General features: G+C 73.3%; 44 protein-coding genes, 1 pseudogene and 1 riboswitch (1 of these 46 cut by a window edge). Of the genes and pseudogenes, 13 read left to right on the top strand and 32 right to left on the bottom strand.

Going from position 1 to position 55,485, the window contains the following annotated elements:
• The 8 genes and pseudogenes from AC07BS_RS21705 to rimP form a co-directional block, all read right to left on the bottom strand.
• Window positions 1-3,853, bottom strand: a pseudogene (locus AC07BS_RS21705) (hypothetical protein); the annotation flags it as partial.
• Between the two features lie 320 nt (window positions 3,854-4,173).
• Entirely contained in the window at window positions 4,174-5,076 is a 903-nt protein-coding gene (gene truB, locus AC07BS_RS21700; RefSeq protein WP_478933869.1) for a tRNA pseudouridine(55) synthase TruB, read from the bottom strand.
• Window positions 5,073-5,525, bottom strand: a complete 453-nt coding sequence (gene rbfA, locus AC07BS_RS21695; protein ID WP_478650332.1) for a 30S ribosome-binding factor RbfA — start codon at window positions 5,523-5,525, stop codon at window positions 5,073-5,075. The genes truB and rbfA overlap by 4 nt, the downstream gene beginning before the upstream one ends.
• A 54-nt stretch (window positions 5,526-5,579) precedes the next feature.
• On the bottom strand, window positions 5,580-5,876 hold the full coding sequence (locus AC07BS_RS21690) for a DUF503 domain-containing protein (protein ID WP_478650330.1): 297 nt from the start codon (window positions 5,874-5,876) through the stop codon (window positions 5,580-5,582).
• Between the two features lie 197 nt (window positions 5,877-6,073).
• Window positions 6,074-9,145: a translation initiation factor IF-2 gene (infB, locus tag AC07BS_RS21685; RefSeq protein ID WP_478650328.1), complete on the bottom strand. Its 3,072-nt coding sequence runs from the start codon at window positions 9,143-9,145 to the stop codon at window positions 6,074-6,076.
• Between the two features lie 125 nt (window positions 9,146-9,270).
• Window positions 9,271-9,579, bottom strand: a complete 309-nt coding sequence (locus AC07BS_RS21680; protein WP_478650325.1) for a YlxR family protein — start codon at window positions 9,577-9,579, stop codon at window positions 9,271-9,273.
• 212 nt (window positions 9,580-9,791) lie between these two features.
• Window positions 9,792-10,781 carry a transcription termination factor NusA gene (gene nusA / locus AC07BS_RS21675; RefSeq protein ID WP_399934605.1) on the bottom strand — a complete coding sequence of 330 codons (990 nt, stop codon included), beginning with the start codon at window positions 10,779-10,781 and terminating at the stop codon, window positions 9,792-9,794.
• Between the two features lie 2 nt (window positions 10,782-10,783).
• On the bottom strand, window positions 10,784-11,317 hold the full coding sequence (rimP, locus tag AC07BS_RS21670) for a ribosome maturation factor RimP (protein WP_478650323.1): 534 nt from the start codon (window positions 11,315-11,317) through the stop codon (window positions 10,784-10,786).
• Between the two features lie 170 nt (window positions 11,318-11,487).
• Here rimP and AC07BS_RS21665 point away from each other — a divergent pair, with 170 nt between their 5' ends.
• The 3 genes from AC07BS_RS21665 to AC07BS_RS21655 are packed head-to-tail and all read left to right on the top strand — an operon-like array spanning window position 11,488 to window position 13,462.
• Window positions 11,488-12,033 carry a hypothetical protein gene (locus tag AC07BS_RS21665; protein WP_478933867.1) on the top strand — a complete coding sequence of 182 codons (546 nt, stop codon included), beginning with the start codon at window positions 11,488-11,490 and terminating at the stop codon, window positions 12,031-12,033.
• Window positions 12,030-12,467 carry a ferritin-like domain-containing protein gene (locus tag AC07BS_RS21660; protein WP_478650319.1) on the top strand — a complete coding sequence of 146 codons (438 nt, stop codon included), beginning with the start codon at window positions 12,030-12,032 and terminating at the stop codon, window positions 12,465-12,467. Before AC07BS_RS21665 ends, AC07BS_RS21660 begins: the two co-directional genes overlap by 4 nt.
• A 47-nt stretch (window positions 12,468-12,514) precedes the next feature.
• Window positions 12,515-13,462: an aminoglycoside phosphotransferase family protein gene (locus tag AC07BS_RS21655; RefSeq protein WP_478650317.1), complete on the top strand. Its 948-nt coding sequence runs from the start codon at window positions 12,515-12,517 to the stop codon at window positions 13,460-13,462.
• A 33-nt stretch (window positions 13,463-13,495) separates the two neighbouring features.
• On the opposite strand, the gene AC07BS_RS21650 is transcribed toward AC07BS_RS21655, so the two are convergent.
• The 10 genes from AC07BS_RS21650 to AC07BS_RS21605 all read right to left on the bottom strand — a co-directional run bounded on the left by AC07BS_RS21650 (window position 13,496) and on the right by AC07BS_RS21605 (window position 28,685).
• Complete coding sequence (locus AC07BS_RS21650; protein WP_478933864.1) at window positions 13,496-15,190, bottom strand: proline--tRNA ligase; 1,695 nt, start codon at window positions 15,188-15,190, stop codon at window positions 13,496-13,498.
• A gap of 88 nt (window positions 15,191-15,278) precedes the next feature.
• Complete coding sequence (locus tag AC07BS_RS21645; protein ID WP_478650313.1) at window positions 15,279-15,812, bottom strand: GNAT family N-acetyltransferase; 534 nt, start codon at window positions 15,810-15,812, stop codon at window positions 15,279-15,281.
• A gap of 37 nt (window positions 15,813-15,849) precedes the next feature.
• Window positions 15,850-16,695 (bottom strand): GNAT family N-acetyltransferase, encoded by an 846-nt coding sequence (locus AC07BS_RS21640; protein ID WP_478650311.1) that lies wholly within the window; start codon window positions 16,693-16,695, stop codon window positions 15,850-15,852.
• A 153-nt stretch (window positions 16,696-16,848) separates the two neighbouring features.
• Window positions 16,849-18,006: a flavodoxin-dependent (E)-4-hydroxy-3-methylbut-2-enyl-diphosphate synthase gene (ispG, locus tag AC07BS_RS21635; RefSeq protein ID WP_466315849.1), complete on the bottom strand. Its 1,158-nt coding sequence runs from the start codon at window positions 18,004-18,006 to the stop codon at window positions 16,849-16,851.
• A gap of 221 nt (window positions 18,007-18,227) precedes the next feature.
• Complete coding sequence (locus tag AC07BS_RS21630) at window positions 18,228-19,529, bottom strand: M50 family metallopeptidase (RefSeq protein WP_478650308.1); 1,302 nt, start codon at window positions 19,527-19,529, stop codon at window positions 18,228-18,230.
• The gene (gene dxr / locus AC07BS_RS21625; RefSeq protein ID WP_478933861.1) at window positions 19,526-20,800 is read right to left on the bottom strand and encodes a 1-deoxy-D-xylulose-5-phosphate reductoisomerase; all 1,275 of its coding nucleotides are present in this window, start codon (window positions 20,798-20,800) and stop codon (window positions 19,526-19,528) included. The genes AC07BS_RS21630 and dxr overlap by 4 nt, the downstream gene beginning before the upstream one ends.
• 79 nt (window positions 20,801-20,879) lie before the next feature.
• Window positions 20,880-22,832, bottom strand: a complete 1,953-nt coding sequence (locus tag AC07BS_RS21620) for an acyl-CoA dehydrogenase family protein (RefSeq protein ID WP_478650304.1) — start codon at window positions 22,830-22,832, stop codon at window positions 20,880-20,882.
• 166 nt (window positions 22,833-22,998) lie between these two features.
• A complete protein-coding gene (locus tag AC07BS_RS21615; protein ID WP_478933859.1) occupies window positions 22,999-24,444 on the bottom strand; it encodes an aldehyde dehydrogenase family protein in 1,446 nt (481 codons plus the stop codon).
• A gap of 140 nt (window positions 24,445-24,584) precedes the next feature.
• Window positions 24,585-26,168, bottom strand: coding sequence for a PucR family transcriptional regulator (locus AC07BS_RS21610; protein WP_478933857.1), 1,584 nt, complete (start codon window positions 26,166-26,168; stop codon window positions 24,585-24,587).
• 114 nt (window positions 26,169-26,282) lie between these two features.
• Window positions 26,283-28,685 (bottom strand): ATP/GTP-binding protein, encoded by a 2,403-nt coding sequence (locus AC07BS_RS21605; RefSeq protein ID WP_478650298.1) that lies wholly within the window; start codon window positions 28,683-28,685, stop codon window positions 26,283-26,285.
• Between the two features lie 277 nt (window positions 28,686-28,962).
• Between AC07BS_RS21605 and gabT the strand changes: the two genes are divergently transcribed.
• Together gabT and AC07BS_RS21595 are read left to right on the top strand one after the other, a co-directional pair.
• On the top strand, window positions 28,963-30,315 hold the full coding sequence (gabT, locus tag AC07BS_RS21600) for a 4-aminobutyrate--2-oxoglutarate transaminase (RefSeq protein WP_478650296.1): 1,353 nt from the start codon (window positions 28,963-28,965) through the stop codon (window positions 30,313-30,315).
• A gap of 348 nt (window positions 30,316-30,663) precedes the next feature.
• On the top strand, window positions 30,664-31,254 hold the full coding sequence (locus AC07BS_RS21595; RefSeq protein WP_478650294.1) for a phosphatase PAP2 family protein: 591 nt from the start codon (window positions 30,664-30,666) through the stop codon (window positions 31,252-31,254).
• Here the strand turns inward: AC07BS_RS21595 and AC07BS_RS21590 are convergent.
• Genes AC07BS_RS21590 through AC07BS_RS21575 form a run of 4 tightly spaced genes read right to left on the bottom strand, consistent with a single transcriptional unit; the run spans window position 31,214 to window position 35,551 of the window.
• Window positions 31,214-32,626, bottom strand: coding sequence for an NAD(P)/FAD-dependent oxidoreductase (locus AC07BS_RS21590; RefSeq protein WP_478933854.1), 1,413 nt, complete (start codon window positions 32,624-32,626; stop codon window positions 31,214-31,216). The two genes, AC07BS_RS21595 and AC07BS_RS21590, sit on opposite strands and share 41 nt — an antisense overlap.
• 5 nt (window positions 32,627-32,631) lie before the next feature.
• The gene (locus AC07BS_RS21585; RefSeq protein WP_478933852.1) at window positions 32,632-33,450 is read right to left on the bottom strand and encodes an ABC transporter permease; all 819 of its coding nucleotides are present in this window, start codon (window positions 33,448-33,450) and stop codon (window positions 32,632-32,634) included.
• Window positions 33,447-34,388 carry an ABC transporter permease gene (locus AC07BS_RS21580; protein WP_478933850.1) on the bottom strand — a complete coding sequence of 314 codons (942 nt, stop codon included), beginning with the start codon at window positions 34,386-34,388 and terminating at the stop codon, window positions 33,447-33,449. The genes AC07BS_RS21585 and AC07BS_RS21580 overlap by 4 nt, the downstream gene beginning before the upstream one ends.
• On the bottom strand, window positions 34,385-35,551 hold the full coding sequence (locus AC07BS_RS21575) for an ABC transporter ATP-binding protein (RefSeq protein WP_478650286.1): 1,167 nt from the start codon (window positions 35,549-35,551) through the stop codon (window positions 34,385-34,387). Before AC07BS_RS21575 ends, AC07BS_RS21580 begins: the two co-directional genes overlap by 4 nt.
• Window positions 35,552-35,908: 357 nt before the next feature.
• Here AC07BS_RS21575 and AC07BS_RS21570 point away from each other — a divergent pair, with 357 nt between their 5' ends.
• Window positions 35,909-36,532, top strand: coding sequence for an NADAR family protein (locus AC07BS_RS21570; protein ID WP_478650284.1), 624 nt, complete (start codon window positions 35,909-35,911; stop codon window positions 36,530-36,532).
• Here the strand turns inward: AC07BS_RS21570 and AC07BS_RS21565 are convergent.
• Window positions 36,466-37,389, bottom strand: a complete 924-nt coding sequence (locus AC07BS_RS21565; RefSeq protein WP_478933847.1) for a DUF4190 domain-containing protein — start codon at window positions 37,387-37,389, stop codon at window positions 36,466-36,468. The genes AC07BS_RS21570 and AC07BS_RS21565 overlap by 67 nt on opposite strands.
• Window positions 37,390-37,497: 108 nt before the next feature.
• On the opposite strand from AC07BS_RS21565, the gene AC07BS_RS21560 reads away from it, so the two are divergent.
• Window positions 37,498-38,520, top strand: coding sequence for an adenosine deaminase (locus AC07BS_RS21560; RefSeq protein WP_478933845.1), 1,023 nt, complete (start codon window positions 37,498-37,500; stop codon window positions 38,518-38,520).
• 27 nt (window positions 38,521-38,547) lie between these two features.
• Window positions 38,548-39,267: a glycerophosphodiester phosphodiesterase gene (locus AC07BS_RS21555; protein ID WP_478933843.1), complete on the top strand. Its 720-nt coding sequence runs from the start codon at window positions 38,548-38,550 to the stop codon at window positions 39,265-39,267.
• A 33-nt stretch (window positions 39,268-39,300) separates the two neighbouring features.
• Here AC07BS_RS21555 and AC07BS_RS21550 read toward each other — a convergent pair whose 3' ends face one another.
• Entirely contained in the window at window positions 39,301-40,461 is a 1,161-nt protein-coding gene (locus tag AC07BS_RS21550; protein WP_478933900.1) for a polyamine ABC transporter substrate-binding protein, read from the bottom strand.
• Between the two features lie 164 nt (window positions 40,462-40,625).
• A complete protein-coding gene (locus AC07BS_RS21545; RefSeq protein WP_478933841.1) occupies window positions 40,626-42,077 on the bottom strand; it encodes a gamma-aminobutyraldehyde dehydrogenase in 1,452 nt (483 codons plus the stop codon).
• 184 nt (window positions 42,078-42,261) lie between these two features.
• On the opposite strand from AC07BS_RS21545, the gene AC07BS_RS21540 reads away from it, so the two are divergent.
• The 5 genes from AC07BS_RS21540 (at window position 42,262) to AC07BS_RS21520 (ending at window position 47,422) form a co-directional block, all read left to right on the top strand.
• Entirely contained in the window at window positions 42,262-42,750 is a 489-nt protein-coding gene (locus AC07BS_RS21540; protein ID WP_478933839.1) for an Lrp/AsnC family transcriptional regulator, read from the top strand.
• On the top strand, window positions 42,735-44,114 hold the full coding sequence (locus AC07BS_RS21535) for an aspartate aminotransferase family protein (protein WP_478650393.1): 1,380 nt from the start codon (window positions 42,735-42,737) through the stop codon (window positions 44,112-44,114). The genes AC07BS_RS21540 and AC07BS_RS21535 overlap by 16 nt, the downstream gene beginning before the upstream one ends.
• 309 nt (window positions 44,115-44,423) lie before the next feature.
• The gene (locus tag AC07BS_RS21530; RefSeq protein ID WP_478650272.1) at window positions 44,424-45,161 is read left to right on the top strand and encodes an ABC transporter ATP-binding protein; all 738 of its coding nucleotides are present in this window, start codon (window positions 44,424-44,426) and stop codon (window positions 45,159-45,161) included.
• The gene (locus tag AC07BS_RS21525) at window positions 45,143-46,354 is read left to right on the top strand and encodes a hypothetical protein (protein ID WP_478933837.1); all 1,212 of its coding nucleotides are present in this window, start codon (window positions 45,143-45,145) and stop codon (window positions 46,352-46,354) included. The genes AC07BS_RS21530 and AC07BS_RS21525 overlap by 19 nt, the downstream gene beginning before the upstream one ends.
• 138 nt (window positions 46,355-46,492) lie before the next feature.
• Entirely contained in the window at window positions 46,493-47,422 is a 930-nt protein-coding gene (locus AC07BS_RS21520; RefSeq protein ID WP_478650268.1) for a hypothetical protein, read from the top strand.
• A 126-nt stretch (window positions 47,423-47,548) separates the two neighbouring features.
• Here AC07BS_RS21520 and AC07BS_RS21515 read toward each other — a convergent pair whose 3' ends face one another.
• The 7 genes from AC07BS_RS21515 to pyrH form a co-directional block, all read right to left on the bottom strand.
• A complete protein-coding gene (locus AC07BS_RS21515; protein WP_478933835.1) occupies window positions 47,549-48,565 on the bottom strand; it encodes an ABC transporter ATP-binding protein in 1,017 nt (338 codons plus the stop codon).
• On the bottom strand, window positions 48,565-50,178 hold the full coding sequence (locus AC07BS_RS21510; protein WP_478933897.1) for an ABC transporter permease: 1,614 nt from the start codon (window positions 50,176-50,178) through the stop codon (window positions 48,565-48,567). Before AC07BS_RS21510 ends, AC07BS_RS21515 begins: the two co-directional genes overlap by 1 nt.
• Before the next feature lie 101 nt (window positions 50,179-50,279).
• Entirely contained in the window at window positions 50,280-51,371 is a 1,092-nt protein-coding gene (locus AC07BS_RS21505) for a thiamine ABC transporter substrate-binding protein (protein WP_478650264.1), read from the bottom strand.
• A riboswitch (TPP riboswitch) is annotated at window positions 51,367-51,472 on the bottom strand. It overlaps the preceding gene by 5 nt.
• A gap of 32 nt (window positions 51,473-51,504) precedes the next feature.
• On the bottom strand, window positions 51,505-52,614 hold the full coding sequence (rlmN, locus tag AC07BS_RS21500; RefSeq protein WP_478650262.1) for a dual-specificity RNA methyltransferase RlmN: 1,110 nt from the start codon (window positions 52,612-52,614) through the stop codon (window positions 51,505-51,507).
• Window positions 52,615-52,871: 257 nt separating this feature from the next.
• Window positions 52,872-53,984, bottom strand: coding sequence for a phosphatidate cytidylyltransferase (locus tag AC07BS_RS21495; protein ID WP_478650260.1), 1,113 nt, complete (start codon window positions 53,982-53,984; stop codon window positions 52,872-52,874).
• Window positions 53,984-54,541, bottom strand: a complete 558-nt coding sequence (frr, locus tag AC07BS_RS21490; RefSeq protein WP_478650258.1) for a ribosome recycling factor — start codon at window positions 54,539-54,541, stop codon at window positions 53,984-53,986. The genes AC07BS_RS21495 and frr overlap by 1 nt, the downstream gene beginning before the upstream one ends.
• A gap of 170 nt (window positions 54,542-54,711) precedes the next feature.
• Window positions 54,712-55,485, bottom strand: the 3' portion of a protein-coding gene (gene pyrH, locus AC07BS_RS21485; protein ID WP_478650256.1) for a UMP kinase. 6 nt of this gene lie beyond the right edge of the window; only the last 774 of its 780 coding nucleotides appear in the window; the start codon falls outside the window, past its right edge — the gene reads right to left on this strand; the stop codon is at window positions 54,712-54,714.

The following is a 55,485-nucleotide window of genomic DNA, read 5'->3' as shown; positions in this document are numbered from 1 at the left end:
CGCCGTCCCTCTCGTCCTCGCCGGCCCGGCCACCCCGGGCGTCCTCGGCAGCCCACGAGTCCCAACCGTCACGACTGCCCCGACCATCCGGGCCGACCCCGCCGTCCCTCTCGTCCTCGCCGACCCGGCCACCCCGGGCGTCCTCGGCAGCCCACGAGTCCCAACCGTCACGGCTGCCCCGGCTGTCCGGGCCGACCTCGCCGTCCCTCTCGTCCTCGCCGGCCCGGCCACCCCGGGCGTCCTCGGCAGCCCACGAGTCCCAACCGTCACGACTGCCCCGACCATCCGGGCCGATCCCGCCGTCCCTCTCGCCCTCGCCGGCCCAGGCACCCCCGCCTGCCTGAGGATCTCCCGCGACCTGGGCGTCGCGACCGTCCCGGTCGCCCCCGGCGACCCCAGCGGCCTCGGGGTCCCCACCGTCCCAGTCGTCCCCGGCAGCCCCGACATCACTGCCGACCCGGGCTCCCCGGGCATCGCGGCCATCCCAGCCGGCTCCGGCAGCCCAGGCGTCCCCACCGGCCTGGTCGTGCCCACCGTCCCGATCGTCCCCGGCAGCCCCAAGGTCACTGCCGACCCGAGCAGCCCCGGCGTCGCGGCCATCCCAGCCAGCCCAGGCGTCCCCGCCGTCCTGGTCGTCCCCGGCGGCTCCGATGTCCCTGCCTGCCCGGGCACCTTCCCGGCCTGGCCCAGCGGCCCGGGCATGCCCACCGTCCCGGTCGTTCCAGGCAGCCCCGATGTCCCTGCCTGCCCCGGTGTCCCCGGAAGCCCAGGCGTCGCGGTCTTCCCGGCCCTCTCCGGCAGCCCGGACGTCGCGGTCGTCCCCGTCGGCGTCGGCAGCCGAGGCCGCCCCGCCGTCCCTGGGGTCCCACCCGTCGCCGACAGCCGAGCCGTCCCGGCCGACCCCGGCGTCGCGGCCGGCCCGACCATCCCCCGCCACCCAGGCATCCCTCACATCTCCCGCGGCCCCGGCCGCCCCGACCCCCCATTCCCGGGCATCGCCGGTGCCCGCCATGGCAGCCGTGTCCCGGGCCGCGTCGTCCGCCGCACCGGGACCGCCCTCGGCCGCAGCCGATCGGGCCTTCCGGCCGTCCTCCCGTCCGCCCCGGCCGTCAGCCCCCTCGGCGGCCCGGCCGCTCGCCCGCCCCGAAGCCGCGCTGTCCCCGCCCCGGGCGGAACCCGTCCCGCTTCCCCCGGCCCCGGCCCCCGCCGACAGCCCGGTGGCCTCCCCGTCGAGCTCCCACTCGATGTCGACCCACCCCTCGGCCTTCTCGACGGCGTCGGCGTCGGCCGCGCCGGCACCGGCCATGTCCACGCCGTCCTCATCGACGTCACGGCTCCCCGGCCCGGCCTCCAGCGCGGCGGCCCCCGGGACCGCCGCGCCCGGTGGGGGGCCGTCCGCCGGGAGGAGGATGCGGAGGAGTTCGAGGCGGTCGGCCAGGCCCAGGGGGACCCGGCGCCAGAACCAGGGGCCGAATTCGGCGAGGCCGCCCAGCGCGGGGGCCGACTCCGCGTCGAAGCCACCTGCCGCGAGGGAGCGGGCCGTGACACGTTCGGCGAGGAGCCGCAGCACGCCCAGGTACGGCGTGGCGTCCGGGACGCGCAGCAGCGTCTCACCGAGGAGGTGGGCGGCCCACCAGGCGGGGTCGGCGAGGGGGGCGCTGCCGCCCTTCTCCTTGGCCTCGGCGGCTGTCGCCCGCTGGGCGAGGGTCTCGACCGCGTGGACGAGGGCGCTGAGGCGGCGCGAGAGCTCGGTCGGCCCCGAGCGGCGGGCGAGCAGGAGGAGCGCCTGGAGGACAGGGCCGATGCGGTGCCGGGGCACGGGCAGCGGCCGGGGCGGCTCGGCCCGGTCGCCGCGCCGGCGCCGCCGGCCGGCGGCGGAGCGCGCGGCGCCGCCGGAGCCGGGCGGGGGCGGTACGTGGCCCTCGGGCGCCGGTACGGGGCCGCCGCCGGCGCGCGAGGGCAGGCGGACGGCGGCCTCGGCGGGCGGGCCCTCGGGTTCGTACCAGCGGTGGATCAGCGCGTGGAGGGCGGCGTCGAGGTCGAGGTGGGTGCCCTGCAACCAGTCGGCGAACTCCTCGTGGGCGAAGCGGTAGCCGGAGCCGGCCGGCACGAGGAGGCCCTCGGTGAGGACGGCGGAGGCCCAGCCCGTGCGCCAGGGGAAGAGCTCCTCGAAGGACTCCCGTTCCAGCTCCCCCTGCCCCGGCCCCAGACAGCGCCGGGCGGCCTCGTGGACCTGCCCGGCCACCCGGGCGGCGAGCCGCTGGACGGCCGCGCCGCGCAGCGGGGGCCGGCGGGCGGCGGCGAGCCGGACGGCGATGCGCAGGCAGATCAGGTCGAGGTGGGCGGCGAAGACGTCCCAGCGGCCGGGGGCGGCCTCGCCGGTGCCGCCGGCGCCCGCGGTGCCGTCCGGGAGCGCGGCCCGGACCTCGGCGAGCAGCCGGAGGGCGAGGGGGTGGCCGGCGTCGGCGGGGTCGATGGCGTCCGGTGGGATGCCGTAGGAGGCGCGGACCTCGGCGGCCTGGCCGGGGGAGAGCGCGGGCAGCCGGGAGCAGGGCGGCAGGGCGCGCGGGCCCGGCGTGGTGGGCAGGCCGCCGGTGCCGGAGACGTGGAGGGCCTCGCGGGGGAAGAGGGCGCCGGCGGTCTCCCAGTGCTCGGGGCGGCAGGCGACGATCAGGCGGGTGGCGTGGGTCCGGAGCCAGTCGGCGGTGGCGGCCGTCCAGGCGGGCAGGGCGTGGGCGAGGACGGGCGGCATCTCCTCCGGTCCGTCGAGGAGGACGAGCAGAGGGCGCCCCATGCGGCGGGCGAGCTCGGCGACGGCCTCGGGGGTGGCGGCGGAGGTGTCCCCGAAGGTGCCGGCGGGGCCCGCCGAGGCGGTGACGATGCGGCCGGCGGCGGCGAGGGCGCGGGCGAGGGCGTCGCGGACGCTCTCGTCGCCCACCATGAGGTCGGCGCCGCGCAGCCAGAGGGTGGGCGCGGGCTCGGCGCCGCGCGCCCGGCGCCCGGCCAGTGCGCCGAGCTCGGTGGTGCGGCCCGTGCCGGGGTCGCCGACCAGGCCGAGGACGTAGGCCCGGCCGCCGGGGTCGCCGGGTTCGACGTCGAGGAAGCGGGCGAACTCGCGCTCGGTCTCGGGGCGCTCCACGGGGTCGCGCCAGACCCGAGGGGTGACGACCGAGCCCAGGGCGGTGGCGGTGAGCTGGAGGGCGCCCGCGAGGTTCAGGTCGGGGCCGAAGGCCGGGACGCCGGCGGAGTTGCGGTGGAGCAGCTGGGAGAGCGGCCCGTCGGGGTCGGCCGCGGCGGCGGCGCGCAGGGGGATCGCGAATCCGGCGGCCCTCCGCTCGGCCTGGAGCGCGGTACCGAGGACGGCGATGACGGCCCCGCTGGCGGCGTCGAACACGGGCCCGCCGGTGGCCTCCTCCCCCAGCCGCAGCCCGGCGCGCTCGGACAGCGAGAGCTCCAGCGCCGCACCGAGGAGGTGGAAGCGGTCGGTGGCGGTGTAGGTGACGGGGACGTCGCCGACGATGCGGGCGTTGTGCCAGCGGCCGGCGCGCATCCGTACGTCCTTGCCGCCCTCGACGCGCTCGGCCGCGGCGACCGGCAGCGGGGGCACGCACAGGCCCTCGGTGCGGACGAGGGCCAGGTCGCACTCGGGGAGCGCGATGACGTCGTCCGCGGAGACGACGCAGGTCAGCTCGCCGTGGGCGTGCAGGACAAGGCGGGCGAGGCCGTCGACCGCCTCATGGCTGGTGATCAGTGTGCCGCGGTCGTCGGCGAGGAATCCCGTGCCCCGCGCGCGACCGGCGAGGTCGCGGATGCGTACCAGCGACTCTTCGGCATCGGTCCGCCGACCGTTCATTCCCGTCGAACCTCCCGCCGTGCTCGTGCACACGACGGTAGGCAGCGGATGATCGGCGAGACCAGATCACATCCTGAACGCGCCCCCTTCCACCCCCCTGGTTCACTCCGAGCGCCTGCCCGTTGGGGTGAATCATCCGTCCCGGATGGATAGAGACCAGTGGGAGGGGGATCGTGGGGCGGGGAACGCGCGACACGCGCTCCCCGCCCCACGGTGTGACGGCATCACCGCCGGCCGACCGGACCGGCCGACCGGACGAGGACCGGCCGGACGAAGACTGGCCGGACGAAGACCGGCCGCCCGGACGAAGACCGCCAGGCCTAGACGAAGACCGCCAGGCTCTTGGCCTTGCCGCCCTGGTTCTCCACCAGCACGAGGAAGCGGCCGTCGGGGCCGAAGACCGCGATCGGGCCGGTGGTGTCGAACGGCGGCACCTTGATCCGGACGCCGTTGCCCAGCAGGCGGGCCTGCTCGGCGTTCACGTTCCAGCGCTGGAAGGCGGCCTCGGCCGCCTCGGCGACGGGCATCACGGTCAGCTCCTCCTGGAGCTGCTCGAGCGTCCGCGCGTTCCCGATGCCGTACGGGCCGACCCGGGTGCGCCGCAGGGCCGTGAGGTGGCCGCCGACGCCCGTGTCGGCGCCCAGGTCGCGGGCCAGGGCCCGGACGTAGGTGCCGGACGAGCAGACGACGGAGACCAGCAGGTCCTGCACCGGAGTGCCGTCCTCGGCCGCACCGGGGTGCACGGCGTGCACGGTGAAGGACGAGACGGTCACCGGGCGGGCGGGGATCTCGAACTCCTCGCCCTCCCGCGCCCGCTTGTACGACCGCACACCGTCGATCTTGATCGCGCTGACCTTGGACGGCACCTGCATGATGGCGCCCGTGAGCTTGGCGATCCCGGCGTCGATGGCCTCGCGGGAGACCCCGGAGGCGTCGGTGGAGGAGGTGATCTCCCCCTCCGCGTCGTCCGTGACCGTGTTCTGGCCGAGCCGGATCGTCGCCACGTACTCCTTCTCGGTCAGCGCGAGGTGACCGAGGAGCTTGGTGGCACGCTCGACACCGAGGACGAGCACACCGGTCGCCATCGGGTCGAGCGTCCCCGCGTGGCCGACACGCCGGGTGCGGGCGATGCCCCGCATCTTGGCGACGACGTCGTGCGAGGTGAAGCCGGCCGGCTTGTCGACGATGATCAGGCCGTCCGGGCCGCTGTACTTCTGCTTCATTCGGCGGCGGCGTCCTTGTCGTCCCCGTCACCGGGCTTGCGGTACGGGTCGGCCTCGCCGGCGTACCGGGCGCCCGAGGAGGCCTGGCGCACCTGGGCGTCCGAGGCGCGCGCCTTGTCGAGGAGGTCCTCGATGGTCCGGGCGTTCTCCGGCAGGGCGTCCGCCACGAAGGTCAGCGTCGGCGTGAACTTCGTCCCCGCGGCACGGCCGACCTCGGAGCGCAGGATGCCCTTGGCGCTCTCCAGGCCCGCGGCCACGCCGGCCCGCTCCTCGTCGTCGCCGTAGACCGTGTAGAAGACCGTAGCCTCCCGCAGGTCGCCGGTGACCCGGGTGTCCGTGATGGTCACGTGCGAGCCCAGTCGCGGGTCCTTGATTCCGCGCTGCAGCTTCTGGGCGATCACCTCGCGGATGAGGTCCGCCAGCCTCTTCGCCCGCGCGTTGTCGGCCACTGGTCCGTCTCCTTCTCGTCTTCCAGCATCGTGCTCTCGGCGCCAGCCGACCGGTCAGTCGTCATGGTCGCCGTGGTACCGCCGTCGTACCGACAGCAGCTCCACTTCAGGACGTGCGGCGACCCAGCGCTCGCAGCGGTCCAGTAGGTCTGTGAGGTGCCCCGCGTCCCCGGAGACCGCCGCCACACCGAGGGTGGCCCGGCGGTAGAGGTCCTGGTCGCCGACCTCCGCCACGCTCACCGCGAATTTGCGGTGGAGCTCGGCGACGATCGGACGGACGACGGAGCGCTTCTCCTTCAGCGACCGTACGTCACCGAGGAGAAGATCGAAGGACAGTGTCCCTGCGTACATGCGTTACGGGTGAGGCCCACCCGGGAGGCGTGCGATGGCTCCCCCAGCGGAGGCTGGCGGAGTGTGCGTCCGTACGTGCGACCGGATGGTTCGCGGTGTACGGACTCTTCGAACCGTACACGCAACGGCCGGGGCCGATCGACGGAAATATGATCCGCCGACCGGCCCCGGTCACGCCACACGGGTGGCTGCACGGCTCAGCCGCGCGGCTTCTCCCGCATCTCGTACGTCGCGATGACGTCGTCGATCTTGATGTCGTTGAAGTTTCCGAGGTTGATACCACCCTCGAAGCCTTCGCGGATCTCGGTGACGTCGTCCTTGAAACGACGCAGACCGACGATGGTGAGGTCCTCGGCCACGACCTTGCCGTCGCGGATGAGGCGCGCCTTGGTGTTGCGCTTGACCTCGCCGGAGCGGATGAGGACACCCGCGATGTTGCCCAGCTTGGACGAGCGGAAGATCTCGCGGATCTCCGCCGTACCGAGCTCGACCTCTTCGTACTCCGGCTTCAGCATGCCCTTGAGGGCCGCCTCGATCTCCTCGATCGCCTGGTAGATGACCGAGTAGTAACGGACGTCGACGCCCTCGCGCTCGGCCATCTGCGTGGCACGGCCCTCGGCGCGGACGTTGAAGCCGATGACGATGGCGTCGGAGCCGGTCGCCAGGTTGATGTCCGACTCGGTGACCGCACCCACACCGCGGTGCAGCACGCGGATCTCGACCTCTTCGCCGACGTCGAGCTGGAGCAGCGAGGACTCGAGAGCCTCCACCGAACCGGACGCGTCGCCCTTGATGATGATGTTGAGATCCTGCACCAGACCGGCCTTGAGCACCTTGTCGAGGTCCTCGAGGGACACCCGGCGGGTGCGCTTGGCGAAGGCGGCGTTGCGCTCGCGCGCGGCGCGCTTCTCGGCGATCTGGCGGGCCGTGCGGTCCTCGTCGACGACGAGGAAGTTGTCGCCGGCGCCCGGGACGTTGGTCAGACCCAGGACGAGGACCGGGGTCGACGGACCCGCCTCGTCCACGTTCTGGCCCTTGTCGTCGAGCATGGCGCGGACACGGCCGTAGGCGTCACCGGCGACCATCGTGTCGCCGACGCGGAGGGTACCGCGCTGGACGAGGACGGTGGCCACGGCGCCGCGACCGCGGTCGAGGTGGGCCTCGATCGCGATGCCCTGCGCGTCCTGCTCCGCGTTGGCGCGCAGGTCGAGCGCGGCGTCGGCGGTGAGGACGACGGCCTCGAGCAGCTTGTCGATGTTCAGACCCTGCTTGGCGGAGATGTCGACGAACATCGTGTCGCCGCCGTACTCCTCGGCCACCAGACCGAACTCGGTCAGCTGACCGCGGACCTTGGTCGGGTCGGCGCCCTCGACGTCGATCTTGTTGACCGCGACCACGATCGGCACGTCGGCCGCCTTGGCGTGGTTCAGGGCCTCGATCGTCTGCGGCATGACACCGTCGTTGGCCGCCACCACGAGGATCGCGATGTCGGTCGACTTCGCACCACGGGCACGCATGGCGGTGAACGCCTCGTGACCCGGGGTGTCGATGAAGGTGATCTTGCGCTCTTCGTCGTTGACCTCGGTGGCGACCTGGTAGGCACCGATGTGCTGGGTGATGCCACCGGCCTCGCCCGCGACCACGTTGGTCTTGCGGATCGCGTCGAGGAGTCGCGTCTTACCGTGGTCGACGTGACCCATGACGGTCACGACCGGCGGACGCGCGACGAGCATCTCCTCGCCGCCCTCGTTCTCACCGAACTCGATGTCGAACGACTCGAGGAGCTCGCGGTCCTCCTCCTCGGGGCTGACGATCTGAACCTGGTAGTTCATCTCGCCGCCGAGGAGCTGCAGCGTCTCGTCGGAGACGGACTGCGTGGCCGTGACCATCTCGCCGAGGTTCATCATCACGGCGACGAGCGACGCCGGGTTGGCGCCGATCTTCTCCGCGAAGTCGGTGAGGGAGGCACCGCGCGACAGGCGAATGGTCTCGCCGCCGCCGCGGGGCAGCATCACGCCGCCCACGGACGGGGCCTGCATGGCCTCGTACTCCTGGCGACGCTGGCGCTTGGACTTGCGGCCACGACGGGCCGGACCGCCGGGACGGCCGAAGGCACCCTGCGTGCCACCACGGGCACCCGGGCCACCGGGACGACCGCCGAAGCCGCCGGGACGACCGCCGCCGAAGCCGCCGCCGCCACCGCCGGGGCCACCGCCACCGGGACGACCGGCGAAGCCGCCGCCGCCACCGGGACGACCGCCGCCACCGGGACCGGCCGGACGACCGGCGAAGCCGGGACGACCGGCACCGCCGCCGGGACGACCGGCACCGCCGCCGGGACCGCGACCGCCGCCACCGGGGCCCGGACGCGGGCCGGCAGCCGGACGCTGCGGCATCATGCCCGGGTTCGGGCGGTTACCGGCGGGGGCACCACCGGGACGCGGGGCGCCACCGGGAGCCTGCGGACGGGGCATGCCGCCCGGGGTGGGACGGGGACCCTGACCCTGCGGGCGCGGGGCACCGCCGGGACCGCCCTGCGGGCGCGGGGCACCGGGGCCGCCGGCACCCGGACGCGGGGCGCCACCCGGACGGGGGGCCTGCGGACGGGCCATACCGGTGGAGCCACCGGAGGTGAAGGGGTTGTTGCCCGGACGGGGACCGGCCGGACGGGCGCCACCGGGACGCGGGGCGCGCTCGCCGCCACCCTGACGGGGGCCGCGGTCGCCGCGGTCACCACGGTCGCCGGGACGGCCGGCGTCACGCTGGCCGCCGGGACCCGGACGGGCGCCGGGGCGCGGGCCGGGCGTGGCACCGGGACGCGGCGCGGGCGCGGCCGGACGCTCGGCGGCCGGCGCGGAGAACTCCGCGGCGGGCACCGGGGTCACCGGGGCGGGCTTGGCCGGAGCCGCCGGAGCGGGCTTCGGGCCCGGACGCGGACCGGGGGTCGGCGCGGGGCCGGCACCGGGGGTCGCGGGCTTCGGGGCCGCGGCCGGCTTGGGGGCCGGGGCGGCGGGACGGGGGGCCTGGGCGCCGGGAGTGGGGGCACCAGGCTTCGCGGGCGCCTTGCGCGGCGCCGCGGGCTTCGCAGCGGACTTGCCGGCGCTGCCGCCGGGCCCCTGCAATGCGTCAGTCAACTTACGGACGACCGGCGCCTCGATGGTCGAGGACGCCGAACGGACGAATTCACCAAGTTCTTGGAGCTTGGCCATGACGACCTTGCTCTCCACTCCGAACTCCTTGGCGAGTTCGTATACCCGGACCTTAGCCACTTCGCTCCTTCTAGGTCCGGGTGTCCGCCGGACCGTCGCTACTTCATGGGCGTACTCATCGCGTACTCATCGAGTGCTCATCGCAATCTCGACCTACTTCCAACTCGCGAGGTACCTGACAGTGGTCATCCCCGCGCGTGCGCGGGGCCGTTCTCCTGCTGGGCGGTCTGCTCGACGTACGTGCGCAGTGCCGCCGTGTCGAGCGGTCCCGGGATTTTGAAGGCCCGGGGGAACGCCCGGCGGCGTACCGCCAGATCGAGGCAGACCAGTGTGGGGTGCACGGAGGCACCCCGGCCGGGCAGCGTACCGCGAGGATCGGGGACGCAGGCGCCCTCGATCACCACGGTCCGCAGCAGTTCGCCCTTGGCCGCTCGCTCCCGGCACCCCACACAGGTGCGCTCAGGGCATGCGCGGGCATGCGTCCGGCCAGACACTGGTTAAGTCTACCTCCCCACGCCGACCTCACCCCTTCGGGGCACTGATCGTGCGCGTATGCGTTTCGGCCAAGATCGGCCAGGGATACAGGCCTGGATCAGGCCCCGCACGGGGCGGCACGGTGCGTCATGGTCGTTTTACGGACCGATTCACCGGGCGGGCGGACCGCTCGGGGGCGCTACCGCGCGCCCCCTGCCGCTTCCGTGCGCCTTTACTCGCCCTGCTGCTGCTCGGTGTCCGGGCGGATGTCGATCCGCCAGCCGGTCAGCCGGGCCGCGAGCCGGGCGTTCTGCCCTTCCTTGCCGATGGCGAGGGAGAGCTGGTAGTCCGGCACCGTCACCCGGGCGGAGCGGGCGGCGAGGTCGACGACCTCCACCTTGCTCACCCGTGCGGGGGACAGCGCGTGGGCGACGAGCTCCGCCGGGTCGTCCGACCAGTCGACGATGTCGATCTTCTCGCCGTGGAGCTCGGCCATGACCGCGCGCACCCGGCCGCCCATCGGGCCGATGCAGGCGCCCTTGGCGTTCAGGCCGGAGCGGGTCGAACGCACCGCGATCTTGGTGCGGTGGCCGGCCTCACGGGCGATGGCGGCGATCTCCACCGAACCGTCCGCGATCTCCGGGACCTCCATGGCGAAGAGCTTCTTCACCAGGTTGGGGTGGGTCCGCGAGAGGGTCACGGACGGACCGCGGACGCCCTTCGCCACCCGGACGACGTACGTCCGCAGACGCGTGCCGTGCTTGTACTCCTCGCCGGGCACCTGCTCCTGCACCGGCAGGATGGCTTCCAGCTTGCCGATGTCGACCAGGACGTTCTTGGGGTCCTTGCCCTGCTGCACGATGCCCGCGACGACATCGCCCTCGCGCCCCGCGAACTCACCGAAAGTGATCTCGTCCTCGGCGTCGCGCAGACGCTGGAGGATGACCTGCTTGGCGGTGGTCGCGGCGATCCGGCCGAAGCCGGACGGCGTGTCGTCGAACTCGCGGGGCTCCTCGCCCTCGGCGAGGTCCTGCGGGTCCTCCTTGGCCCACACCGTCACATGCCCGGTCGACCGGTCCAGCTCCACGCGGGCCCGGCGGCGGCTTCCCTCGGTGCGGTGGTACGCGATGAGGAGGGCCGACTCGATCGCCTCGACCAGCAGGTCGAAGGAGATCTCCTTTTCCCGCACCAGACCCCGCAGGGCGCTCATGTCGATGTCCACGGCTACGCCTCCTCTTGATTCTCGTCAATCTCGTCGTGCATGTCTGCGGCCTTTTCCGTGGCCTTACGGTTGAACTCGATCTCCACGCGCGCCTTGGCGATCTCACCGAAGGCCAGTCGACGGGCGGTGGGCTTGCGGCCCTTCACACCCGGCACCTCCAGGTCGAGCCCCTCGTCGTCCACGGCGACGATCCGCGCGACGAGCTCGCCGCCCTCGGCGAGCTGCGCCTTGATCAGACGGCCGGTGGCCCGGACGTAGTGCCGGTGCTGGGTGAGGGGACGGTCCGCGCCCGGGGAGGTGACCTCCAGGACGTAGGGCGCGCCGCCCATGACGTCGGTCTCGTCGAGCCGGACGGAGATGTCGCGGCTGAGGTCCGCACAGGTGTCCAGCTGCACGCCCTCGTCGGAGTCCACCACGATGCGCAGCACACGCCGCTTGCCGGCCGGCGTCACCTCGACCTCTTCCAGGTCCAGCTCCCGCGCGCTCACGAGAGGGGCCAGCAGCTCACGCAGCCGCTCGCTCTGGGTGGTGCTCATCCGGGTGACTCCTCGGCCGCGTGTGCTGTTGTGGGAAAGACGCGTGTCAGCCCAAAGCCTATCTGTTCCGGCAGCCGACTGACGATTCGGTGCCCGGTCCACGGCCATCCTGCCGCGCGCCGGTACGCTCGCGTGCGGTGATCATGCCCGGACGACGCGGAAAGAGGAACGTGCCGCTCACGACGACGACGCGGGGCGCCGGCGACCCCCGCAGACGCAGGGTACTGGTAGGGGGCGCGGCCGCCCTCATCGCGGTGGGCGCCGGCACGGCGCTCACCGGGTGTTCCGGCGGTGCCTCCGGCGCGGCCGACGAGCGCGCCTCGGCCGCCCAGCGGCTGCGGGAACGCGCCGGGCGGGACGCCGCGGAGCTGCTGCGGCGGTACGACGCCACCGCCGCCGCCCACCCGCCGCTCGCCGAGCGCCTGCGGCCCCTGAAGGCCGAAGCCGCCCGCCACGCCGAGGCGTTCGGGGCCGCGCCGGGCCCCTCCGCGGCCCCGTCGGGCACGCCCGGCGCGTCCCCCTCCCCCGCCGCGCCGCCGGAGGTGCCCGGCGACGAACGGGAGGCGCTGCGCGCGCTGGCCGCGGCCGAGCGCCGCGCCGCCGACGCCCGCGCCGCCGACCTCGGCGCGGCACCGCCCGAACTCGCCCGGCTGCTGGCCTCCGTGGCGGCGGCCGGCGCCGCCCACGCCTACCTGCTGACGGGAGAGGGCTCATGACGGCGCGCCAGGACTCCGAGGGGGCCGTGGCGGCCGCCCAGGCCGCCCTCGCGGCCGAGCACGCCGCCGTCTACGGCTACGGCGTCGTCGGCGCCCGGGTCGAGGAGGAGCACGCGGCGCGGGCGCGCGAGGCGTACGACGCCCACCGGGCGCGGCGGGACGCGATGAGCCGCGCGGTGCGCGCCCTGGGCGCCGAGCCCGGCGCGGCGGCCGCGGCGTACACGCTGCCGTTCGCGGTGACCGACGGGGCGTCGGCGGTGCGGCTGGCCACGGAGCTGGAGCGCCGGCTGACGGCCGTCTACGCCGATCTCGTACGGGCCGCCACCGGCTCCCTGCGCGGCGAGGCGGCGGCCGGGCTGCGCGAGGCGGCGGTGCGGGCGGTGCGCTGGAGCGGCGGCAGCGTAGCCTTCCCTGGGCTCGCGGAGCGGGCCTGACCGGCGGGAACGCCGCATCGGTGAACGAGGAGAGGGACTGCTCAGGGATGGCCACAGCGCACGACAGCCTCGAACCGCCCGAGCGGCTGGTTCGGACCCTGGGCTCCGACCCCGCCCACGCCGACGCGGCGCACGCGTGGCTGGCCGCGCTGCCGGGGCTCGCCCGGGAATGCCTCGCCCGCTGGGAGCTGACACCCGAACGGGTGCAGACCCCGGGCGGACGGACCAGCATGGTCGTCCTCGCGCGGCGCTCCGACGGCACGCCCGTCGCCCTCAAGCTGTGCGCGCCCGGTGGCGCGGCGGCCCTCGAACACGCCGCGCTCGCCCGCTGGGACGGCCGCTCGGCCGTACGGGTGCTGGACACCGCCCCGGAGGCGGACGCGCTGCTCCTCGAACGGCTGCACGGCGATGTGAGCCTGCGCTCGCTGGCCGAGGCCAAGGCCCAGCTGGAGGCGGCCGCCACACTGCAACGGCTGTGGGTGCCGCCGGCCGCCGAGGGCGCCGCCCACCCCTTCCCGGACGTGCCCGGGCACACCGCCGGGCCGGCCCGGGTGCTGCGCGAGCGCCGTGAGCTGCCGTGGGCGGCGGACGTCCGGGCCGTCCTCGACGAGGCGCTCGAACTGCGCGACGCGCTGGTGGCCGAACCTCCCGCCGGGGAGCCGGAGACGCTGCTGCACGGCGAGTACCACCAGGGCACCGTGCTGGCCGGCGACCGCTCGCCGTGGCTGGCCGTGGCCCCGCGCCCGCTCGTCGGCGAGCGCGCCTACGACCTGGCGTGGCTGGTCCGCGACCGCCTCGACACCCTGCTCGCCTCCCCGGGCGCCGCCGCGGCGACGCGCCGGCGGGTGGCGAAGCTCGCCGAGTCGCTGGACGTGGACCCCGTCCGGCTGCGCGGCTGGACGCTCTTCCGCGCCGCGGAGGCGGGGGCGCACCAGCTCGCGCTGGGGGCTCGTGGACAGGGCGAGCTCCTGCTGGAGTTCGCGAGCCTGCTCTGAGCCGGGGCCCCACGCCCCGTCAGCGGGCGGTCGTCAAAGGGCCGTCAGCCGGGCGATCGCCTCGGCCACGGTGAGCTCCTCCCGCTCCCCGGTGCGCCGGTCCTTCAGCTCGACGACGCCGTCGGGCGCGCCACGGCCCACGACGAGGATCGTGGGGACGCCGATGAGCTCCGCGTCCGTGAACTTCACGCCCGGCGAGACACCGGCGCGGTCGTCCAGCAGCACCCGGACGCCGGCCTCGGCCAGCCGGCCGGACAGCTCGGCGGCGAGCTCCGTCTGCACGGCCCGGCCGGCCGCCACGACGTGCACGTCGGCCGGCGCGACCTCGCGCGGCCAGCACAGCCCGGCGCCGTCGTGCGTCTGCTCCGCCAGCGCGGCGACGGCACGGGAGACGCCGATGCCGTACGAGCCCATCGTGACGCGCACGGGCTTGCCCTCCGGGCCGAGGACGTCGAGGCCGAAGGCGTCGGCGTACTTGCGGCCGAGCTGGAAGATGTGGCCGATCTCGATGGCCCGGCCGATCCGCAGTCCGGCGCCGCACCGGGGGCAGGGGTCGCCCGGCTGGACCACGACGACGTCGAGGTGGCGGTCGACGGTGAAGTCGCGTCCGCAGACGACGTTGCGGGCGTGGGTGTCCGGCTTGTTGGCGCCGGTGATCCAGGCGGTGCCGGGGGCGACCCGCGGGTCGGCGAGGTAGGGCAGGTCCAGGCCCTGCGGGCCGACGTAGCCGCGCACCAGGTCGGGCCGGGCCGCGAAGTCCTCGGCCGTCACCAGCTCGACCACGGCGGGCGCCAGGTGCTCCGCCAGCTTGCCCAGGTCCACCTCGCGGTCGCCGGGGACGCCGACGGCCGTGATCGTGCCGTCGATCTTGACGAGGAGGTTCTTCAGGGTCGCCGAGGCGGGCACGCCCAGGTGGGCGGCGAGCGCCTCGATGGTGGGGGTGTCCGGCGTGTCCAGCTCCTCCACCGGGCCGTGGCCCGAGGGGTCGGCGGGTGCCACCGCCGTGGTCACCGCCTCCGTGTTGGCGGCGTAGCCGCAGCCCGGGCAGTCGACGAAGGTGTCCTCGCCGGCCGCCGCGGGGGCCAGGAACTCCTCGGACGCCGAGCCGCCCATGGCGCCGGAGACGGCGGAGACGACGCGGTAGTCCAGGCCGAGCCGTTCGAAGACGCGGGTGTAGGCGGCGCGGTGGAGGGCGTAGGACGTGGCCAGGCCCTCGTCGGTGGTGTCGAAGGAGTAGGAGTCCTTCATCTGGAACTCGCGCCCGCGCAGCACGCCCGAGCGCGGCCGCGCCTCGTCCCGGTACTTGGTCTGGATCTGATAGAGCATCACCGGCAGGTCCTTGTAGGACGTGCACTGGTCCTTGACCGTGAGGGTGAAGATCTCCTCGTGCGTGGGCCCCAGCAGATACTCCGCGCCCTTGCGGTCGCGCAGCCGGAAGAGGAGGTCGCCGTACTCCTTCCAGCGGCCGCTCGTCTCGTAGGGCTCCTTGGGCAGCAGGGCGGGCAGGAGGACCTCCTGGGCGCCGATGGCGTCCATCTCCTCGCGCACCACGCGGGAGACGTTGTCGAGCACCTTCTTGCCGAGCGGCAGCCACGTCCACACCCCCGCGGAGGAGCGGCGGACGTAGCCGGCGCGGACCAGCAGCCGGTGGCTGGCGGTCTCGGCGTCGGCCGGGTCGTCGCGCAATGTCTTGATCATGGACGTGGACATGCGCTGGACGTGGGCCATGGTGTCTCCTGCCGGGCTGCGGATATGCCCCGGAGCGTAGACGGCGGGCCGGGCGCCACCAAAACGGTTTTGCCGGTCCCGCGGCAGGTCAGTCCTGCAACGGCAGCGGCGCCCCCATCACCGCGTAGGGCCGCGCGGCGCTCGGGAAGACCACGTTGCGGGCGAGGTCGCGGTAGCCCAGCTTGCGGTAGAGGGCCCGGGCCGGGCTCTCCTTGTCGATGGCGGACAGGATGGAGCGCGGTTCACGCGCGGTGGCCGTGAGGGCGGTGATCAGCGTCCGCCCGATCCGCCGGTTCTGGAAGGCGGGATGGACGTGGAGCTCGGTGATGACGAAGGAGTCGTCCAGCCAGACGTCGTTGCCGTTGGCGCGCAGATACGGTTCGACGACCGTGGACCACCAGTGCGCGCGGTCGTTCGGCATGCCGTAGACGAAGCCCACCAGCCGCCCGCCGGGGGTGGTGGCGCCCAGGGCACGCGCCCCTGGGCACTCCAGGTGCCGGAGCACGATATGGCGCCGCACGCCGACCTCTTCGGGAGTGAGCCCGAACGCGAGCGCCTGGACGCCCAGGGCCTCGTCCACCCGTGCGGCGAGGTCGAGCGGTCCGAACGCGATGTCATCCATGCGGGGGAGGCTACCCGTCCGTACCGCCGGCGGACGCTCAGAACAGCACGCTCATGAACGCGCCGACCTCCTCGAAGCCCACCCGCCGGTAGGCGGCCCGGGCCGCGGTGTTGTAGTCGTTCACATAGAGGCTGACGACCGGGGAGACCTCGCGCAGGGCGTGCCGGAGCACGGCGGCCATGCCGGCCACCGACAGGCCGCGGCCGCGGTGCTCGGGGGCGACCCAGACGCCCTGGATCTGGCAGGCGCGGTCGGTGGCGGCGCCGATCTCGGCCTTGAAGACGACGCGGCCGTCCTCGAACCGGGCGAACGACCGTCCGGAGCCGACGAGCTCGGCGACCCGCGCCTGGTAGAGCAGGCCGCCGTCGCCGGCGAGCGGGGAGACCCCGACCTCCTCGGTGAACATGGCCACGCACGCCGGCATGATCAGGTCCATCTCGTCCTTGCGGACGCGGCGCACCAGCGGGTCGGGCTCGATGGTCGCGGGCATCGCCGTGGTGACCATCAGCGGCTGGTGGGAGCGGACCTCGCGGGCCGGGCCCCAGTGGGGTTCGAGGAGGGACCACAGCTCGGCGGTGGCCTCGGCCGGGCCCACGATGGAGGAGCAGCGGCGGCCGGAGCGGCGGGCGCGGTCGGCGAAGGCGCGGACGGCCTCGGGGCCGGCGCAGATGGGGACGAGATTGGCCCCCGCGTAGCAGAGCGACTCCAGGCGGCCGCCGGCGAACCAGCCCCACATCTCGCCGCCGAGGCGCCACGGGTCGAGTCCGGCGACCTGGACACGCGCGGCGACGAAGGCATTGGCCACGGGGTCGCGGTCGAGGACGGCGAGAGCCGCGTCGAGTTCGCCGGGCTCCAGGACCTTGGTGGTGGTCGTCGTCAGCACGAGTGGGTTTGCCTCACCGTCGCGGGCCGGAGGCCAAGGGGGAATCAGGTCCTGGCACTGTACCTCCCGCGCCGTGCGGCCACCCCTTCGTCGGCGGGAACGCCGCCGCCCCGCACGGGGCGGGGCGGCGGCGCCACGGCGACGGCGGGCGGGTCAGCCCGCGACGCTGATGGTGGGCTCGCCGGAGGCGACGCCGTCCTTCTCCATCTGCTCGGCGATCTTCAGCGCCTCCTCGATGAGGGTCTCCACGATCTTCGACTCGGGGACGGTCTTGATGACCTCGCCCTTGACGAAGATCTGGCCCTTGCCGTTGCCGGAGGCGACGCCGAGGTCGGCCTCGCGGGCCTCGCCGGGGCCGTTGACGACGCAGCCCATGACGGCGACGCGCAGCGGCACCTCCATGCCCTCCAGGCCGGCGGTGACCTCCTCGGCGAGCTTGTAGACGTCGACCTGGGCGCGGCCGCAGGACGGGCAGGAGACGATCTCCAGGCGGCGCTGGCGGAGGTTGAGCGACTCCAGGATCTGGATGCCGACCTTGATCTCCTCGGCCGGCGGGGCGGAGAGGGAGACGCGGATGGTGTCGCCGATGCCCTCGGAGAGCAGGGCGCCGAAGGCGACGGCCGACTTGATGGTGCCCTGGAAGGCCGGACCGGCCTCGGTGACGCCGAGGTGCAGCGGGTAGTCGCACTGGGCGGCCAGCTGGCGGTAGGCGTTGACCATGACGACCGGGTCGTTGTGCTTGACCGAGATCTTGATGTCGCGGAAGCCGTGCTCCTCGAAGAGCGACGCCTCCCACAGCGCGGACTCGACCAGGGCCTCCGGGGTGGCCTTGCCGTACTTCTGCAGCAGGCGGCGGTCGAGGGAGCCGGCGTTCACACCGATGCGGATGGGCGTACCGGCGTCGCCGGCGGCCTTCGCGATCTCCTTGACCTTGTCGTCGAACTGCTTGATGTTGCCCGGGTTGACCCGGACGGCGGCGCAGCCGGCGTCGATGGCCGCGAAGACGTACTTCGGCTGGAAGTGGATGTCCGCGATCACCGGGATCTGCGACTTCTTCGCGATGATCGGCAGCGCGTCGGCGTCGTCCTGGGTCGGGCAGGCGACGCGGACGATCTGGCAGCCGGACGCCGTCAGCTCGGCGATCTGCTGCAGCGTGGCGCCGATGTCCGAGGTGCGGGTGGTCGTCATGGACTGCACCGACACGGGGGCGTCGCCACCGACGGCGACGGATCCGACCTGGATCTTGCGGCTGACCCGGCGGTCGGCGAGCTTGGTCGGAACGGACGGCATTCCCAGCGAAATCGCAGTCATGTGGCGAGCAACCCCAAGGTGTGAATCATGGTCCCGAGATCGGCGGGCTCCGGGATCGAGGTTACGGCACGCGATCCCTTCCGGGCACATTGCCGGTCCCCTGCCGGGGGCGCCTTTCCCTTGTCCGCGCTGACGCGCGTCGTCCTCAAACGCCGGACGGGCTGGAATCAGCCCGTCCGGCGTTTGAGGACCGCGGGTCCGGGGCGGAGCCCCGGAAGCGGCTACGTCAGCCGCACCGGGTTCACCACGTCCGCGATGAGCACCAGCAGCGTGAAGCAGACGAAGATGCCCGCCACCACGTACGCCACCGGCATCAGCTTCGCCACGTCGAACGGGCCCGGGTCGGGGCGCCGGAAGACCTTGGCGAGGGAGCGGCGGACCGACTCCCACAGGGCGCCCGCGATGTGCCCGCCGTCCAGCGGCAGCAGGGGCAGCATGTTGAACAGGAACAGCGAGAGGTTGAAACCCGCGACGAGGAAGAGCATGGTCGCGATCTGCTGCGACGGCGGGATGTCGAGGTTGAAGACCTCGCCGCCGACGCGGGCGGCGCCGACGACACCCATGGGCGAGTCGGCCTTGCGCTCGGCACCGTCGAAGGCCGCGTTCCAGAGGTCGGGGATCTTGCCCGGAAGGGCGATGAGCGACTCGACGCCGGACTGCACCATGTCGCCCATACGGTCTACGGACTGTCCGAAGGACTGCTGGACGACGCCCGTGGCGGGAGTGAAGCCGAGGAAGCCCGCGGTCACGTACTGGCCCTTGAGGGGGGCGCCCTTGGCGTCGTACTTCTGGACCTGGTTGGAGATCAGGTCGGCGTGGAGCGTCCGCTCCCGGCCGTCGCGCTCGACGGTGATCGTGGCGGGGCCGGTGGTCCGGCGGATCTCCTTCTGGAGCGTGGTCCAGTCGGTGGCCCGGTGGCCGTTGAAGGCGACGATCCGGTCCTTGGGCTGGAGGCCGGCCGCCTTCGCCGGGGAGTCCTTGGCGCCCGACGGGCACTTGTCCGTGGGGGCGCTGGCGGACACCACGCAGTCCGAGACGGCCGAGACCGTCGTCGTCTGGGTGTTGACGCCGAACGACATCATCACGCCGAGGAAGATCGCGACGGCCAGGACCAGGTTCATGAACGGTCCCGCGAACATCACGATCACGCGCTTCCAGGGCTTGCGCGTGTAGAACATCCGGGTCTCGTCGCCCGGCCGCAGCTCCTCGTAGGCCGCCGAGCGGGCGTCCTCGATCATGCCGCGCCAGGGCGAGGTGGACCGGGAGGTGACACGGCCGTCCTCGCCGGGCGGGAACATGCCGATCATGCGGATGTAGCCGCCGAGCGGGACGGCCTTGATGCCGTACTCGGTCTCGCCCCGGCGCCGCGAGAAGATCGTCGGCCCGAAGCCGACCATGTACTGCGGCACGCGGATGCCGAAGAGCTTGGCGGTCGAGAGGTGGCCGAGCTCGTGCCAGGCGATGGAGAAGAGCAGGCCCACCACGAAGACGACTATCCCGAGGATGGTCATCAGTGTCGTCATGCGCGGGCCTCCGAGGTCGCTTCCGCCGTACGGGCGCCCGTACGGGCCGCCAGTTCACGGGCCCGGGCACGGGCCCAGGTCTCCGCCTGCAGGACGTCCGAGACGGTCAGACGGGTTCCCGCGGCGGGGGTGCCGTGTTCCGCCACCACCTCGGCGACGGTGTCCACGATCCCATTGAACGGCAGGTGCCCGCTCAGGAACGCGTCGACGCACTCCTCGTTGGCGGCGTTGAACACGGCGGGGGCCGTGCCGCCGAGGCCGCCGACGTGCCGGGCGAGGGCGACCGAGGGGAAGGCCTCCTCGTCGAGCGGGAAGAACTCCCAGGTGGAGGCCTTGGACCAGTCGAAGGCGGGGGCCGCGTCGGGGACCCGCTCGGGCCAGCCGAGGCCGATGGCGATGGGCCCGCGCATGTCCGGCGGGGTGGCCTGGGCCAGGGTCGAACCGTCGGTGAACTCCACCATCGAGTGGACGTACGACTGCGGGTGGACGACGACCTCGATGCGGTCGAACGGAATGTCGTAGAGCAGGTGGGCCTCGATGACCTCCAGCCCCTTGTTCACCAGGGTGGCGGAGTTGATCGTGATCACCGGGCCCATGGACCAGGTCGGGTGGGCCAGCGCGTCGGCCGGGGTGACCGAGGCCAGCTCGGCCTTCGTACGGCCGCGGAAGGGGCCGCCGGAGGCCGTGACGACCAGCTTGCGCACCTCGGCGCGGGTGCCGCCGAGCAGGGCCTGGAAGAGCGCGGCGTGCTCGGAGTCCACCGGGATGATCTGGCCCGGCGCGGCGAGGGCCTTGACCAGCGGGCCGCCGACGATCAGCGACTCCTTGTTGGCCAGGGCCAGCGTCCGGCCCGCCTCCAGGGCGGCGAGGGTGGGGGCCAGGCCGATGGAGCCGGTGATGCCGTTGAGGACCGTGTGGCACTCGCCGCGGGCCACCTCGGTGGCCGCGTCGGGCCCGGCCAGGATCTCCGGCAGCGGCGCGGCGCCGTACCGCGCGGCCAGCGCCCCGCGCAGCTCGCCGGCCTTGTCGGCGCGCGCGATCGCGACCCGGCGGACCCCCAGTCGGTGCGCCTGCTCGGCGAGCAGCTCCACCCGGCCGCCGGCAGCGGACAGGGCGGTGACCGTGAAGCGCTCGGGGTTGCGCAGCACGAGGTCGATGGCCTGGGTGCCGATCGAGCCGGTCGAGCCGAGGATCACGATCTCGCGCGGTCCGTCACCGGGGTGGGCGGTGGCGGAGTAGCGGAGGTGCGGGTCAGCGAGGGAGTCCGTCATTCCACCATTGTGGCCGCTGCGCCGGGGCGGCCCGACAGGGCGTCCCGGTGCGGCGGCCACGGGCGGCGGGCCGGGGCTCCTACGGGGCCGGGGTGGTCCGGTGGACGGGGCGGTGGACGTTCTCGGCCTTGGACGGGCCGGGGGCGGCCTCCGCGATCCAGGGGCCGTCGCCGCTGGGGTCGACGATGCCGCTCTCCAGCCAGGTGTAGGCGCCGGACAGCACACCGGAGACGACCTTGCGGTCGAGCTCGTCGGTGTTGCTCCACAGCCGTCCGAAGAGCTCCTCCACGCGGATGCGGGACTGCCGGCAGAAGGCGTCGGCCAGCTGGTAGGCCTCGCTGCCGTGGTCGCCGCGGACCCGCAGGTGCTCGGCGCGCACGCAGGCCGCGCTCATGGCGAAGAGCTCGGCGCCGATGTCGACGATGCGGCCGAGGAAGCCCTGCTTGGTCTCCATGCGGCCCTGCCAGCGGGACATGGCGTAGAAGGTCGAGCGGGCCAGCTTGCGGGAGGAGCGCTCGACGTAGCGCAGGTGGCCGGAGAGGTCGCGGTGGCCGGCCGGGTGGAACTCGGCGTAGGTGCGGGGCAGCTGCCCGGGGCCCGTCATCAGCTTGGGCAGCCAGCGGGCGTAGAAGCCGCCCGCGCGGGCGCCGGCGCGCGCCTTGTCGCCCAGCGACTTCTCGGGGTCGATGAGGTCGCCGGCGACGGAGAGGTGGGCGTCGACGGCCTCGCGGGCGATGAGCAGGTGCATGATCTCGGTCGAGCCCTCGAAGATGCGGTTGATGCGCGAGTCGCGCAGCATCTGCTCGGCCGGGACGGCGCGCTCGCCGCGGGCGGCCAGCGAGGCGGCGCTCTCGTAGCCCCGGCCGCCGCGGATCTGGACCAGCTCGTCGGTCATCAGCCAGGCCATCTCGCTGGAGTAGAGCTTGGCCAGCGCGGCCTCGATGCGGATGTCGTTGCGGTCCTCGTCCGCCATCTGGCCGGAGAGCTCCAGGACCGCCTCCAGGGCGAAGGTGGTCGCGGCGATGAAGGAGATCTTGGCGCCGACGGCCTCGTGCCGGGCGATGGGCTTGCCCCACTGCTCGCGCGCGCCGGACCACTCGCGGGCGATCTTCAGCGCCCACTTGCCGCCGGAGACGCACATGGCGGGGATCGAGAGCCGGCCGGTGTTGAGGGTGGTCAGCGCGATCTTCAGGCCGGCGCCCTCGGGCCCGATGCGGTTCGCGGCGGGGACGCGGACCTGGTGGAAGCGGGTGACGCCGTTCTCGATGCCGCGCAGGCCCATGAATGCGTTGCGGTTCTCGACCGTGACGCCCTCGGCCGAGGCCTCGACGACGAAGGCGGTGATGCCGCCCTTGTGGCCCTCGCTCCGGGGCACCCGGGCCATGACGACGAGCAGGTCGGCGACGACGCCGTTGGTGGTCCACAGCTTCACGCCGTCGAGGACGTAGTCGTCGCCGTCGGGCACGGCGGTCGTGGCCAGCCGGGCCGGGTCGGAGCCCACGTCCGGCTCGGTGAGCAGGAAGGCGGTGATGTCCGTGCGCGCGCAGCGCGGCAGGAACCGCTCCTTCTGCTCCTGGGTGCCGAAGAGCTTCAGCGGCTGCGGCACGCCGATGGACTGGTGCGCCGACAGCAGGGCGCCCACGACGGGGCTCGCGGACCCCACCAGGGCGAGCGCCTTGTTGTAGTACACCTGGGTGAGGCCGAGACCGCCGTACCGGACGTCGATCTTCATGCCGAAGGCGCCGAGCTCCCGGAGGCCCTCGACCGTCTCGTCCGGGATCCGTGCCTCGCGCTCGATCCGGGCGCCGTCGACGCTCGTCTCGCAGAAGTCGCGGAGCCTGGCGAGGAACTCCTCCCCGCGCCGGACGTCGTCGGCCGCGGGGGTCGGATGCGGATGGATCAGGTCGAGTCGGAACCGGCCGAGGAAGAGCTCCTTGGCGAAGCTGGGCTTCTTCCAGTCCTGCTCGCGGGCCGCCTCGGCGACCTGGCGGGCTTCGCGCTCGGAGACCGGTCGTACGGATGGTGCGGTCATCGGGCACCTCACCGTGTGAGTCGGGGCACGTCCCGGTCGCCTACCGACCGGTGCTACTCATCCGTATGTACCTACCCGATCCGTCCGGGCTCTACCAGACCCCCGGCGGCGGAAAGCGGAGCGCCCCCGGGACCGGGTCCCGGGGGCGCTCCGACGTATCACCGGATCAGAGGGCCAGGCCGGTCAGGACCAGGACGCGCTCGTAGGTGTAGTCGTCCATCGCCCAGCGGACGCCCTCGCGGCCCACACCGGACTGCTTGGCGCCGCCGTACGGCATCTGGTCGGCACGGTAGGACGGCACGTCGCCGATGACCACGCCGCCGACCTCCAGCGCGCGGTGGGCGCGGAAAGCCGTCTGCAGGTCGTGGGTGAAGACGCCGGCCTGGAGACCGTACGGGGAGTCGTTGACGGCCGCGAACGCCGCCTCCTCGCCGTCCACCTTGGTGACGGTCAGGACCGGGCCGAAGACCTCCTCGCAGGCGATGGTGACGCCGGCGGGGACGTCGGCCAGCACGGTCGGGGCGTAGGTCGCGCCCTCGCGCTTGCCACCGGCGAGCAGCTTCGCGCCGGCCGCGACGGCCTCGTCGACCCAGGACTCCACCCGCTTGGCGGCGTCCTCGCTGACCAGCGGGCCGACGTCGGTGGAGGCGTCCGACGGGTCACCGGTGACCTGGGCCTCGACGGCCGCGACGATCTTCGGCAGCAGTCGCTCGTAGAGCGAGGCGTCGGCGATGACGCGCTGCACGGAGATGCAGGACTGACCGCCCTGGTAGTTGGAGAAGGTGGCGATGCGCTGCGCCGCCCAGTCCAGGTCCGCCTCGGAGGACCAGTCGGCGAGGACGACGGCCGCGCCGTTGCCGCCCAGCTCCAGGGTGACGTGCTTGCGCGGGGCGGAGTCGAGGATCGACCAGCCGACCGGGCCGGAGCCGGTGAAGGAGATGACCGGCAGGCGCTCGTCCTGGACGAGGGCCGGCATGCGGTCGTTGGGCACCGGCAGGACGCTCCAGGAGCCGGCCGGCAGGTCGGTCTCGGCCAGGATCTCGCCCAGGACCAGGGAGGAGATCGGGGTCGCCGGGGCCGGCTTGAGGATGATCGGGGCGCCGACGGCGATGGCCGGGGCGACCTTGTGCGCGCTCAGGTTGAGCGGGAAGTTGAAGGGCGCGATGCCGAGGACCGTGCCGCGCGGGACCCTGCGGGTCAGCGCCAGGCGGCCGGTGGAGCCCGGGTCGGTGTCCAGGCGCTGGGCCTCGCCGGCGTTGAAGCGGCGGGCCTCCTCGGCCGCCCAGCGGAAGACGGAGACGGCACGGCCGACCTCGCCGCGGGCCCACTTGATGGGCTTGCCGTTCTCGGCGGAGATCAGCTGGGCGATCTCCTCGGTGCGCTCGGCCAGCCGCTTGGCGATGTGGTCGAGGGCGGCGGTGCGCACGTGCGCGGGCGTGGCCGCGAACTCCTCGCGCACGGCGTGGGCGGCGGCGACGGCCTCCTCGACCTGCGCCTCGGTGGGCACGCTCACGGTGCCGACGAGACGCCCGTCCCAGGAGTTCGTGACGTCGAAGGTCTCCTCGCCGGTGGCCTCACGGCCGGCCAGCCAGAACGCGATGGGAGCGGTCACGGGGTTCCTCCGGGGGGTGCAGACGGATTGGGGCCCCCTCACCGTAGGCGCGCGGAGCGCGCGGGTCGCTTGTCCGAGATGGAGCGGGCGGGGACGGCGGTGCGCCGCCACGGCGAAGTGGGCGGGCCGGCGGGCCGCCGTCAGCCCGACGTCGCCTTCAGGGCCAGCCACAGTTCCATCCGGACGTCCGGATCGTCGAGGGAGCGGCCGAGGATCTCCTCGACGCGTCGCATCCGGTAGCGCAGCGTGTGCCGGTGCACCCCCAGGTCGGCGGCGGCCGCGTCCCACTGACCGTGGCGGGCCAGCCACGCCCGCAGCGACGCGACCAGGTCGCCGCGGCCCGTCGCGTCGTGCTCGCGCAGCGCCCGCAGCATCCCGTCGGCGAAGGCGCGCACGGCGTCGTCGGCGAGCAGCGGCAGGACGGATCCGGCGGCGACCTCCTCGTGGCCTACGACGACGCGGCCGCGCCGGCGGGCCACCGACAGGGCCTGCTCCGCCTGGTGGAAGGCGGCGCCGGCGGCCGCCGGGCCGGTGGGCGCGGACAGGCCGACGGCCATCGGCGCGGGGCCGGCGGGTTCGCCGGCGGCGGAGCGCCGGGCCTCCTCGGCGCGGGCGTGGGCGACGCAGGCCTCGATCGCCGCGCCGCCGTCGCGGGCGAGGAGGATCGCCCGGCCGCCCTCGGGCACGATGAGGACGGGCTCCGCCGCGCGGGACGCCGCCGTCTCGGCGGTGTCGGCGAGCACGCCCAGCTCGCCCCGCGGGTCCTGCTCGGCCGCCACGGCCACGAGGATGCGGAAGGGCTCGTCCAGCAGGCCTCCGTAGAGCTCCCCCGCCACCGCGCGGGCGTGGTCCGGTTCGCCGGCCAGCAGCATGCGCAGCACGGCGGCGCCCAGCCGCTGCTCGGCGTCCTGGAGGGCGCGCGAGCGTTCGGTGGTGAGGGTGAGCAGGGCGACCGCGGAGTGCACGGCGTAGCGCTCGGCGGTGCCCAGCGGTTCGTCGGTGCCGACGGCGAGGACGCCCCGGGTGCGGCGGCCGGAGCCGAGGGACTGGAGTTCGACGCGGTCGCCGCCCTCCTCGTCCTCGCCGGCGCCGACGACGGCGCTGGCGGGCGCGGGGCGGGCGCGCAGCCGCTCGACGTCGTCGCCGAGCCGTGCCGCACGGCGCGCGGCCCAGTCGGGCGCGGCGGCCACGACGGCGCCGGACGCGTCGTAGAGGGCCGCCCAGCCGCCGAGGTGGGCGGCGAGCCGGGTGAGGAGCGCGGTGGGGCCCTCGGGCGCGAGCGCGGCGCGGGTCAGCTCGCGCTGGGCCTCGAAGCCGGCCGTGACGGCGCGGTACTGGTCGGCGGCGATGGCCGCCGAGACGGCCTTGGTGATGGCGAGGAACGGGGTGCGGCGCGGCACCTCCAGCAGCGGCAGCCCCTCGTCGGCCGCCGCCCTGACCAGCGCGCCGGGCACCTCGTCGTAGTTGACGCCGACCGCGAAGCCGAGGCCCACGACGCCGGCGCGCACCAGCCGCCGTACGTAGCGGCGCATGGCCTCGTCGTCCGCGGCGTCGATCTTCATGGCCGTGATGAGCAGCAGTTCCCCGCCGTCCATCCACGGCACGGGGTCGGCGAGCTCACTGACGTGGGCCCAGCGGACCGGGGTGTCCAGCCGGTCCTCCCCCGCGAGCACGGTGAGCTTGAGCGCGGAGTGGTGGACCAGCGAGGCGAGCGTGAGGGGCATGACACCTTCGGACGGGGCGGTGCGGTGGGGAGTGCCGTCGCGTATGAACGGCTGTGACCGATTCTGCCTCAGTGGAGCATTGCGTGGGCACACGAGCGCTCCCCCGCGGCCCCCTCAGCGCTCCAGGTCGACCAGCACGGGGGGCGTGCTCCCGCCCCGGACGGAGCTCACCGACAGCACGGCGTGCCCGGCGGGCACCTGGTGGGCGAGCTCGGACGCGGACCAGCGCTCGCGCTCCACCGTGCGGACGGTCACCGACTGCATGGTGACCGCGCGGCCCGTCACCACGCGCCGCAGCACGTGGAGGGCGCGGGTCAGCGGCTCGTGGGCGATCACCTGCCGGTCGGTGACGTCGCGCTCCTCCACCCACTCCTTGCCCCACACCTCGGCGAACCGCGCCCCGTCCCACGTCGTCACCCCGGAGAAGGCCATCCGACAGCCGACGGAGCCCAGCAGGGTGCCGCGCAGTGCCTCGGGCACGTCGTCGAGGGTGCGCAGGGTCAGGACGGCGCCCGCGTTGGCCGACCGCAGCCGGCCCAGGCCCCGTACGGCCTCCGCCGTCACGGTGTGGGTGGCGTCGTCGAGCACCAGGCAGGCGAAGAGCGAGCGGTCCGCCCGGCCCGCGGCGCATTCGGTGAACTGGGCCAGCACCAGGCGGGCCAGCAGCCGCGACGCCTCCGCGTGCCCGCGTTCGGGCAGGTCGATACGGACCCGCAGGGGGTGTTCCAGGGCGCGCAGCGAGAAGGTGCGGCCGGGGTCGGCGGTGCCGAAGAAGCGTGCGAACGCGGGCCGGTCGAGGAGGGCGAGCCGGTCGGCGAGCAGCGGGCCGGCGTCGCCGGGGCGCCCCGCCTGCCGTTCCCGCGCGTCCAGCTCGCGCAGCAGCGCGTCGTGGCCGGACCCGGCGAGGGCGGTGCGCAGGGCGGCGAGCGCGGCGGGCGAGCCGTCGAGGAGCTCGCGCAGCTCGGGGACGGACGGGAAGCGGCCGTGGGCGGTCCGGTAGGGGCCCAGGAGCTGGGCGAGGGCGGTGGCGGCGCGCCGGCTGTCGCCGCCGGGGAGGGTGGCGGCGAGGTCGCCGACGAGGCCCTCGGCGAGGATGGCGGCGGCCTCGTCGGGGTCGTCGGTGCCGCCGTAGAGATCCAGGTCGTAGGCGGAGTCCGGGCGGCCGATGCCGACGACGACGTCGAACGCCTCGTCCGGGGCGAGCCCGGCGCCCGCCGCGCCCACGGCCACGACGGCGGCCCGCCCGGCGAGCGCCTGGAGGCACAGCGACTCCAGGACGGGCCGGACGAGGCGGCTGGTCTTGCCGCTGCCGGAGGGGCCGACGGCGAGCAGGGAGGTGCCGAGCAGCGCGGGCTCCAGGGCGCAGCCGGCGCCCCGGTGCTCGTAGGGGTTGCGCTCGTCGTCGGCGGCGGTGCCGATGCGGACCTGGCGGGCGACGAGGTCGTGACGGGCGGCGCGGACGGGCAGGTCGCGGGCGCCCGATGGGTGGGCGCAGGCGGCGGCGCCGTGGCGCAGGACGGTGTCGGTGAAGGCGGCCAGCCGGTCGGGGCGGGCGCGCACCGATTCCCAGGCGCGTTCGATACGGGCGTGGTCGACGTCGTTCATCAGCCCGGCCCGGGCGTCGGCGGCCAGCCGGTCGGCGGCGTCGTGGGCGCCGGCGGCGCGCAGCGGCGACCAGTCGGCCGGGTCCTCGGGCGCCTCGCGCTCGGTGCCCGGGCGGGACGTCGCGGGGGCGGTCGCGTCCGGCCGGGTGCGGCGGCGCCACAGCTCGCGCCAGCAGCCCACCTTGTCACCCACCAGCAGCAGCAGGGCGATGACGAGCGCGTAGTAGGTGTAGGAGGCGTAGAACCAGGTGCGGGGCTCGTACCAGGAGGTGGGCGAGAACTCCAGCAGCGGCCAGAGCCAGGCCGAGCCGAGGGCGCCGTTCCAGCACAGCTCCCAGAGCGTGACGACGCCGGCCAGGGCGAGGGCCGCGCGGGCGGCCAGCGGGCGCGTGGGGATCCGGTCGGGGCGGGCGGGGACGAGGGCCTCGGGCAGCGGCAGCCGCGCGCCGACCCGGTGCCGCAGGGGGGTGACGAAGCGGTGCCAGAGCTCGGGCCAGCGGCCGATGCGGCCGAAGAGGACGGCGAGCCCGCAGAAGACCAGCGCGTAGTAGACGTAGGAGGCCGCCAGCCAGCCCTGGGTGTCGGTGTCCCACGGGGACATGGCGCGCAGCGGCCAGGTCCAGTAGGGGCCGAGGTAGCCGTTCCACAGCAGGGACCACAGCAGCCATCCACAGAGGAACGCGATGACCGCCCCGCCGATCAGCTGCCGCGAGGGCACGGTGTCCGCCGGGCGGGGTCCGCGTGGCCGGTGGCCCAGCCGCCAGACGCCGGGCCGGGCGTCCGGGCGCGGGGTGCGCAGCCAGGCGACGAACGGGCTCTCGGCGGGCGGCCCGGGCGGCCGGGCCGGGCGGGGCGGCGGCAGCGGCCGGTCGCCGCGCGTGTCGGATGCTCCGTACGTGTCCTCGGTTGCCATCGCTGCCCTCTTGCCCCCACCGGCCGGTCGTGCGCGTACGCGTTGACGTCGCGGCCCAATCTAGTGGTGCGGGGCGGGGAGTTCAGCGTCCCCGGCGGCGCCACGCCCGGAGCATGAGCATGATCACTTCGTGGGGCCCGTGACACCCGCCATGTCCGCCGCGGACAACGCGACCGGCGTACTTCTCCCGATCGGAGCATGCCCGTCCCCGGTCCCCGCCCCTAGCCTGCGACTAAAAGACCGAGTAAAGACCGAGTCCATCCCCCTGGAGCCCCTCATGACCGAACTGTCCGGAGGCGCCGCCCTCCCCCAGGAGCGCCGCGTCGTCACCGCGATCCCCGGCCCCAAGTCGCTGGAGCTCCAGGCCCGCCGCCTCTCCGCGGTCGCGGGTGGCGTGGGCTCCGTGCTGCCCGTCTTCACGACCCGCGCCGGTGGCGGCGTCATCGAGGACGTCGACGGCAACTCCCTGATCGACTTCGGCTCCGGCATCGCCGTGACCTCGGTCGGCGCCAGCGCCGAGGCCGTGGTGCGCCGCGCCTCCGCGCAGCTCGCCGACTTCACCCACACCTGCTTCATGGTGACCCCGTACGAGGGCTACGTGGAGGTCTGCGAGCAGCTCGCCGAGCTGACCCCGGGCGACCACGCCAAGAAGTCCGCGCTGTTCAACTCGGGTGCCGAGGCCGTCGAGAACGCGGTCAAGATCGCCCGCTCGTACACCAAGCGCCAGGCCGTCGTCGTCTTCGACCACGGCTACCACGGCCGCACCAACCTCACGATGGCGCTGACGGCGAAGAACATGCCGTACAAGCACGGCTTCGGCCCGTTCGCGCCCGAGGTCTACCGCGTGCCGGTGGCGTACGGCTACCGCTGGCCGACCGGCCCGGAGAACTGTGGCCCGGAGGCCGCCGCCCAGGCCATAGACCAGATCACCAAGCAGATCGGCGCCGAGAACGTCGCCGCGATCATCATCGAGCCGGTGCTCGGCGAGGGCGGCTTCATCGAGCCGGCCAAGGGCTTCCTGCCGGCGATCGTGAAGTTCGCCAACGACAACGGCATCGTCTTCGTCGCGGACGAGATCCAGTCCGGCTTCTGCCGCACCGGCCAGTGGTTCGCCTGTGAGGACGAGGGCATCGTCCCGGACCTCATCACCACCGCGAAGGGCATCGCCGGCGGTCTGCCGCTGGCGGCCGTGACCGGCCGCGCCGAGATGATGGACTCCGTGCACGGCGGCGGCCTGGGCGGCACCTACGGCGGCAACCCGGTGGCCTGCGCCGGTGCCCTGGGCGCCATCGAGACCATGCGCGAGCTGGACCTCAACGCCAAGGCCAAGCGCATCGAGGAGGTCATGAAGGGCCGCCTCGCCGCCATGCAGGAGAAGTTCCCGGTCATCGGTGACATCCGTGGCCGCGGCGCCATGATCGCCATCGAGCTGGTGAAGGACCCGGCCACCAAGGAGCCGAACCCGGAGGCCGCCGGCGCCCTTGCCAAGGCCTGCCACGCGGAGGGCGTGCTCGTCCTCACCTGCGGCACCTACGGCAACGTCCTGCGCTTCCTGCCGCCGCTGGTCATCGGCGAGGACCTGCTCAACGAGGGTCTCGACATCATCGAGTCGGCCTTCGCGCGTCTGTAACAGAGTGAAGAACCTGTGCGGAGCGGGTGGGAGAGGGGTGATCCGGCTGTCCGGGCCGCCTTACCTGCCGTACGGTTTCCTCAGATGAACGCACCACCCCGCCCGCAGGGGACTGCGGGCGACGCCGCTCCGGAACCTCCCCGGTCCCGGAACGGCCGTGCCCTCGCGCACACCGCTGGAGCCTTCGGCTCCGGACATCCTCACCGATCGGACGGCCGCCCGCCCCATACCCCCCGGGGCGCGCGGCGCACCGGCCGGCACGGCGGCCTCGGAACCTCCCCCCCTGTTCCGGGGCCGCCGACCACGTCCCGCCGCCCGCCGCGGGGCCCTCTCCTCCTTCTCGTCCCGGTGCTGTGCGCCGTCCTCCTCGCGCTGACGACCTGGCAGGTCGCCGCGCACGGACCGCTGCGCGCCCTCGACGAACGCCTCGGCCGCGCCGCCGCCGGCCGGTACGCCCTGCCGACCGCTCCCGCCGAGTTCCTCGCCGACCTGGGCAACGCCGTGGTGGCGGTGCCCGTGCTCGTCGCGGCGATCGCCGTGGCCGCCGTGCGCGACCGCCACTGGCGGCGTCCGGCCGCCGCCGCGCTCGCGATGGCGGCCGTGCCGGCGCTCGTCGTCCCGCTCAAGACCTGGATCGCCCGGCCGGGCCCGCCCGCCATGGCGGGCGGCGGCCACGATGGCTTCTTCCCCTCCGGACACGCCGCGACCGCGGCCGTCGCCTACGGCGCGGCGCTGCTGCTGCTCACCCGGGGCCGGTCCCGGCTCGCCGTCGCCGCCTGCGTGCTGCTCAACGCGGGGGTGGGCCTCGGGCTGGTGCGGCGCGGCTACCACTGGCCGCTGGACGTGGCCGGGGCGTGGTGCCTGGCGGGACTCGTGCTGTGCGCTGCCTGGTACGCGGTCAGCTGTCGAAGCCGAGGCCGACCCGGTCCAAAGCCCTGAGCCACAGGTTGCGGCGGCCGCCGTTGGCGTCGGCGCGGGACATGGCCCACTGGGTGATGCCGATGCCCACCGACCGCACCGGCTCGGGCGGGAACGGCAGCGGACGGCTGCGGACCATCTCCAGCGCCGTGCGCTCGGTGCGCCGCCCCGCCAGCAGGTCGAGCATGACGTCAGCGCCGAAGCGGCTCGCCCCCACGCCCAGCCCGGTGAAGCCGAGCGCGTAGGCCACCCGGCCGCCGTGCGCGGTGCCGAAGAAGGCCGAGAAGCGCGAGCAGGTGTCGATGGCACCGCCCCAGGTGTGGGAGAAGCGCACGCCTTCGAGCTGGGGGAAGCAGCGGAAGAAGTGCCCGGCGAGGCGCCGGTAGGTGTCCGGGTGGTGGTCGTACTCGGCCCGGACGCCGCCGCCGTAGCGGTAGACGATGTCGTAACCGCCCCACAGGACGCGGTTGTCGGCGGTCAGCCGGAAGTAGTGGAAGTGGTTGGCGCTGTCGCTCAGGCCCTGCCGGCGCCGCCAGCCGACGGAGGCCAGCTGCTCCGCGGTGAGCGGCTCGGTCATCAGGGCGTAGTCGTAGACGGGCGCGATGTACGGGCGCAGCCGCCGCACCAGCGGGGGGAAGGCGTTGGTGCCGAGCGCGGCGTGGCGGGCGAAGACCCGTCCGTAGGGGGTGCGGACGGCAAGGCCGGCGCGGCGCGCGGAGAGGCCGGTGGCGGGGGTGTGCTCGTAGACGCGGACGCCGAGGGCGAGGCAGGCCCGTTTGAGGCCCCAGGCGAGCCGGGCGGGGTGGAGCATGGCCACCCCGGTGCGGTTCCACAGGCCGGCCAGGAAGGTCGGGGAGTCGACCTCGGCGCGGACGGCCTCACGGTCGAGGAACGTGTGGTCGGCGACGCCGAGGGCGGCGGCCCCGTCGGCGGCCTGCCGGAGCTCGTGGGCCTGGTGGGGGGCGGTGGCGACGTCGATCTCGCCGGTGCGCTCGAAGTCGCAGTCGATGCCGTGGCGGGCGACGGCGGCCTCGATGCCGTCGAGGTTGCGGCGGCCGAGCCGCTCCAGGGCGGTGAGTTCGGCGGGCCAGCGGGCGTGGCCGTTGGCCCAGCCGTGGGTGAGGGAGGCGGCGCAGAAGCCGCCGTTGCGGCCGGAGGCGGCCCAGCCGGCCTCCTGGGCCTCGATGAGGACCACGTCGCGGGAGGGGTCGCGTTCCTTGGCGTTCAGGGCCGTCCAGAGGCCGGAGTAGCCCCCGCCGACGACGAGCAGGTCGCAGTGCTCGTCGCCGACGAGGGCGGGCCGGGCCCCGGGGCGGGCGGGGTCGTCGAGCCAGAAGGGGCGGGGGATGGCGTCGGAAAGCGCTTGGACAGGGGTCATGGCAGCGGACGCCATGGGTCTCAGCTCCTTTGTCGTCGTCTCCCGGCCAGCTGACCGACGAGGACGCACACCACGGCGATGGCGAACATCGCCGTTCCGATGACATTGATCTGCACGGGGGTGCCGCGCTGGGCGGACCCCCAGACGTACATGGGGAAGGTCACGGTCGAGCCCGAGTTGAAGTTGGTGATGATGAAGTCGTCGAAGGACAGGGCGAAGGAGAGCAGCGCGCCCGCGGCGATGCCGGGGGCGGCGATGGGCAGGGTGACCTTGCGGAAGGTCTGCGCCGGGGTGGCGTAGAGGTCCTGCGCGGCCTGTTCGAGGCGCGGGTCCATGCTCATCACGCGGGCCTTGACGGCGGTGACGACGAAGCTCAGGCAGAAGGTGATGTGGGCGATGAGGATCGTCCAGAAGCCGAAGCTGACGCCCATGTTGAGGAAGAGGGTGGCCAGCGAGGCGGCCATGACGACCTCGGGCATGGCCATCGGCAGGAAGATCAGGGTGCTGACGGAGGAGCGGGCCCGGAAGCGGTAGCGGGCGAGCGCGAAGGCGATCATCGTGCCCAGGACGGTGGCCCCGAGGGTGGCCCACAGGGCGATCCAGAGGCTGAGCGAGAGCGAGCCGCACAGGTCGGCGACGCCGCAGGGGTCGGTCCAGGCGTCGGTGGAGAAGCGCTGCCACTCGTAGTTGAAGCGGCCGTTGGGCTTGTTGAACGAGAAGACGGTGACGATGACGTTGGGCAGCAGCAGGTAGGCCAGGGTGCCCAGGCCGGCGATCACCACGAGGTTGCGGCGCAGCAGCCGCCCGGCGCGGGCCAGCGGGTTGGTCGGACGGCTCATCGGACGACGTCCTCCGTCCCGGAGCGGCGGATGTAGACGGTGACCATGGCGAGGATGGCGGCCATGAGGAGGAAGGACAGCGCGGCCGCGGTCGGGTAGTCCAGGACGCGCAGGAACTGGCTCTGGATGACGTTGCCGATCATCTTCTGGTCGGTGGAGCCGAGCAGCTCGGCGTTGATGTAGTCGCCGGCGGCGGGAATGAAGGTCAGCAGGGTGCCGGCCACGACGCCCGGCATGGACAGCGGCAGGGTGACCCTGCGGAAGACGGTCAGCGGCCGGGCGTAGAGGTCGCCGGCGGCCTCGTGGAGGCGGCCGTCGATGCGCTCGAGCGACGTGTAGAGCGGCAGGATCATGAAGGGCAGGAAGTTGTAGGTCAGGCCGCAGACGACGGCGAGCGGGGTGGCGAGCACCCGGTGGCCCTCCGTCACGCCGAGCGCGTCGGTGAGGCCGAGGACGTGGAGGGAGCTCAGCGTGGAGACGACGGGACCGCCGTCGGACAGGATCGTCTTCCAGGCGAGGGTGCGGATCAGGAAGCTGGTGAAGAACGGCGCGATGACCAGGACCATCAGGAGGTTGCGCCAGCGGCCCGCGCGGAACGCGATGAGGTAGGCGAGCGGGTAGCCGAGGACCAGGCAGAGGACCGTGGCGGTCGCGGCGTAGCCGACGGAGCGCAGGAACTGCGGGTAGTACTCGCGCAGGGCGTCCGTGTAGGTGGCGAAGTGCCAGGTGACCTCGAAACCCTCCTCCAGGGAGCCGGTCTGGAGGGACGTGGAGGCCTGGTAGACGAGGGGTGCGGCGAAGAAGACCAGCAGCCAGAGGATGCCGGGGAGGAGAAGCCAGTAGGGGACGGCCCTGCGGCGGCGCCCGGAGGCGGCGGGGGGCTCGTCGGTGGCCGGGCCCGTGGTGGGGGCCGAGGTGGGTGCTGAGGTCGCGATCATCCGGCGCCCTCGGCTTCCACGTCCGTGCCCGCCTCGACGTTCTGCGCGGCGTCCAGGCCGAAGCTGTGGCCCGGGTTCCAGTGGAGGACGACCTCGGCCCCGGGGACCAGGCGGGGGTCGCGCTCGATGTTCTGCTCGTAGACGGACAGACCGGTGGCCAGGGAGGCGTCCACGAGGTACTGCGTGGAGACGCCGGTGAAGCTGGACTGGGCGATGCGGCCGGTGACGCGGTTGCGGCCGTCGGCGATGGTGCCGGCGTCGTCGGCGTGGGTGAGGCTGATCTTCTCGGGCCGTATCCCGATCAGGAGCTTCTCGCCCGCCCGGGCGGTGGCTGTACATCGTGTCGAGGGCAGGGTGAGTTTGGTATCACCGGCGCGCAGCAGGATGTCGTCGCCCGCGGTACCGAGGACGTCGGCGGTGATGAGGTTGGAGGTGCCCAGGAAGTTGGCGACGAAGGTGGTGCGCGGGGTCTCGTAGAGGTCGGCGGGGGCGCCGAGCTGCTCGACCCGGCCGGCGTTCATGACCGCGACCGTGTCGGCCATGGTCATGGCTTCCTCCTGGTCGTGGGTGACGTGGATGAAGGTGATGCCGACCTCGGTCTGGATGCGCTTGAGCTCCAGCTGCATCTGGCGGCGCAGCTTGAGGTCGAGGGCGCCCAGCGGCTCGTCGAGGAGGAGCACGTCGGGGTGGTTGATGAGCGCGCGGGCGACGGCGACACGCTGCTGCTGGCCGCCGGAGAGCTGCTGGGGCTTGCGGCGGGCGAGGTCGCCGAGCTGGACGAGGTCGAGCATCTCGTCGACCTGCTTCTTGACGGACTTCACGCCCCGGCGGCGCAGGCCGAAGGCGACGTTCTCGTGGATGTCGAGGTGCGGGAAGAGCGCGTAGCTCTGGAAGACCGTGTTGACGGGCCGCTTGTACGGGGGCAGGCCGGTGACGTCCCTGCCGCCGAGCCGGACGGTGCCCGTGCTGGGCTCCTCCAGGCCGGCGATCATGCGCAGGGTGGTCGTCTTGCCGCAGCCGGAGGCGCCGAGGAGGGCGAAGAACGAGCCCGCCGGGACGGACAGGTCGAGCGGATGCACGGCGGTGAAGGCGCCGTAGCTCTTGCTGATGCCGGTCAGGCGGACGTCGGTGCCGCTGGTGCGGGTCGTGGCGGTTGCCGTCATGGGTCTGGGTCCAGGGGGCTCGGGGGGACTGAGAGCAGCAGATAACAGTGACATACGGCCACGGGTGGTGCGGTACGGGCTGTGCCGTCGTCCCATGGCGCCACTCCTCCACCGTCCGCGTGCGCGCACGTCCAGGGCCGCGGGCGGATGCGCCCCGCGCCGGAACTCCCTCCGGGATGGTTGCCGATCCTGGCAGAGCAAACCACTTGCAACAAGGGATTCCGTTGCTAGTTTTTGACTGAGCGACGGATTCGGTGCACGAACGGCGGAAACACGACGGTGCACCCCCGGAGCGGCGGGAGCGCTGTCAGTGGCCCCGCGCAGAATGACGGCGGGACATCAGGGGGAGGAAGAGCCATGGCCGGAACACACACGACGGCGGACGGGCCGCGATCGGTGGCGGATCTCACGGCGGCCGTGGCCCGCGGCGAGCGGCTGAAGTACGTGCACTTCTGGGGCCACCGGCCGCGCCGCGACGGCAGTGTCGGAGCAGGCTGCTTCAGCCAGTGGTGGCCGGCGCCCTTCACGGTGGACGGGACGGTCTACGCCACGGCCGAGCACTGGATGATGGCCGGCAAGGCGCGCCTCTTCGGCGACGCGGAGGCCGAGGGCCGCGCCATCGACGCGAGCCATCCCAAGCAGGCCAAGGACGCCGGCCGCGCGGTGCGCGGCTTCGACGAGGAGCACTGGCGCCGCCACCGCTTCGAGCTGGTCGTGGCGGGTAGCGTCCACAAGTTCGGGCAGCACCCGGAGCTGGGCGCCTATTTGCTCGGCACGGGTTCCCGGGTGCTGGTGGAGGCCAGCCCGCTGGACCGGATCTGGGGCATCGGGCTGGCCGCCGACGACGAGGCCGCCCAGGACCCGGCCCGCTGGCGCGGGCTGAACCTGCTGGGCTTCGCGCTGATGGAGGCCCGTCAGCGTCTGGCGGAGACGACCAGCGGCCCCGCCGGCCCGGAGGGCGCGGCGATACGGGCGTCGTAGGCGGTGTCGTGGGCGGTACGGACGTCCTGGGCGACGCGGGCGTCGTAGGTGTTGGCGTCGGGCTGGTCGTCGCCGCCGTCGGAGTCCGCCGGGAGGGCGATCACCAGCGCGATCATGAGCGCGGACAGCACGAGCGCCACACCGCCCAGGATCACCCCCGCCAGCGACTGTCCGCCGTTGTTCGCCTCCCCGCGCCGGACCTTCGCCCGCCCGATCACTCCGAAGACCACCGCGAGGACGCCGAAGACGACGCCGAGCACCATGCTGACCGCGAAGACCACGCCGAGGATGCCCAGCACCATCGCGGCCAGGCCCATCCCGTTGTTGGGCATCGCCACGGGCCCCGGCCAGCCCTGGCCGTAGCCGGGCACGGGGCCGCCCGGCCAGCCGGGGGCGCCCGCGCCGTAGGGCCCCTGGCCGTAGCCGGGCGCGGCCTGGCCGTAGGGAGCCTGGGCGTAGGGCCCGGACGGCGGGTACGGGCCGGACGCGGCCGGGTACGGGTACGGCTGCTGCTGCGGCACGGACTGCTGCTGCCAGGCGGCGCCCGGGCCGTAGGGGCCCTGCTGGGCGCTCGGGGTGCCCGGGCCCGTGGGGGCGAGCGGCACCGGCGGCACCATGCCCTGCTGCGGCGCGGGCTGCCGCGGCACACCCTGCTGCGGCAGGGGCTGGTGCGGCGCGGGCTGCCGCGGCACGGCGGCGGTGGGCGGGAACGGCGGCGCGGTGACCGGCCCGATCGGCGGCGCCGTGGTGGTGGCGGTGGTGGGACGCTCGGGCTTGTCGAGCGGCACCCGCCGCTCGGGCGGGGCCCAGGGACCGGTGTCCCGCGGCTCCGGCTGCGCGTCGTCCTTCTCGGACATGGCCCTCCCCAGTCGGTACTCCGTCATGCTAAGGCCTGAGGACGGGGCCGATACCCCGCACGCATACGATGATCGGTGCACTGTCCACGCTGAAGCCTGGGAGACCTCATGTCCGGACTCGAATCGTTCATCGCGGGGCTCCCCAAGGCGGAGTTGCACGTGCACCACGTCGGTTCGGCCTCCCCGCGGATCGTCGCCGAACTGGCCGCCCGGCACCCGGACTCGCCGGTGCCCACCGACCCCGAGGCGCTCGCCGACTTCTTCACCTTCCGCGACTTCGCCCACTTCATCCAGGTCTACCTCTCCGTCGTCGACCTGATCCGCGACGCCGAGGACGTCCGGCTGCTCACCTACGAGGTGGCGCGGGACATGGCGCGGCAGAACATCCGCTACGCCGAGCTGACCGTCACCCCCTACAGCTCCACCAAGCGCGGCATCCCGGACGTCGCCTTCGTCGAGGCCATCGAGGACGCCCGCAAGGCCGCCGAGTCCGAGCTGGGCGTGACCCTGCGCTGGTGCTTCGACATCCCCGGCGAGGCCGGCCTGGAGGCGGCCGAGGAGACGGCCCGCATCGCCTGCGACCTCAAGCCGGACGGGCTGGTCTCGTTCGGCCTCGGCGGCCCCGAGATCGGCGTGCCCCGGCCGCAGTTCAAGCCGTACTTCGACCGGGCGATCGCCGCCGGGCTGCGCAGCGTCCCGCACGCCGGCGAGACGACCGGCCCGCAGACGATCTGGGACGCCCTGACCCACCTGCGCGCCGAGCGCATCGGCCACGGCACCAGCGCGACCCAGGACCCGCGACTGCTGGCCCACCTGGCCGAGCACCGCATCCCGCTGGAGGTCTGCCCCACCTCCAACCTCGCCACCCGGGCCGTCACGGACCTGGAGCGGCACCCGATCCGGGAGATGGTCCGGGCGGGCGTCCTGGTGACCGTCAACAGCGACGACCCGCCCATGTTCGGCACGGACCTCAACACCGAGTACGCGGTGGCGGCCCGGCTGCTGGAGCTGGACGAGCGCGGCGTGGCCGCGCTGGCGAAGAACGCGGTGGAGGCGTCGTTCATGGACGCCGCCGGCAAGGCCGCGGTGACCGCCGAGATCGACGCGTACACGGCCACCTGGCGTCCCTGAGCGGGCACCGCCGCCACAATGGTGCGCATGGTCTCCCCGGACACCGCGTTCGCCGCGGTCACCGCCGTCGCCCACCGCGGCGATCCCTATGTGCACCGCGAGAACACCCTGCCCTCGATCCGCTCCGCGCTGCGGGCCGGGGCGGGCGCGGTGGAGATCGACATCCGGCTGACGCGCGACGGCGTGCCCGTGCTGCTGCACGACGCCACGCTGGAACGGCTGTGGCGGCAGGAGCGGGCCCTGGCGTCGGTGACGGCCGCCGCGCTGCGCGAGCTGACCGGCGGCGGGGTGCCCACGCTCGCCGAGACCCTCGCGGGCGTGACCGGTGATCTGGCGGCCGCCTCCGGGCGGCTGTTCGTCGATCTGCCGGAGGCGTCCGCCGCGGCCGCGGCCGTCGCCGAGGTGCGCGCGGCCGGGGCGGCGGAGCGGGTGTACTACTGCGGCGGCCCGGCGTCCATGCTCGCCGTGCGGCGGGCCGACCCGGACGCGGAGATCGCGCTGACCTGGACGACGCTCGCGCGGCCGCGCCCGGCGCTGCTGGCCGAGGTACGCCCGCGCTGGCTCAACTACCGCTTCGGGCTGGTGACACCGGAGCTGGTCGCCCGCGACCACGCCGCCGGGCTGCTGGTCTCCGCCTGGACCGCCGACACCCGGCGCACCATGCGGCGGCTGCTGGGCGCGGGCGTCGACTCGATCACCACCAACCGGATCGGCGCGCTGCGCACCCTGCTGCCGGCGGCGGGCTGACGGAGCGGCCGGCCGGCAGACCTCAGGAGTGCCTCACAGGCCGACGATCTCGTTCCACTCCTTGGCGAAGCCCGGGCGCTCCTTCGCGGTCATGTCGCGCGCGGTGGCGAGCCGGCGGCGCATGTCGTCGCTGGGGAAGATCAGCGGGTTCTCGGCCAGCTCGGCGAGCTCCTTGTCCTTGGACGAGGCCAGGACGTCGCGGGCGGCCGGCACCGGGCAGACGTAGTTGACCGACGCCGCGAGACGGGCGGCGACCTCGGGCCGGTAGTAGTGGTCGACGAGCTTCTCGGCGTTGCGCTTGTGGCGGGCGAGGTTGGGGATCATCAGGCTCTCGGCCCAGAGCTCGGCGCCTTCCTCGGGGACGACGAAGTGGATGTCCGGGTTGTCGGCCTGCAGCTGGATGATGTCGCCGGAGTAGGCCTGACAGGCCAGGACGTCGCCGGAGGAGAGGTCCTTGAGGTAGTCGTTGCCGGTGAAGCGGCGGATGTGCCGCTTGGCGACCAGGCCGCGCAGCTGGTCGGTCATGCGGTGGAAGTCGTCGGCGGTCCAGCGCGTGACGTCCGCGCCGTTGCCCTGCATGAGCAGCGAGAAGGCCTCGTCCATGCCGGACAGCAGGGTGACCCGGCCGCGCAGGTCGTCGTGCCAGAGGTCGGCGGTGCGCCGGATCTCGCGGCCGAGCTTCTTGCGGTTGTAGGCGATGCCGGTGATGCCGGACTGCCAGGGGACGGTGTGCCGGCGGCCCGGGTCGAAGTGCGGCGTGCGCAGCATGGGGTCGAGGTACCGGGCGACGTGCGGCTGCGCGGCGCGGTTCATCTCCTGGACCCAGCCGAGGCGGACGTAGCGGGAGGCCATCCAGTCGCTGACGACGATGAGGTCGCGGCCGGTCTCCTGGTGGTTCATCAGGGCCGGGCTGATCTTGCCGAAGAACTCGTCGTTGTCGTTGATCTCCTCGGTGTACTTCACCGAGATCCCGCTGAGCTTCTCGAACTCGTTCAGCGTCGGGCGCTTCTCCGGGTTCTCCTCGTCCGCATCGATGTACAGCGGCCAGTTGGCGAAGACGAGCCGTCCGTCGCCCGAGCGGTCGGTCGCGGCGCGGTCGCCGGGGGCGACGTAGGCGGCGGGGACCCCGCATCCGGCGAGGGCTGCGGCCCCGGCGCCGGCGCCCAGCGCGCGCAGCACGGTCCGGCGGGACAGGGGCTTCACGGGCTTCTCGCATTCCGGCGGGACGGCGGGGGACGGGCGCGGCGGGAGCGCGCCCGCGGTACGAGCCGTCCGCCCGCGTCACGGGCCGTCCGGCCGGGCGTCGATGATACGCGCACGCGTGTACGTCCGTACACGCGTGCGCGGGCCGGGCGGGATCAGCCCAGCGAGGTCATCACGTGCTTGATGCGGGTGTAGTCCTCGAAGCCGTAGGACGACAGGTCCTTGCCGTAGCCGGACTTCTTGAAGCCGCCGTGGGGCATCTCGGCGACCAGCGGGATGTGGGTGTTGATCCACACGCAGCCGAAGTCGAGCGCCTTGGACATCCGCATGGCGCGGCCGTGGTCCTTGGTCCACACCGAGGAGGCCAGGGCGTACTCGACGCCGTTGGCGTAGGCGACGGCCTGCTCCTCGTCCGCGAAGGACTGGACGGTGATCACGGGGCCGAAGACCTCGTGCTGGACGATCTCGTCGTCCTGCTTGAGGCCGGAGACGACGGTGGGGGCGTAGAAGTAGCCCTTCTCGCCGACCCTGTGGCCGCCGGCCTCGACCTTGGCGTGGGCCGGGAGGCGCTCGATGAAGCCGGTGACCTGCTGGAGCTGGTTGGCGTTGTTGAGCGGGCCGTAGAGGACGTCCTCGTCGTCCGGCTGCCCCGTCCTGGTGTCGGCGGCGGCCTTGGCGAGCGCGGTGACGAACTCGTCGTGGACGGACTCGTGCACCAGCACGCGGGTGGCGGCCGTGCAGTCCTGGCCGGCGTTGAAGTAGCCGGCGACGGCGATCTCCTCGACGGCCTTGGCGATGTCGGCGTCCTCGAAGACGACGACGGGGGCCTTGCCGCCCAGCTCCAGGTGGACGCGCTTGAGGTCCTTGGAGGCCGACTCGGCGACCGACATGCCGGCCCGTACGGAGCCGGTGATGGAGGCCATGGCGGGCACCTTGTGCTCGACCATCAGGCGGCCGGTCTCGCGGTCGCCGCAGACGACGTTGAAGACGCCCTTGGGGTGACCGAGCTCCTCCAGCACCCCGCCGATGATCTCGGCGATGAGGACCGTGGAGGCGGGGGTGGTGTCGGACGGCTTGAGGACGACGGTGTTGCCCGCGGCGAGCGCCGGGGCGAACTTCCACACGGCCATCATCATCGGGTAGTTCCAGGGCGCGACCTGGGCGCAGACGCCCACGGGCTCGCGCCGGATGATGGAGGTCATCCCCTCCATGTACTCGCCGGCCGAGCGGCCCTCCAGCATGCGGGCGGCACCCGCGAAGAAGCGGATCTGGTCCACCATCGGCGGGACCTCCTCGCTGCGGGTGAGGCCGAGCGGCTTGCCGGTGTTCTCCGACTCGGCCGCGATCAGTTCCTCGGCGCGCGCCTCGAAGGCGTCGGCGATCTTCAGGAGCACCTTCTGGCGCTCACCGGGGACCAGGTCGCGCCAGGCCGGGAAGGCGGCCTCGGCGGCGGCCATGGCGGCGTCGACGTCGGCGGCACCGGACAGCGGGGCGGTCGCGTACGCCTCGCCGGTGGCCGGATTGACGACCTCGGTGGTCCGCCCGTCGACGGCGTCCCGGAACTCTCCGGCGATGTAGTTACGCAGGCGGCGCAGCTCGGTGGTCACGTTGTGCCACCACCCCTTCTGTGGATGTCCATGGGCTGAGACGCCCAGCCTAATCACTGACCCCACGCTTTCGACATACCCGCTCGCCAGGAACAACGGAATCAGTTATTTCAGGGAGCCGACACAACGAATTTCATCGTGAATGCCTTGCCACACGGCTGACTCCTCATGCATGGTGGAACGCGTGGCCACTCGTAGCGCAGACCCCAAGAGCGTGAACAGCGCGCAGCAGATCGACGCCGTCTCCCTGGCGATCATCGAGCAGCTCCAGGAGGACGGCCGCCGCCCCTACGCGGCGATCGGCAAGGCGGTCGGACTGTCCGAGGCAGCCGTCCGGCAGCGCGTGCAGAAGCTGCTCGACCAGGGCGTGATGCAGATCGTCGCCGTCACCGACCCGCTCACCGTGGGCTTCCGGCGGCAGGCGATGGTCGGCATCAACGTCGAGGGCGACCTCGACCCCGTGGCGGATGCCCTGACCGCGATGGACGAAGTGGAGTACGTGGTCGTCACCGCGGGCTCCTTCGATCTCCTCATCGAGATCGTCTGCGAGGACGACGACCATCTCCTCGAGACGATCAACAAGCGCGTCCGGGCCCTGCCGGGTGTGCGGTCGACGGAGAGCTTCGTCTACCTCAAGCTCCGCAAACAGACCTACACCTGGGGAACCCGATAGCCGTGAGCAAGGACCTCTCCCGAACGGCGTACGACCACCTGTGGATGCACTTCACCCGCATGTCGTCGTACGAGTCCGCCCCCGTGCCCACCATCGTGCGCGGCGAGGGCGTCCACATCTTCGACGACAAGGGCAGGCGCTACCTCGACGGACTCGCCGGACTGTTCGTGGTCCAGGCCGGCCACGGCCGGGCGGAGCTCGCCGAGGCCGCCCACAAGCAGGCCCAGGAGCTGGCGTTCTTCCCCGTGTGGAGCTACGCCCACCCCAAGGCGATCGAGCTCGCCGAGCGGCTGGCCCACCACGCCCCCGGCGACCTGAACAAGGTCTTCTTCACCACCGGCGGCGGCGAGGCCGTCGAGACCGCCTGGAAGCTGGCCAAGCAGTACCACAAGCTCACCGGCAACCACACGAAGTACAAGGTCATATCGCGGGCGGTGGCCTACCACGGCACCCCGCAGGGCGCCCTGTCCATCACCGGCCTGCCCGCGCTCAAGGCCCCCTTCGAGCCGCTCGTCCCCGGCGCGCACAAGGTGCCCAACACCAACATCTACCGCGCGCCCGTGCACGGCGACGACCCCGAGGCCTTCGGCCGCTGGGCCGCCGACCAGATCGAGCAGCAGATCCTCTTCGAGGGCCCCGACACCGTCGCCGCCGTCTTCCTCGAACCCGTGCAGAACGCGGGCGGCTGCTTCCCGCCCCCGCCCGGCTACTTCCAGCGGGTGCGCGAGATCTGCGACCGGTACGGCGTCCTGCTCGTCTCCGACGAGGTCATCTGCGCCTTCGGCCGGCTGGGCACGATGTTCGCCTGCGACAAGTTCGGCTACGTACCGGACATCATCACCTGCGCCAAGGGCATGACCTCGGGCTACTCCCCCATCGGCGCGGCCGTCGTCTCCGACCGGATCGCCGAGCCCTTCTTCACCGGCTCGAACACCTTCCTCCACGGCTACACCTTCGGCGGGCACCCCGTCTCCGCCGCCGTGGCGCTGGCCAACCTCGACCTCTTCGAGCGCGAGGGCCTCAACCAGCACGTGCTGGACAACGAGGCCGCCTTCCACGCCACCCTGTCCAAGCTCCACGATCTGCCGATCGTCGGCGACGTGCGCGGCAACGGCTTCTTCTACGGCATCGAGCTGGTGAAGGACAAGGCGACCAAGGAGTCGTTCACGCCGGAGGAGTGCGAGCGGCTGCTGTACGGCTTCGTGTCCAAGAAGCTGTTCGAGAACGGCCTGTACTGCCGGGCCGACGACCGCGGCGACCCGGTCATCCAGCTGTCCCCGCCGCTGATCTCGGACCAGGCCGTGTTCGACGAGATCGAGCAGATCGTCCGCGGCGTCCTCACGGAGGCCTGGACCAGGATCTGACACCCCTCGACCACCTTCCGACCACCCCCGACCGCCTTCGACCACCTTCGACGGGCACCCCCCATCTCCGTGGCCCGTCACCCCGCCGTGGCCCCCGCACGCGCATCACTCCCCCGCGCGCGCGTGGGCCACGGCTTTTCGCGCCAAACCCCCCGCCATGAGCCCGATGGGAGGAAACTGGGGCGCTCCAGCGCCGAGCCTGGGCGAGGGCTAGGATCCCGGTTCCGTACGGTGCCAGTGACCCAATGGCCTCCGGTTCGTTCACCCGGACAGGGGAACGAACCCTCTCAGCGACCCGAGGTGCTCGATATGGTGGCCCCGCCGGACAACGACGTGCTCTGGGCACGCGGCCTGCACTACTCCTACAGCGGTTCACCGGCCCTGACCGGTGTCTCCATCGGTGTCCGCGAGGGCGAGATCCTGGCCGTGACCGGGCCCCGCGGCGCCGGGAAGACCACACTCCTCAAATGCCTGTCGGGCCAGCTCCTCGCGGACCCCGGCGAGGTGTGGTTCAACAGCGCCCCCGTGCACACCCTCTCCCGCGCGGCCCGCGAGCGGCTGCGCCGCGAGCGCTTCGGCTGGATCGACAGCCGGCCGCACCTGGTGCCGGAGCTGACCGGCTGGGAGAACACCGCCCTGCCGCTGCTGGTGCGCGGCACCACCCACAAGTCCGCCAAGCAGACCGCCACCGAATGGCTCGAACGCCTGGACGTCGGCGACTGCGCCCGCAAACGACCCGGCGCGCTCACCCAGGCCCAGCGCCAGCGCGTCGCCATCGCCCGCGCCCTGGCCGCCGAGCCCACCGTGGTCTTCGCGGACGAACCCACCGCGCCCCTCCACCAGGCCGACCACGCCCAGGTGCTCCGCACCCTCACCACGGCGGCCCGCTCCCACCAGATCACCGTCGTGCTGGCCACCCTCGACGAGGAGAGCGCCGCCCTCGCCGACCGCACCGTCACCCTCGTCGACGGCCGCCGGGGCGGAGCCATCCCGGCCCCCGACGCGTCCGAGGGAGAGGGCAGGGCCGCGTGCTCAGTCTCCGCCTAGCGCGCGGCGCGCACCCCCTCGTCCTGCTGCGGCGCCTGCTGGTCGCCGTCGCCTCGGCCGGGGTCGGCTTCCTCCTCCTGTGCAGCCTCGGCTACGCGGTGGCCCACCCCAAGGCCCCGCAGGAGTCGCTCGTCCGGCTGATCTGGTGCGCCGCGCCGCTCGCCGCCGTCGTGCAGTTCGCGGTGGCCGTCGCCCGCAACGACCCCGCCACCCGGCCCCGCGACGGCCTCGACGCCATCGGCTTCGGCCCCCTGCGCCTGTCGCTCCTCGCCGCCACCTCCACGGCCCTCTCCTGCGGCCTGGGCAGCGTCGCGGCGCTGCTGGTCTACCTGGAACTGCGCGGCGACCTCGGCGGCACTCCGGCCGGCGGCGCCGCCGCCGGACTGCTGGACGGCCGGACCGCCCTGCCGTGGGGAGCCACGCTGACGCTGTTGGGGCTGCTCCCGGCGCTGTCGGCGGGCGCGTGCGCCATCGCACTGCGCCCGCGCGGGAAGCGCGGGGCGGGCGTACGGGGCGCGACGGAGGCGGCCGACGACGCCGCCACCGCCGACCGGCCCTCCCGGGCCGCCTACGCCGGCCTGCCCTGGGGCGTCTCGATCATCGCCTGCGGCCTCGCCCTGGAGGCGTACGTCGGCCGGGGCACCGCCCCCGCGCCCGGCTCGCTGCTGGCCCTGCCCGGCCAGGACGGCGGCGCCTCCCCGGGCCTGCTGGGCGGCTGGCTGCTCGCCTCCCTGGGACTGGTGCTGGCCGGCCCCGGGCTCACCCACTGGTGCGGGGTGCTGCTGGCGGCCGGTCGGCCCGGGGCGATGCGGCTGCTCGCCGGGCGGATACTGCAGGACGCGGCGACCCGCATCGGCCGGCCGCTCGGCGTACTGTGCGCGGTCGCCGCCGGGGCGCTGGCCGCCGTCGAGCTCTACGGGGCGGCCTGGGAGCGCTCGGGGCCCCGCCCCTTCGGCCCACTGACCGGCCTGGGCGCGGGCGTGGTGATGGCCTGTGTGACCGCCACGGCGATCACCGCGGCCCTCGACGCCCGGCAGGTGCGCTCCGACACCACCTCGGCCCTGCTGCGGCTGGGCGTCCCGGCCAAGCTGCTGCGCGGCGCCGCCGCGGTGCGCACGGTGGTGCTGCTGGCCGTCCTGGCCCCGCTGACCTGGGTGATCGCCGAACTGACGGCGCTTCCGCTGACCCGCTGACGGAACGGCCGCGGAGGGACCGTGACCGACAGCTCTTGACCAATCCTTGACCGAAGGCAACTTCGACGCCGAAAAGTACGTCTGCTACATACGTCTGCTTCACATGCACGACGGGTTATCAGGCGAACGGAGCTATCGGTGATCATCGGCCTTGTCACGGCTGTCGCGGCCTCGGTGTGTTACGGCACAGGTTCGGTCCTGCAAGCCGTGGGGTCGCGCAAATCGGCCCTCAGGGAGGCCGGCGATCCCTCCACCACGGCGGCCACCACCCAGCACGGCGGCCCGAGCCTGTCGTCCACCGCCAAGGCGGCGGTGACGTGGGAGTTCATGGTCGGCACGGTCCTGGACTTCGTGGGCTTCGCGCTCGGCGCCCTCGCCGCCCGGATGCTGCCGCTGTTCCTCTCCCAGACCGTCATCAGCGCCAACCTCATCGTCACCGCCCTGCTGAGCATCAAGCTGCTGGGCATACGACTGAACCGCAAGGAATGGGCGTCGATCGGCGTCGTCTGCTCCGCCCTGGTGCTGCTGGCCACCGCCGCCGGGCACGAGGGCAACGGCGACGCCGCCCGGTCCACCCACTGGTGGCTGCTGATCATCTCCGTCGTGCTGATGGGCGGTGGCTGGATCGCCGTCCACTTCCTCGGCTCCAAGGCCGCGATCCTCGCCGGTCTCCTCTCCGGCCTCGGCTTCGGCGCCATCGGCGTCGGCGTGCGCATCCTCGACGGCATCGACCCGTTCGACCTGCCGACCCTGATCGCCGATCCTGCGCTCTACGCGATCCTCATCTCCGGCGGCGTCGGCATGTACCTCCACACCGTCGCCCTGCAGATCGGCTCGGTCAACGGCGCCACCGCCGCCCTCGTGGTCGGCGAGACCGTCCTGCCCGGCATCATCGGCGTCCTGTGGCTCGGCGACGCCTCCCGCGCGGGCTTCGCCTGGATGGCCGTCCTCGGCTTCCTCCTGGCCGTGGCCGGCGCCGTGGCAGTGGCCTGGTTCGGCGAACCGGACAGCCATGCGGCTGGGCTTCCGGAGACGGAGAAGTCGGCACCGGAGCCGACGACCGTCTAGCCCGCGCTGACGCGTGGTGTCCTCAAACGCCGGACGGGCTGCCATCAGCCCGTCCGGCGTTTGAGGACCGGGGGTCCGGGGGGGGCGGAGCCCCCGGTTACGGGAAGGGGCGGGGTGGGGGAAGACTCACCCCAGCGCCACCACGTCGTCGCCCTCGAACACGACCCCCACCCGGTCCCCCACCGCCGGCGCCCCGGCCAACGCACAGGCCGCCTCAAGCTCCGGCCCACCCTCCGGCCGCAACCGCACCACCACGTGGTCCCCCCGGAACGTCCGGGCCCCGACCACACACGGCAGCCCGTCCACCACGTCGGTCAGCCGCACGCCCGCCGGCCGCACCAGCACCCGGCACTCCCCCTCCGCCGTTCCCGGCGGCACCGGCAGCTTCCCCCACGCGGTCTCCGCGAGGGAGCCCCGCACCGTCGCGGGTACGACGTTCTCGAACCCCAGGAACCGCGCCACGAACTCCGACGCCGGCCGCTGCCACACCTCCAGCGGCGTGCCCGCCTGGGCGATGCGACCGTCGCGCATCACCACCACCCGGTCGGCCAGCGCGAAGGCCTCGCCCTGGTCGTGGGTGACCGCCAGCACCGTGGTGCCCAGCCGCCCGAACAGGGCGCGCAGCTCGACGACCAGCCGCTCGCGCAGGCTCCGGTCGAGCTGGCCGAGCGGCTCGTCCAGCATCAGCAGCCGCGGCTCGGGCGCCAGGGCCCGGGCCAGGGCGACCCGCTGCTGCTCGCCGCCGGACAGCCGGGCCACCGAGCGCTTCTGGGCGCCCGGCAGGCCCACCAGCTCCAGCAGCTCGCCCACCCGGCGTTCCGTCTCCGCCCGTCCGGTGCCGCGCATGCGCAGCCCGAAGGCGACGTTGCCCGCCACGTCCCGCTGCGGGAAGAGCTGGTGATCCTGGAACATCAGGCCCACCCCGCGCCGGTGCGTGGGCACCCCGCCCTGGTCCCGGCCGGCGAGCAGCACCCGGCCGGCGTCCGCGTGCCGCAGGCCCGCGACGACCCGCAGCAGGGTGGACTTCCCGCTGCCGCTCGGCCCGAGCACGCACACGATCTCGTGTTCGGCGACCTCCAGGTCCACCGCGTCCAGCGCCGCGCGCTCGCCGAAGCGGACGGTCACCCCTTCGAGCCGAAGCATCAGAACTCTCCCGTACGGTCGGTGCGCACCCGCTCCAGCACCAGCAGCGCCGCGGCGCACACCAGCATCAGGACGGTGCTGAGGGCCATCGCCTGCCCGTAGTTCATCTCGCCGGGACGGCCCAGCAGCCGGGCCACGGCCACCGGCAGGGTGGGGCTGTCGGGGCGGGCGATGAAGACGGTCGCCCCGAACTCGCCGAGCGACACCGCGAAGGCGAAGCCCGCGGCGACCGCCAGGGCGCGGCCCACCAGCGGCAGGTCCACCTCGCGCCAGGCCCGCAGCGGCGACGCGCCGAGCACGGCCGCCGCCTCGCGCAGCCGGGCGTCCACCGCGCGGAGGACGGGCAGCATGGTCCGTACGACGAACGGGACGCCCACGAGCGCCTGGGCCAGCGGCACCAGGATCCAGGAGGTGCGCAGGTCCAGCGGGGGCTCGTCCAGGCTGATCAGGAAGCCGAAGCCGACGGTGACCGCCGAGGTGCCCAGCGGCAGCATCAGCAGCGCGTCGAAGCCCCGTACGAGGAGGCCCTCACGGCGGGTGAGGGCGGCCGCGGCCAGACCGCCGACGACGACCGCGATGGCGGTGGCGGCCAGCCCGTAGGTCACGGAGTTGCCGATCGCCTCCAGCGGGGCGACGACGAACGTGCCGCCGTTGTCGCCGGCCGAGGTCAGGGCGCGGTAGAAGGCCAGGCCGTAGCCGTCGGGCCCGTCGAGGGAGCGCAGGACGAGGACGACCAGGGGTGCCAGCAGGAGCAGCGCGACGACGAGCAGGACGGAGGCCAGCAGGGCCCACTGGGCGGCGCCGCGCGGCCGCCGGGCGGTGCCCGCCGCGTCGACCAGCCGCAGCGTCGCCTCGCGTCGGCGGACGGTCCGGGCGTGCACGGCCAGCAGCGCGGCCACGACCACGAACTGCACGAGGGTGAGGACGGCGGCCGTGGGGAGGTCCAGCAGCTGCGCGGTCTGCTGGTAGATCTCCACCTCCAGCGTCGCGTAGCGCGGGCCGCCGAGGATCTGGACGACGCCGAAGGAGGTGAAGGTGAACAGGAAGACCATCAGGGAGGCCGCGGCCACCGCCGGCGCCAGCGCCGGCAGGGTCACCTTCCGCCAGGCCGCGAGGCGCCCGGCGCCCAGCACGCGGGCCGCCTCCTCCTGGCGCGGGTCGAGCTGTGCCCACAGGCCGCCGACGGTCCGCACGACGACGGCGTAGTTGAAGAAGACGTGCGCGAGGAGGATCGCCCAGACGGTGGTGTCCAGGCGTACGCCCCACAGCTCGTCCAGCAGCCCGCCGCGCCCCACCAGGGCCAGGAACGCCGAGCCGGCGACGACGGTCGGCAGCACGAAGGGCACGGTGACGACGGCCCGCAGCAGGCGTCTGCCGGGGAAGTCATAGCGCGCGAGGACGTACGCGCCGGGGAGCGCGAGCAGGAGCGTGAGCGCGGTGGAGGCCGCCGCCTGCCAGGTGGTGAACCACAGGACGTGGCCGATGTGCGGGTCGGTGAGCACCTCCCCGACGCGGGAGAGCTGCCACTGCCCGCCGTCCTTCAGGCCCCGGCCGACGATCGAGGCGACCGGGTAGGCGAAGAAGAGCCCGAAGAAGGCGAGCGGCAGGGCCATCAGGGCCAGCCGTGTCGCCGTGCGCCGGGGGCCGCCGCCCGCGGGGGCGGCGGCGTCGCGCGGGGCCGTTCCGGCCTCGTCGGCCGCGTCGGCCGCTTCGGCTACTTCAGGACGAGCGAGGACCATTCCTTGACCCACTGGTCGCGGTTGGCGGCGATCTTCTCCGGGGCGAGCGTCCCGGGCTTGTCGATCCGCGCGCCGTACTTGGTGAAGACCTCGGGCAGGGCGGCGCCCTCGGTGACGGGGTTGACGAACATCTGGAGCGGCATGTCCTGCTGGAACTCCTTGCTCAGCAGGAAGTCCAGGAGGGCCTTGCCGCCCTCGGTGTTCTTCGCGCCCTTGAGGAGGCCGGCGAACTCGATCTGCCGGAAGCAGGTGCCGGTGGCGACGCCCGTCGGGCCCTCCTTGGGCTCCGGCTTCACGCCGAGCACCTCGGCGGGCGGGCTGGAGGCGTAGGAGACCACGAGGGGCTTGTCGCCCTTGGCCTTCCGCCCGGCGGCGGAGCCGGAGAAGCGGTCGTTGTAGGCCTGCTCCCAGCCGTCGACGACCTCGACGCCGTTCTCCTTCAGCTTCTTCCAGTAGTCCTTCCAGCCGTCGTCGCCGTACTGGGCGACGGTGGCGAGCTGGAAGGCCAGGCCCGGGGAGGAGGTGGCGGAGTTCTCGGTGACCAGGAGGTTCTTGTACTCCGGCTTGACCAGGTCGTCGAGGGAGCTCGGCGGGTCCAGCTTGTGGTCGGCGAAGTAGGCGCGGTCGTAGTTGACGCAGATGTCGCCGGTGTCGACGGGCGTGACGCGGTGCTCACCGGCATCCGCCCGGAAGCTCTTCGGCACCCGGTCCAGGCCCTTGGCCTCGTACGGCTCGAAGATCCCCTTGTCGAGGGCGCGCGACAGCAGGGTGTTGTCGACACCGAAGAAGACGTCGCCCTGCGGGTGGTTCTTGGAGAGGATCGCCTGATTGACGGCCCGGCCGGCGTCGCCGCTCTTGATGACCTTGACCTTGTACCCCGTGCGCGCGGTGAACTCCTTGAGCACCGCGTCGGAGGCCGCGAAGGAGTCGTGCGAGACCAGGGTGACGGTCTTGCTCTTCGACTCCCCCGCGCCCTTGTCGTCCTGGCTTCCGCAGGCCGCGAGGGCGGGCAGGCCGAGCGCGGCCACGGCGGCCGCGCCGACGGCACGCCGGAGGGTGGTGTTCATGGTGGTGCTGACTCCCTACGCCGGTACTAACCGGATCAGGTCCGAGGGTCTGCGGGCCGTGCCGCACTCTCAGCGCTTAGTGCGCTCCCCTGTCGGATTGTTCATTTGTACGAGGTGATGCAGGGGGACAGTATCAGCGCTCGGTGGCGGCGAGCTGTCCGCAGGCCCCGTCGATCTCCTGGCCGCGGGTGTCCCGCACGGTGACGGGCACGCCGTGCGCGGCGATGGCCGCGACGAAGGCGCGCTCGTCCTCGGGACGGGAGGCGGTCCACTTCGAGCCCGGGGTCGGGTTGAGCGGGATGAGGTTGACGTGCACCCGCTTGCCCTTGAGGAGGCGGCCGAGGAGGTCGCCGCGCCAGGCCTGGTCGTTGATGTCGCGGATCAGGGCGTACTCGATGGAGATCCGGCGCCCGGACTTCTCGGCGTACTCCCAGGCGGCGTCGAGGACCTCACGGACCTTCCAGCGGGTGTTGACCGGCACCAGGGTGTCGCGCAGCTCGTCGTCGGGGGCGTGCAGCGAGACGGCGAGGCGGCACTTGAAGCCCTCGTCCGCGAAGCGGTGCATGGCCGGGACGAGGCCGACGGTGGAGACGGTGATGCCGCGCTGCGACAGACCCAGGCCGTCCGGCTCGGGGTCGGTGAGACGGCGGATGGCGCCGACGACGCGCTTGTAGTTCGCGAGCGGCTCGCCCATGCCCATGAAGACGATGTTGGACAGCCGCGCGGGGCCGCCGGGCACCTCACCGTCGCGCAGGGCGCGCATGCCGTCCACGATCTGGTGGACGATCTCGGCGGTGGACAGGTTGCGGTCCAGGCCCGCCTGGCCGGTGGCGCAGAACGGGCAGTTCATGCCGCAGCCGGCCTGGGAGCTGATGCACATGGTGACCCGGTCGGGGTAGCGCATGAGCACGGACTCGACGAGCTTGCCGTCGTGGAGGCGCCACAGGGTCTTGCGGGTGGTGTCGTCGTCGCACGAGATGTGCCGCACGACGCTCATGAGCTCCGGCAGCAGCTCGCCCGCGAGCTTCTCGCGGGCGGCGGCCGGGATGTCCGTCCACTGCGCCGGGTCGTGCGCGTAGCGGGCGAAGTAGTGCTGGGACAGCTGCTTGGCGCGGAACGGCTTCTCGCCGATCGCGGCGACGGCCTCGCGGCGCTCGTCGGGGCTGAGGTCGGCGAGGTGCCGCGGCGGCAGCTTGGCCCCGCGGGGGGCGACGAACGTCAGTTCTCCAGGCGCGGGGGCCATGAGCGGAAACTCCTCAGTGCGACGAAAGCGGATGATCTCCGCTGTCGCGGAGCCGGCGGCAGGACGATGCCGGAACCCGGAGATCTCTCAGGGGCACCCACGGTCGCGGGGCCGGAAAAGGGCCCGTCGCGCGGCGACGAGCCCTTCCAGGGTACCTGGCGCCGGTCCGGACCGGCCGGGACCGGAACAGCGCCCGCTCCACGCCGGCCGGGACCGGCCGGCGCACGGCCTGCGCGGCGTGGCCTGTGCGGCGTGGCCTACGCGGAACCGACGAACGCCACCATGAGCAGCCACACCACCGGAGCGGTCGGCAACAGGGAGTCCAGCCGGTCCATGATCCCGCCGTGCCCCGGCAGCAGGGAGCCCATGTCCTTGATGCCCAGGTCCCGCTTGATCATCGACTCGCCGAGGTCGCCCAGCGTGGCGCTGACCGCGACCGCGAGGCCCAGCAGCAGGCCCTGCCACCACACGCCGTCGTCGATGAGGTACTGCATGCACAGCGCGCCCGCGACCATGGCGAACGCCACAGCGCCGAACAGGCCCTCGCGGGTCTTGCCCGGGCTGATGCGCGGGGCGAGCTTGTGCTTGCCGAAGCGCCAGCCCACCGCGTACGCGCCGGTGTCGCTGACCACCGTCAGGACGAGGAACGTCAGCACCCGCCAGGCGCCGTCCCCGGCGGCCAGCATCAGCGCCACGAAGGTGGCGAGGAAGGGCACGTAGAACGCCGCGAAGACGCCCGCCGTGACGTCCCTGAGGTAGTCGTCCGGCGGCTCGGTCATGCGCCACAGGAGGACGGCGAGCGCGGTGAAGGCCATGGCCACCCACGCGGCCTCGGCGCCGCTCGCGTAGCCCGCGACGATCATGGCGGCGCCGCCGATGGCGAGCGGCACCAGGGGAGCCCTGATGCCCTTGCGCTCGGCGAGCCGGGAGGTCAGCTCCCAGAGCCCGACCACCACGGCGACGACGATCACCCCGAGGAAGACGGGCTTGTAGACGAACAGGGAGGCGAGGATCACCGCGCCGAGGCCGACTCCGACCCCTATCGCGGCACGCAGATCCCGGCCCGCGCTCTTCTTCGCCTTGGCCCCCTGGGGGGCGGCAGGCTCCTGCGGCCGGATGTCGGGCTCCTGTTCATCGCGGAACAGGGGGCCACCGATGTGGGCGGCCCCCCGCTCACGGTCGGCACCGTCCTCCTGGTCTCCGCCAGCTCCGGGCACAATGGGCATGGGCCGAGTCTGCGCCGCGACACCCGCCTCGTGCACAGGACCCGCCGGTGGGGGCACCTCCCGGGGGTAACCGGGGGCGAGCTGCTGGTCGGTGGACCCCCAGTGGCCGGCGCGCGGCGGGGCTCCCCAGGATGCGTCGTTCATCAGACCTCGAGGAGCTCGGCTTCCTTGTGCTTGAGCAGCTCGTCCACCTGCGCGACGTACTTCGCGGTGGTGTCGTCGAGCTCCTTCTCGGCGCGGCGCACGTCGTCCTCGCCCGACTCCTTGTCCTTGACCAGCTTGTCGAGGAGGTCCTTCGCCTTGCGGCGGATGGAGCGGATCGAGACCTTGGCGTCCTCGGCCTTGGTCTTGGCGACCTTGACGTAGTCACGGCGGCGCTGCTCGGTCAGCTCCGGGAACGTCACCCGGATGATGCTGCCGTCGTTGCTCGGGTTGACGCCGAGGTCCGAGTCGCGGATGGCCTGCTCGATGTTGCGCAGCGCGCTCTTGTCGAACGGCGTGACCACGGCCATGCGGGGCTCGGGCACCGAGAACGACGCCAGCTGGTTGATGGGCGTCAGCGCGCCGTAGTAGTCGGCGACGATCTTGTTGAACATCGCCGGGTGCGCACGCCCGGTGCGGATCGCCGCGAAGTCCTCCTTGGCGACCACGACGGCCTTCTCCATCTTCTCCTCGGCCTCGAGGAGGATCTCTTCGATCACCACTTGCTCCTGGTGTTATCAGTAAGCAGAGCCTCGCCCCTGCGCGCGTCTTCTCCTGCACGGTGTCCGACCGGCAGGCAGTTGTCCATCCCCGTGCCGAGGTCTTCCCCCGGCACGGTGTTGCCGTCCGCCGGCGTCCGGGCGGGCGGACGCGGACGGCGTGCGGTTTGTCAGGCCCGCGTGCCCTGGTCGCTCACGAGCGTGCCGATCTTCTCACCCTTGACCGCACGCGCGATGTTGCCCGCGGCGAGCAGCTCGAAGACCAGGATCGGCAGCTTGTTGTCCATGCACAGGCTGATGGCGGTGGCGTCGGCGACCTTCAGGCCGCGGGCGAGCACCTCGCCGTACTCCAGGGCGTCGAACTTCACCGCGTCGGGGTTCTTCTTCGGGTCGGAGTCGTAGACCCCGTCGACGCCGTTCTTGCCCATGAGGATCGCCTCGGCGTGGATCTCCAGGGCGCGCTGGGCGGCGGTGGTGTCGGTGGAGAAGTAGGGCATGCCCATGCCGGCGCCGAAGATCACGACGCGGCCCTTCTCCAGGTGGCGCACGGCGCGCAGCGGGATGAACGGCTCGGCGACCTGGCCCATGGTGATACCGGTCTGGACCCGGGTCTCCACGCCTTCCTTGGACAGGAAGTCCTGGAGGGCGAGGCTGTTCATCACGGTGCCGAGCATGCCCATGTAGTCCGAGCGGGCCCGGTCCATGCCGCGCTGCTGGAGCTCGGCGCCACGGAAGAAGTTGCCGCCGCCGATGACGACGGCGATCTCGTAGCCCTCGCGGACCACGGCGGCGATCTCACGGGCGATGGCGTGCACGACATCGGGGTCGACACCGAGCCCGCCGCCACCGGCGAAGGCCTCACCTGACAGTTTCAGCAGGAACCGGCGCCGCTTGCCCGTCACGGCGCTGGTGTCGTCGGCGGCCTGCTTGGCGTCCGCACCCTG

This window comes from Streptomyces sp. NPDC044063, assembly GCF_056434285.1.
The sequence above is the reverse complement of the archived record's forward strand: the minus strand, read 5'-3'. Positions and strand labels throughout refer to the sequence as shown.

Bases quoted from the DNA above. Each gene is read 5' to 3' on its own strand.
- truB (WP_478933869.1), bottom strand. From the start codon at position 5,076: ATGAAGCAGAAGTACAGCGGCCCGGACGGCCTGATCATCGTCGACAAG.
- AC07BS_RS21690 (WP_478650330.1), bottom strand. From the start codon at position 5,876: ATGTACGCAGGGACACTGTCCTTCGATCTTCTCCTCGGTGACGTACGG.
- rimP (WP_478650323.1), bottom strand. From the start codon at position 11,317: ATGAGCACCACCCAGAGCGAGCGGCTGCGTGAGCTGCTGGCCCCTCTC.
- AC07BS_RS21660 (WP_478650319.1), top strand. From the start codon at position 12,030: ATGACGGCGCGCCAGGACTCCGAGGGGGCCGTGGCGGCCGCCCAGGCC.
- AC07BS_RS21655 (WP_478650317.1), top strand. From the start codon at position 12,515: ATGGCCACAGCGCACGACAGCCTCGAACCGCCCGAGCGGCTGGTTCGG.
- AC07BS_RS21650 (WP_478933864.1), bottom strand. From the start codon at position 15,190: ATGGCCCACGTCCAGCGCATGTCCACGTCCATGATCAAGACATTGCGC.
- AC07BS_RS21645 (WP_478650313.1), bottom strand. From the start codon at position 15,812: ATGGATGACATCGCGTTCGGACCGCTCGACCTCGCCGCACGGGTGGAC.
- ispG (WP_466315849.1), bottom strand. From the start codon at position 18,006: ATGACTGCGATTTCGCTGGGAATGCCGTCCGTTCCGACCAAGCTCGCC.
- AC07BS_RS21630 (WP_478650308.1), bottom strand. From the start codon at position 19,529: ATGACGACACTGATGACCATCCTCGGGATAGTCGTCTTCGTGGTGGGC.
- dxr (WP_478933861.1), bottom strand. From the start codon at position 20,800: ATGACGGACTCCCTCGCTGACCCGCACCTCCGCTACTCCGCCACCGCC.
- AC07BS_RS21620 (WP_478650304.1), bottom strand. From the start codon at position 22,832: ATGACCGCACCATCCGTACGACCGGTCTCCGAGCGCGAAGCCCGCCAG.
- AC07BS_RS21610 (WP_478933857.1), bottom strand. From the start codon at position 26,168: ATGCCCCTCACGCTCGCCTCGCTGGTCCACCACTCCGCGCTCAAGCTC.
- AC07BS_RS21605 (WP_478650298.1), bottom strand. From the start codon at position 28,685: ATGGCAACCGAGGACACGTACGGAGCATCCGACACGCGCGGCGACCGG.
- gabT (WP_478650296.1), top strand. From the start codon at position 28,963: ATGACCGAACTGTCCGGAGGCGCCGCCCTCCCCCAGGAGCGCCGCGTC.
- AC07BS_RS21590 (WP_478933854.1), bottom strand. From the start codon at position 32,626: ATGGCGTCCGCTGCCATGACCCCTGTCCAAGCGCTTTCCGACGCCATC.
- AC07BS_RS21585 (WP_478933852.1), bottom strand. From the start codon at position 33,450: ATGAGCCGTCCGACCAACCCGCTGGCCCGCGCCGGGCGGCTGCTGCGC.
- AC07BS_RS21580 (WP_478933850.1), bottom strand. From the start codon at position 34,388: ATGATCGCGACCTCAGCACCCACCTCGGCCCCCACCACGGGCCCGGCC.
- AC07BS_RS21575 (WP_478650286.1), bottom strand. From the start codon at position 35,551: ATGACGGCAACCGCCACGACCCGCACCAGCGGCACCGACGTCCGCCTG.
- AC07BS_RS21570 (WP_478650284.1), top strand. From the start codon at position 35,909: ATGGCCGGAACACACACGACGGCGGACGGGCCGCGATCGGTGGCGGAT.
- AC07BS_RS21565 (WP_478933847.1), bottom strand. From the start codon at position 37,389: ATGTCCGAGAAGGACGACGCGCAGCCGGAGCCGCGGGACACCGGTCCC.
- AC07BS_RS21560 (WP_478933845.1), top strand. From the start codon at position 37,498: ATGTCCGGACTCGAATCGTTCATCGCGGGGCTCCCCAAGGCGGAGTTG.
- AC07BS_RS21555 (WP_478933843.1), top strand. From the start codon at position 38,548: ATGGTCTCCCCGGACACCGCGTTCGCCGCGGTCACCGCCGTCGCCCAC.
- AC07BS_RS21530 (WP_478650272.1), top strand. From the start codon at position 44,424: ATGGTGGCCCCGCCGGACAACGACGTGCTCTGGGCACGCGGCCTGCAC.
- AC07BS_RS21515 (WP_478933835.1), bottom strand. From the start codon at position 48,565: ATGCTTCGGCTCGAAGGGGTGACCGTCCGCTTCGGCGAGCGCGCGGCG.
- AC07BS_RS21510 (WP_478933897.1), bottom strand. From the start codon at position 50,178: ATGGCCCTGCCGCTCGCCTTCTTCGGGCTCTTCTTCGCCTACCCGGTC.
- AC07BS_RS21505 (WP_478650264.1), bottom strand. From the start codon at position 51,371: ATGAACACCACCCTCCGGCGTGCCGTCGGCGCGGCCGCCGTGGCCGCG.
- rlmN (WP_478650262.1), bottom strand. From the start codon at position 52,614: ATGGCCCCCGCGCCTGGAGAACTGACGTTCGTCGCCCCCCGCGGGGCC.
- AC07BS_RS21495 (WP_478650260.1), bottom strand. From the start codon at position 53,984: ATGAACGACGCATCCTGGGGAGCCCCGCCGCGCGCCGGCCACTGGGGG.